Genomic DNA, 57,671 nt, shown 5'->3' on the forward strand with positions numbered 1-57,671 from the left:
AAACTAACGATTCTTGGGCCATTTTTAAAATTATGGGGGAATTTGTTAGTGGTTTTGAAAAAATGAGCAAAATTGGCCCTTGCGTTTCTATATTTGGGTCGGCAAGAACAAAACCAGATAATGAATATTATAAATTAGCTGAAAAAATAGCTAAAAAAATTGTTGAATCTGGTTATGGTGTTATTACTGGTGGTGGTCCAGGGATTATGGAAGCAGGTAACAAAGGTGCACACCTTGGTGGAGGAACATCTGTTGGATTAAATATAGAATTGCCATTTGAACAACATGACAACCCTTACATAGATTCTGATAAAAATTTAGATTTTGATTATTTCTTTGTTAGAAAAGTTATGTTTGTTAAATACTCTCAAGGGTTTGTGGTAATGCCTGGTGGTTTTGGAACACTTGATGAGTTGTTTGAAGCTATTACTTTAATTCAAACAAATAAAATTGAAAAATTTCCTATTATTTTAGTTGGAACTGATTTCTGGAAAGGTTTGTTTGAATGGGTAAAAACAACATTATTAAATGAATTTGGAAACATTAGTGAGAAAGATTTAGATTTAATTCATCTAGTAGACACGGAAGATGAAGTTATAAGTATACTAGATTCGTTTTATAAAGAATCAGATTTTAGTCCAAACTTTTAATATTTCAAATCCAGATTATAACATTCATCATCAAAATACTTTCTGCAATTAAATTTTGTTATATTACCAAACCAACTAATCCATAGTATTAACCTTAAAATGTTCAGTAAATAAATTGAGATTTCCGTCATTCATCTTTATTATATTAGGATTTATATGCCATATTATGTCTGGTCAAAACAGTATTGACCTTAGAGCTGTATTTAACATTGAAAATAAACAAATAGGTATATCTCAAACTATAGAATATAAAAACACTTCCAATGAAGTTCTTGAAACCATCTATTTAAACGATTGGAATAATAGTTATTCAACTAAAAAAACACCACTTGCCATTAGAATTGCTGATGAATATAAAAATGATTTTCATCTTGCAAAAAATGAAGAAAGAGGGTATTCTGTGATTACTTCAATAAAACAAGATCAAAAAGAATTAAGATACAGCCATTTGCTTGGCCAATTAGATGTTGTAAAAGTTGAATTAAAAAGACCTTTGGAACCTAATGAATCTTATAAAATAAATCTCTCCTATATTGTTCAAATACCAAGTGATAAGTTTACTAGTTATGGCATAACACCTTCAGGAGATATTAACCTAAGATACTGGTATATTACACCGGCTATTTATGATGGTGAATGGCAATATTATAGCAATAAAGATTTAGATGATTTATATATTCCAGAAGCTAATTTAAATTTAGAAATAGTATTTCCAAAAGTGTATACATTGACTTCAGAATTAGATATACTTAAAACTACCCAAAACAATGTAAATCAAATTGTTAAATTACAAGGGAATCACAGAGTTAATAATAAGCTTTTTTTAAGTAAAACATCAAATTTTAATACCATTGAAAGTGATAATTTTACTTTAATTTCTAATATTGAAGATCTAAATTTAACAGTTGTTGATAAAGTATTAATTTCAGAAAGAATCACAAAATTTATTTTAGAAAACCTAGGCGATTATCCACATAAAAAACTTCTTTTAACTAATATTGATTATAATAAAGATCCCATTCAGGGTTTAAATTTTTTACCAAAATTTATTCACCCTTATCCTGAAAATTTTCAATATGAATTAAAAATATTAAAAGTTGCGTTATATAATTATTTAGAAAACACCTTGCTTATTAACCCAAGAAAAGAGCAATGGCTATTAGATGGATTACAAATATATTTTTTAATGAAATATGTTGAGATGAACTATCCTGATATGAAATTTTTAGGTTCTCTGGCAAATGTTTGGGGCATTCGCTCATTTCATGCAGCAGATTTAAGTTTTAATGATAAGTACATACTAGCTTACATGCTCATGGCAAGATCTAATAGAGATCAACCTTTAACTATGGCTAAAGATTCTTTATTGAAATTTAATAAAAGTATTGCTAACAAATATAAAGCTGGTGTCGGTTTAAAATACTTAGATGATTTTATTAACTCTAATGTATTAGAAACTTCTATTAAATCGTTTTTATCAAACAATCAATTAAAACAAATTAAGGCTAAAAAATTTGAAAAATTTATAAAAGGCAATACAAAAAAAGACATTGACTGGTTTTTTAATGATTATTTAAATACTAGAAAAAAGATTGATTTTAAAATCAAGAAAGTATTAAAAACTCAAGATTCTATAACGCTTACAATAAAGAATAAAGGTGAATCTAACATGCCCATTTCCTTGTATTCGCTAAATAATGACACTATTGTTTCTAAAACCTGGATTGAAAATATTACGAAAAGTAAAACAATAACAATTCCTAGAAATGACACTAATAAACTAGTTCTAAACTATGAAAATATTATTCCTGAAACTAATTTAAGAGACAACTGGAAATCATTAAAAGGTTTCTTTTTTAACAATAAACCTTTACAATTTAGACTTTTTAAAGATTTTGAAGATCCTAATTATAATCAAGTGTTTATTATGCCAATTGTTGAATATAACAATATATATGATGGCTTAACCTTAGGAATTAAAGCCTATAATAAAACGGTTTTAAGAAAACATTTTAATTATAAATTTGAACCTAAATATTCTCTAAGGTCTCAATCTTTTACGGGCAGAGCTAACATTTATAACATACATGATTTTCAAAATAATAATTTATATACAATAAATTATGGTATCCGTGCGAACTATGATTCTTACGGTCCAGATTTATTTGTTAGACAAATAACCCCATACCTTTCATTTTTCTTTAGGCAGGATTCTGACTTTCGCTCAAATAAGAGAGAAGCCTTATATCTTAGATATTTGGATATAAATAGAGATAAAGACATCAATAATATATTAACGTCATCAGAACCTAATTACAGTATTTTTAATGTGCGTTATGTAGATTCTAATGATAATTTAATTAATTATAATAGTTGGTATGCTGATTTTCAAGCGGCCAGAACATTTTCAAAATTATCCTTTAACTATGAATATAGACGCCTATTTGAAAACAATAGACAATTAAATATTAGAATGTTTACTGGTTTATTTTTAAGCAATAGAAATGAGGTAGGATCTGATTACTTTAGCTTTGCACTAGATAGACCAACAGATTATTTATTTGATTATGCCTATTTAGGAAGATCTGAATCTACTGGTATTTTTAGTCAACAATACATTGACGCCGAAGGTGGATTTAAATCTAAGTTAGACACGCCTTTTGCTAATCAATTTATCTTGACTCTTAATACAAGTACTACACTCTGGAAATACGTTTTGGCGTATTCAGATATTGGAATAGTTAAAAATAAGTACGACAATGCTAAATTTGTTTATGACTCCGGTATTCGTGTTAATTTAGTCACCGATTATTTTGAGGTTTATTTTCCTGTATATTCTAACTTAGGATGGGAAATTGGTCAACCAAATTATGACCAAAGGATTCGCTTCAAATTCACAATCGATCCAAAATCTTTACTAGGTCTGTTTAGAAGACGATGGTACTAAAAATGTTAATTTTTTATTCTTTATTTAAAATAAAGTGTATTTTAATAGAATATTGCTAATAAAAAATATTTAAAAAATTATTTAATTGAGAATTCTTCAAGAATTCTTAAATATTATTATTGGAGAAACCGCAAAGTTTAACTAAATTTGCGCAAAAAGACAACGCTAAATTAATGCAACCAATTCCAGACCTAAAAAATAACATGTCATTTGAAGACTTTAAAACGGAAGTTTTAAAAGATTATAAATTAGCCGTCACAAGTCGTGAATGCAGTTTATTAGGACGACGAGAAGTTTTAACAGGAAAGGCAAAATTTGGAATTTTCGGTGATGGAAAAGAAGTGCCTCAACTAGCCATGGCGAAAGCCTTTTTAAAAGGTGATTTTAGATCTGGCTATTACCGTGATCAAACGTTTATGATGGCTCTTGGTGAATTAACTGTTGAACAATTTTTTGCTGGTTTATATGCTAATTCAGATTTAGCCTTAGAACCAATGTCTGCAGGACGCCAAATGGGAGGACACTTTACCACCCATAGTTTGGATGAAAATGGTCATTGGAAAGACTTAACAAAACAATACAATTCAAGTGCTGACATCTCTCCTACTGCTGGTCAAATGCCGCGCTTACTAGGATTAGCACAAGCTTCAAAAATATATAGAAATGTTGAAGGTATAAATGCTTCAAGATTTTCAATAAACGGTAATGAGGTCGCTTGGGGGACTATTGGAAATGCAAGTACGAGCGAAGGTTTATTTTTTGAAACTATAAATGCTGCAGGTGTTTTACAAGTGCCTATGGTAATAAGTGTTTGGGATGATGAATATGGTATTTCCGTTCATGCAAAGCATCAAACATCTAAAGAAAATATTTCTGAAATACTAAAAGGGTTTCAACGTAATAATGAAGAAAAAGGATATGAAATTCTTCGAGTTAAAGGATGGGACTATGCCAATCTTATTGAAACCTATCAAGAAGCTGCTACTATAGCCCGTGAAGAACATGTTCCGGTTCTTATTCATGTATTAGAGTTAACACAACCTCAAGGTCATTCAACTTCTGGTTCTCATGAACGTTATAAAGACAAAAATCGTTTAAATTGGGAAATGGAACACGACTGTAATCTTAAATTACGTTCGTGGATGATTGAAACCGGTATTTCCAATAATGAAGAGTTAACAAATATTGAGCGAACTATAAAACGGGAAGTTCGTGACGGTAAAAAAAGGGCCTGGGATAAATTTTTATCTCCAATTATAAAACAAAGACAAGAACTCTCTATAATATTATCTCGCTTTGCTGAAAAAAGTGCTAATTCTGAGTATATATCAAAGGCAAAGACAAACTTGTTGGCAATCGATGAACCTACAAGAAAGGATATATTATCTGCTGCTAGAAAAATTTTGCATCATAGCACCGCTAACACATCAAACGAAAAGCAAAATCTTGTTAATTGGATTAATAATTATTTTAAGGAAAACCAACCACTCTTTAGTTCCCATTTATATTCAGAATCTGACAAATCAGTTATAAAAATTAATGAAGTAAAACCTCATTATGATAGTGATTCTGCAGCTGTAGATGGTAGAATTATTATACGTGATAATTTTGATTATATATTTAAAAATTACCCCGAAGCACTCATTTTTGGAGAAGATACCGGTTTTATTGGTGATGTTAACCAAGGTTTAGAAGGTTTACAAGAGAAATATGGTGAATTAAGAGTTGCTGATACTGGCATAAGAGAAGCAACCATTGTAGGTCAAGGAATAGGTATGGCGATGAGAGGTTTAAGACCTATTGCCGAAATTCAATATTTAGACTACTTAATGTACGCTTTGCAAATAATAAGTGATGATTTAGCGACCTTACACTATAGAACCAAAGGCCGCCAAAAAGCACCTCTTATCATTAGAACACGTGGACACAGATTGGAAGGCATTTGGCATTCTGGCTCACAATTAGGTGGTGTTATAAATTTAGTAAGAGGAATTCATGTTTTAGTACCAAGAAACATGACGAAAGCGGCAGGGTTTTATAATACACTATTACAAGGTGATGAACCAGCTTTGATAGTAGAATGCCTAAATGGTTACAGACTTAAAGAAAAAATGCCTACTAATATTGGTGAGTTTAGAACACCTATTGGCGTTGTTGAAACAGTTAAAGAAGGGACTGATATCACGTTGGTTTCTTATGGCTCAACACTCCGTATAGTTGAACAAGCAGCGAAAGAACTACAATCAGTAGATATTGATGCGGAAATTATTGATATTCAATCTTTATTACCATTTGATGTTAATCATGATATTGTAAAAAGCCTTACTAAAACCAATCGTGTTATGGTAATAGATGAAGATGTTCCTGGTGGCGCTTCAGCTTATATTCTAAACGAAATTTTAAATACTCAAAATGGCTATCAATATTTAGATAGTCAGCCAAAAACATTAACAGCAAAAGCACATCGACCAGCCTATGGAACCGATGGTGATTATTTTTCAAAACCCTCTATTGAAGATATTTTTGAAGCTGTGTATGGTGTTATGTATGAATTGAATCCTATTGATTTTCCTAAATTGAGATAATACCATTGTGAAAGCAGTTTCAGTAGTAGAAATAAAAAAAGAATTAAATCACCTTTCTACTGAAGAGCTTATTCAATTATGCCTTCGTTTGTCAAAGTTCAAAAAGGAAAACAAAGAGCTACTTACCTATTTACTCTTTGAATCATATAATGAGACAGGTTATATTGGCAGTGTAAAAGAATATGTTGATGAGCAATTTGAACTAATTAATACCAATAGCTATTTTTATATAAAAAAAAGTGTTCGTAAAATTCTACGTAACATTAAAAAGTTTGCACGTTATTCACTAACGAAAGAAACCGAAGTTGAATTACTAATTTACTTCTGTCAAAAATTAAAAGATTTTAAACCTTCAATAAAACATAATGTAACGCTTACTAATATTTTTCAAAGACAAATATTACTTTGTAAAAAGATTGTTTCGACACTTCATGAAGATTTACAGTATGACTACACCTTACTGCTTAATGAATTAAATGATTAACAGAGATAAACCAGCGCATTAACTTTTCTTACTTATCAAACTTAATATGTAACTTTGCAATCTTAAGATAGGATAGGAATTAAGGAATGATAAACATTCATAAAAAGACATTACAAGATTTAGAATTTTCAAGTGTTTTACAACAAGTAAGTGAGTATTGTGTAACACCTCTTGGAAATGATAAAGCGCTTCAAATTGAACCTCTTAAAAATAAAGAAGAGCTTATTGCAGCACTTCAATTAACCAATGAATATCTGTCATCATTTGATAATAATAACAGAATACCTAACCATGGATTTGATGCTATAACTAAGGAACTCCAACTATTAAAAATCGGAAATACATTCTTAGAAGTTCATAGTTTAAAAAAATTGGTATCCATTTCTCTGACAAGCAATGAAATAGTCACATTTCTTAAAAAATTTGAAGAATATTATCCAAACTTAAATGATTTTGCTTCTCATATTGAAGTTACAAACGTTATTATTGAAAAAGTAGATGCCATTGTTGATAGATTTGGAGATATAAAAGACAGCGCTTCTGCCTTATTACTAGAATTAAGACAATCAATCAATAAAGTTAAAGGCAAAATCAATCAAAGCTTTGCCACAGCCCTTCACGCCTATCATCATCTTGAATATTTAGATGAGATTAGAGAATCGGTGGTTGATAACAAGCGTGTTCTTGCCGTAAAAGCCATGTACCGACGTAAAGTTAAAGGTGCTATCATGGGCGGAAGTAAAACGGGTAGTATCGTGTATATTGAGCCAGAAACTACCATGCAATTTACGAGAGAGCTTAATAATTTAGAATTTGAAGAAAAAGAAGAAATTATTCGAATTTTAAAAGCAGTCACTGACTTTATTCGACCCTTTACAAGTATACTATCTGATTATCAATCTTTTTTAATTGATTTAGATGTTATTGCAGCCAAAGCAAAATACGCAAAATCAATGAATGGCATTCTTCCTGAAATTTCAGAAGAAAGAAACATGTTGTTAAAAGAGGCCTATCATCCTCTATTATATTTGAATAATTTAAAAAACAAAAAAATAACTTTTCCTCAAACTATAGATTTTAGTCAGGAAAAACGCGTTATTGTCATTTCTGGGCCAAATGCTGGTGGAAAAAGTATCACACTAAAAACTATAGGTTTATTGCAGGTTATGATTCAAAGCGGATTTTTAATTCCGGTTCATGAACGCAGTAGAATATGCATTTTTGACAGAATATTAAGTGATATAGGGGATAACCAATCTATTGAAAATCATTTGAGCACCTACAGTTATAGGTTAAAACAAATGAATTACTTTTTAAAAAAATGTAATAAAAACACCTTGTTTTTAATTGATGAATTTGGAACGGGTAGTGATCCTGAACTTGGTGGTGCGTTGGCAGAAACGTTTTTAGAGGAATTTTATCATCGTGAGGCCTTTGGTATTATTACAACCCACTACTCCAATCTAAAGATATTAGCTAACGAATTGCCCTTTATGGTCAATGCCAATATGCTTTTTGATGAAAGAACGCTAGAACCTATATTCAAATTAGTAGTCGGTCAAGCTGGTAGCTCTTTTACGTTTGAAGTAGCTCAGAAAAACGGGATTCCTTACAGCTTAATAAATCGAGCTAAAAAGAAAATTGAACGAAGTAAAGTACGTTTTGATGCAACGATTGCCAAACTACAAAAAGAGCGCTCTAAACTTGAGAAAACAGGTGAATCATTACGGATTAATGAAAAGAAAAAAATTGAAGAAGCCGATAAGCTTGAAGAAATTAACGTCAAAATCCAAAAGAAGCTAGAAAGCTATCAAGAATTATACGATAGTAACCAACGACTCATTTATTTAGGTCAGAAAATCAATGATATCGCTGAAAAATACTTTGAAAACAAACAAAAACGAGACCTGATGGCTGAGTTCTTTAAAATTGTTCAAATAGAAAACTCTAAGCGAAAAAAAGTGTCTGAAAAACAGAAAAAAGTTACTAAAGCGAAAGAAGAAAAAGTTAAACAAGACGCTGAAAAAGTAGTGAACGTTATTAGGAAAAAGAAAAAAGAGGCTAAGAAAAAAACGATTGAAACCCCTAAATTAAAACCGGTTTTAAAAGTGGGAGATCGCGTTAGAATGGAAGATGGCCGTGCTGTTGGAAGTATTGATAAAATAGAAAAGAATAAAGCTACTGTAAACTATGGTATGTTTACAACAAATGTGAGTTTAGAACAGTTGGAATTGGTAGAAACCACAAAAAAATGAGACCCTTACCAAAAGATAAAGAATTAATATTATTTGATGGTGTGTGCAATCTGTGCAACAGTTCTGTGCAATATGTAATAAAACATGACAAAAAAAACATATTTATGTTTACTGCTTTACAAAGTAAGGTTGGTCAAAAACTTATAAAAACATATCATATTGATACTGCAAAAACCGATTCTATTTTTCTTTATGCTCCCGAAGTTGGAATTTCATCAAAATCAACGGCAGCCTTGAAAATAGCAAATCATTTAGGCTTCCCAAATCGATTATTGTGCGTATTTTTTATAATACCGCCTTTTATTAGGAATTGGGTTTATGACTATATTGCCAAAAACCGTTATAAATGGTATGGCAAAAAAGAATCATGTATGATACCAACACCTGAATTAAAAAGTAAGTTTTTAGAGTAATTATTCAGGTACTATACTACCCCATTCTGTCCAGGACCCATCATAAACAGAGATGTTTTTATAGCCACTTAATTCTGCCCCCAAAGCTAATACGCAAGCAGTAATTCCTGAACCACATGAGAAAATGATGGCTTCCTCTTTCTCTTTATTTGCTAAAGAATCAAATTTGGTTTCAATCAAATCTTTAGATAGTAATTGGTAGTCTTCTAATAAATCTTCAAAAGGTAAATTTAAAGAATTTGGTATGGTACCGCTTCTTAATCCTAATCTAGGTTCAGCCTCTAAGCTTTTAAATCGAGTTTCTGAACGTGCATCAATAATTGTATGAGATTTTGATAATGAAGCCTGTTTAACATCGTCAAAAAACTTCATGCATTCAGGATTATAATTTGCTTCAAAGTTACCGTTACTTAATTTTGATTCACGCTTTAGTTCTGTTTTATATCCAGAATTAATCCATTCTGGCAATCCACCATTCAAAACAGCAACATTGTTATGCCCCATAGCTTTAAACAGCCACCAGGCTCGGGGACTGGAGTAAATTCCTTTATCGTCATAAATAACAATAGCACTATCTGAATTAATACCTAAGTTTTGAGTTCCTAATGTAAACTGCTTTTCTGATGGAAAAGTAGTAGGAAATGGTGCTGACACATCACTAAAAGTTTCCTTTAAGTCAAAGAAAAGTGCTTTAGGAATTTGTAATTCAGATTTTGAACTATTATTGTCTCCTCCTACTTTTTTAATACTTGCATCTAAAACAATTAAATTTTCAGCGTTCAAATTTGAATGGAGCCATTCAACCGAAACTACAGGCTCTGAAATAACTATTTTCGACATATTTAGATGATTTATGAATCTAAATCAAACGTCTCTGTTGGATCCTTATCTCCATGATAATCCAGCATATTTTCTCCATCTGCGATAATAGAACATACCGTGGCATCACCTGTTACATTAACAACAGTTCTGAACATATCTAAAATTCTATCAACAGGAAAAATAATGGCTATCCACGCTGGGTTTAACCCGACTGAATCAAGAACTATTATTAGCATCACCAAACCAGCACTGGGAACAGCTGCAGACCCAATAGAAGCCAATGTCGTTGTAATAACAATGGTTATTTGCTGCCCGATGGTTAAATCTATCATATGCAATTGTGCTAAAAAGATCACAGCAACAGCTTGATATAAACTGGTCCCATCCATATTAACAGTAGCCCCAATTGGCAACACAAAACTGCTTACCTTTTTATCAACACCAAGATTTTGTTCTACACATTCCATAGTTACAGGTAATGTAGCGGCGCTACTTGAAGTAGAAAAAGCTAATGTTTGGGCTGGTCCCATCCCTTTAAAAAAGCCTGTATATGGTATCTTCTTTACAAATGTTTTTAAAATTGATGGATACACTATAAAAATCATTAACAAAAGGCCAATTAAAACGGTTAAAGAATACCAACTCAATCCTTTAAAAATTTCCACAACCTTACCAATATCATCACCTGCCATTTTACTTACTACACCAGCTAATAATGCAAAAACAAAAAATGGTGCTGCCTGCATTACCAAATCAACCATTTTTAAAAACACCTCATTAATTCCATCTACTAAATTTAAAACAGGTTGAGATTTTTTATTGGGTATAAATAACAAACAAACCCCAAAAAAGATGGCGAAAAAGATAACTTGTAACATTAAACCGTTATTAGATAATGAATAAAAAAAGTTATCTGGCACAATATCTACTAAAGGCTGTAAAGGTGTTGTTTCTTTTCTTTGAGTTGCTTTTTCTAACTTATCTGAAACCGATGCTTCCTTTAATTCTGCATTAGTTAATTTTGAAATTTCTTGTGCACGCTCAAAAAATATAGGGTCTTGTAAATAATTTATACCGTCTTTAATCTGATAACCTTGAGAATCTGCCCAAATCTCATAGCTTATTCTGTTATCAATTCTACTTTGCTCGTCTATTAATTTACCAGGTTTAATGACATTAACTAATATAAGTCCCAATGAAATAGACATAACAGTTGTGATGAGATAAATAAGAAGCGTTTTTCCTCCCATTCTTCCTAAACTGGCTGGATCTCCAATATTTGCAACACCACTAATAATAGAAAACAATACTAAGGGAACTGCAATTAACTTTAAAAGGTTAATAAAAATAGTTCCAAAAGGGTCTATCCAATTAATAGTAAAGGCGCTCCATCCTAAGGAACTTGACAATAAAGCCCAAATAATTCCAAGGACCATTCCTATTAGGATTTTCCAGTGTAATGCTAGTTTTTTCATATAGTTATTTCTAAATGTAAAGTTGACAACAATATAAGTATTTTAAATTTTTAATACACAAAATTTGGTAAATGGATTCCGCACTATAAAGTAATGACAAAAACATGGTACTTAGTTTAGCCCCGATTGTAGTACAATTACTCCGCTCAGGATAAACTACATCCTTTTTAATACTATAAACAAGAAATATTTAAAAAAGAATTATTTAACAAATTGACGCATCGTATCTCCACTTAATGACTTAGTCATAATAAAATATAGCTAAAAGCAGAAAACAACTTCTAACGATATATTTTATTTATTAAGTAAGAATCTGCTAAAACCAAAGCAGCCATAGCTTCTACAATAGGTACAGCGCGCGGCACCACGCATGGATCATGACGCCCTTTTCCTTGCATTTCAACGGTATTACCAGCTTTATCTATGGTTTCGTATTTCTGAATTAATGTTGCTACGGGTTTGAATGCAACATTAAAATAAATATCCATACCATTACTGATTCCGCCTTGAATACCTCCTGAGAAATTAGTTTTTGTGCTCCCATCATTATTAAACGAATCGTTATGATCACTACCGTACATGGTACTTCCATGAAATCCGCTACCATATTCAAAGCCTTTTACGGCATTAATAGAAAGCATGGCTTTACCCAGTTCGGCATGTAATTTATCGAATACGGGCTCACCTAAACCAACAGGAACATTTTTTATGACACAACTTACTATACCACCAACAGTATCGCCTTTACTACGCACGTCTTTTATATAAGCTTCCATATTTTTTGCCATCTCTTGGTCTGGACAGCGAACCATATTAGATTCTATTTTAGTAAGGTCTAATTCGGTATATGGTTTGTTAAGTTTCATGGTGCCAACACCAGAAACATAAGCTATAATTTCTACATCTTTAAGCATTTGTTTTGCTATAGCACCAGCCACAACGCGACAAGCGGTTTCTCGTGCCGAACTGCGTCCGCCACCACGATAGTCTCTTACTCCATATTTCTTATCATAGGTAAAGTCGGCATGACTAGGCCTGTAACTGTCTTTAATATGCGAGTAATCGTGTGACTTTTGATTGGTGTTTACAATAACAAATCCGATAGGAGTTCCTGTTGTGACCCCTTCAAAAATACCTGAATGAAATGTAACGGTATCTGGCTCTTTACGTTGTGTAACAATAGCTGATTGACCGGGTTTACGCCTATTAAGTTCGTTTTGTATAGCATCAATATCTAAGGCTATTCCAGACGGACAGCCATCTATTACGCCACCCAAAGCAGGTCCGTGCGATTCTCCGTAAGTAGTTAAATTAAAAAGTTTTCCGAAGGAATTTCCAGCCATAAATCAATATTTTACGCTAAAATAAATCTATTCTTAGAGATACAAAAATTGTTTTCTATTAAAAGAATTAAAATATCAAAGTTTATCTTATTAATTTAAAGAACAGTATACTGGCAAACCTTTTATAAACATACTAAATAATAATTTCTTTACTACCTTAGAAATGAAGTATTAAGATAATAAATTGAATAAATTATATTAAAAGACAATTATAAATTAATTTTTGGCGTTATTTTTGTCCAATCAAATAAGAATTTTAAAATGGGCTTTTTTCTTAAATTGCCCGTATATAAACTTTAAACAAAACTTATAACTTATGAAAAAATTATTTTTAATAGCCATAGCTTTTATTGGCTTTACTGCAGTATCAAATGCACAAAACATTTCAGAAAATGCCCTTGGTTTACGTTTAGGAGATAGTGACGGTATGGGAGCAGAAATTTCATATCAACGCGCTTTAACCGATAACAACCGTTTAGAATTTGACTTAGGCTGGAGAAATGGTAATGATTATAATGGTTTTAAACTTTCTGCTTTATACCAATGGGTTTTTCCTTTAGATGGAGATTTTAACTGGTATGTTGGTGCCGGTGGTGGTTTAGGCTCTTTTGATGGGAAAAATAATCTTGATGGTGTAAATGACACTTTTTTTTATGCTGCGGGCGATATAGGTATTGAATATAGTTTTGATATTCCTTTAATGCTTTCTTTAGATTTTAGACCAGAACTTGGTTTTGGAAATGATAATTTAAATAACGATGATTTAGATTTTGATATTGCGTTAAGTATTCGCTATCAGTTTTAATTAGATCATTTTGTAAATAAAAAAGCACCTTAAAGGTGCTTTTTTATTTTACTATTATGACCATTATAATATTATTATAATAAGTAAAATTATAATAATAGCTCCGGCTGATATATATAAGCCACCACCTCTAGCTTTAATTTCTTTTTTAATTTCTCGAAGTTCTTTTCGAAGTTCTTTTCGTTCAGAAGACTCTAAATCGGATTTATCCATGTCTTTAATTTCTTCTATACGATTCAACATCACTTGAATTTCAGCAGGTATTTCAGTTGGCACAGGAGTTATTGGTTTTGGCATTTTTTCGGATGCCATACTCGTCATAGGAACGATTGTTATTGCAATAGTAAGCAATATAGAAAGAACAAATTTTTTCATTTTTTAGTCTTTTTAATAGTTAATAACTCTCCAAGTTACAACTTAAAAAAGTTATTTTATAAAAAAAGATCATTTAAAACTTAAAATTCTGATTACACTAGAACACTTAGCACTTAGCTAAGGTGTCTTTATAAATAGCCTCATATTGCGGCACAATTTTATGAAGGTCAAATTTTAGAGCTTCTTTACGCGCATTTTTTTTAAAAGTCTCCAATCGGTTTTTATCACTTAAAATATAAAGTGCATTTTTAGTCATATCTTCTACATCGCCTACATTACTTAAAAATCCTGTCACGCCGTGAATGTTCACTTCAGGTATACCACCTGTGTTACTAGAAATAACAGCCACACTTGATGCCATAGCTTCTAATGCTGCCAACCCAAAGCTTTCTGTTTCTGAAGGCAATAAAAACAGGTCACTAAAACATAGTATCCTATCTATTTCATTGCTCTTTCCAAAGAAAATTACTTTATCTAAAATACCTAGTTTTTGACATTGTAATTCTATATGCTCTCTTTCTGGACCTTCACCAACCAGCATGAGCTTGGCTGGAATTTCTTTCTGGATATTATAAAAAATTGAAATAACATCCTTAACACGCTTTACCGGTCTAAGGTTGCTTATATGAGTAATGATACATTCATCATCTTTTGCCATCATGGCACGTTGACAATCCGTTAATGAGTTACTGTATTTGTCTAAATCAATAAAGTTTGGAACAACAGAAATATCATTCTTAATATTAAATAAGCGTAAGGTATCATCTTTCAAACTTTTTGAAACAGCTGTCACAGCATCAGATTTATTAATACTAAAGGCAACAGCAGGTTTATAAAAAGGATGACTCCCTACTAATGTAATGTCTGTTCCATGTAACGTGGTTACAATTGGAACATAAATACCTTCTTCCTGCAACATTTTTTTTGCCATATATGCCGCATATGCGTGCGGAATAGCATAATGAACATGCAAAATTTCAATTTTATGAAGTTTTACCATATCCACTAATTTACTAGACAATGCCAACTCATAGGGCTGATAATGAAATAAAGGATATTCTGGTACCGTTACTTCATGATAATGAACATTATTACTCAATAATTCTAACCTTACGGGTTGATTATAAGTAATAAAATGAATTTCATGACCACGTTTAGAAAGTTCTAAACCTAGTTCTGTAGCAACCACACCACTACCTCCAAATGTTGGATAACAAACTATTCCTATTCGCATAATATTTTTTTAATATAAATTGACTCAAAACATTTAAAGTTAAAGTCTTAATCTTTATTCTTCAATCGCTTCATAAATTAAGCGTTGAATTTCCGTTCTTATATTTTCTCTTAACAATAAATTTTTCCCTGCATGAGGATATGTTCTATTGGCTAAAAATACATATACAATGTCTTCTTCTGGATCTGCCCATGCATAGGTTCCGGTAAATCCAGAGTGACCAAAACTAGTCATAGATACACATCCACAGGTTGGACCGCTTTCTTCTAATTGAGGTTTATCAAAACCAATTCCCCTTCTATTATCGTTACTACAATAATAACAGGTATTAAATTTGTCTATTGTTTCAGGTTTAAAATACCGTTTTCCACCATAAAATCCTTTTTGCAAAAACACCTGCATAATTTTAGCTATATCATTGGCATTACTAAATATACCTGCATGACCACCTACGCCATTTTGCATAGCAGCACCCATATCATGAACATAACCATGTATTTTTTGATTTCTATAATAATCGTCTATTTCAGTGGGCACAATATCTTTATTACTCATTTTATGATATGGATTATACATAGTCATATTAGCACCCAATGATTCATAAAAATGCTCTTGAACTAGCTCATCTAATGGTTTGTCATAATGGCTTTCAATAAATTTCTTTAATATATAATAGGGTAAATCACTATATCTATATCTCAAACTACTTAACAAATCAGTTTCTTTTATAATGTTATTTATACTATCTTGATAATCAGACCTTAAAAATAAATTATTAGCAACTTGAATATTAAAATTTTTACTAAATACATTTCTATAATATTTTTCACTTGGCTCTTTAGTAACAGAATCTAACGTTGATGCATAAAACGGCATCCAAGGTTTTAACCGGGCATAATGAGACAGCATTTGCTTAATCGTAATATCTTCCTTGTTTGAATCTTTATATTCCGGCAATAATTCGGATAACTTACTGTCAAGGTTTACGATTCCATTCTCTTCTAGTTCCATTAATAAGGGCAGCGTACCTATAATTTTTGTTAATGATGCCACATCATAAATATCATTAGAAATCACATGTTCCTTTCCTTCATAAGTATGCTTTCCATAATTTTTATTGAAAATAACTTTACCCTTTCTAGCGATTAACAATTGAATACCTGGTGTCATTTTATGGTCTACTGCATACTGTGCTAAAGAGTCCACTTTTTCTAATTTTATGGAACTCATTCCTACACGCTCAGGAATGGTATAACTTAAACGTTTAATATCATTAATTTGAATGCCAGCTCCTTGTTTAAAAAATTCACCTGTTGATACTGGTAATTTTCCCTTTGAAGGAATAGATCCGAAAATGAGTTGAGCAGATTTTTGCTGAGCAACCTCACTATTCTGATAGCTAACAATGATGCCTTCTATATTCTCAATACTTTTAAAATCTGAAAGTACATAAGGCTTTACAAATACATCTAGAATTAGGGTATGCGTTCTTGCAATTTCATACAACCAAACCAATTCTTGATCGGTAAATTCAAAACTCGCCCATGGATTATCATTTGAACGATGCAAGCCAACAATAACGGTATTATATGACTTTAATTGAATAAGTAATTCATCTAACTTATCTGATTTAATCTCGTGAATTTTTCCATATTTTTTTAATTCCTCAAGAAAATATGCTCCACTGTCATCGCCCATTTTTACATAAGCGATACTTTTGGTTTCTAATCTTCGTAAAGGCAATAAATCTGACTTATTTTTTACGATAGTTATTGCATTTTCAATGAGTTCTTCATATAAAACCTTATCTTTTATTCGGTTTAAATCATTAACGATGTTATCAACTTTAATCGGTTTATAAAGGTTTAATCCTACTTTAAATTTAGCCTTTAAAATTTTCTTTACAGAGTGTTCTAAACGTTCTTCCGTGATTTTACCTTCGTAATAAGCATCCGTAATCTTAGTTATTCCCATTGATGGATCTTCAGACATTAGCAACATATCGTTTCCTGCCAAAAAAGCTGCTAAATCAATCTGTCCAGATTCATCAAAATCTGCTGCACCTTTCATAGTGAGTGCATCAGAAATTATCAGTCCATTAAAGCCTAAAGAATCCTTTAAAATATCTGTAATAATATGTTTGGACAACGAGGAAGGATAATCGCTCCTAGTTTCCATACTTGGAACATTTAAATGAGCCACCATAACGCTTGAAAGGCCCTCTTTAATTAGCTTTTTGTAAGGATACATTTCAACTGAATCAATACGCTTTTCACCAAAATCAATGGTTGGCAATGTTTTATGAGAATCGGTTTCTGTATCTCCATGCCCTGGAAAATGCTTTGCGTTAGCCAAAATACCAGCACTTTGCATTCCTTTCATAAAAGCAAAAGCCTTTTCAGTTACGTTGTCTCTATCTTCACCAAAAGACCTATTTCCTATAATCGGATTTTTAGGGTTTGTATTGATGTCAACCACAGGCGCGAAATTTAAATGTACCCCCAAACGCTTACAATGTTCTCCAATTTGTCTACCTGTTTGTTCAATAAGCGTATTATCTTGAATAGCACCAAGTGTCATATTCCAAGGAAATACAAAGGTTTCATCTAAACGCATACTTAAACCCCACTCTGCATCCATACTTACAAGCAGTGGAATTCTAGACATACCCTGCAATTCATTATCCAATTTTGCCTGACTGACAGGATCGCCTTTAGAATAAATAATACCGCCAATGTGATGGTTTTTAATGAGCTCTATAATCTCTTGCTTTGTAGTCTCATCCTGGTTAGAAAATACCTGAACCGTATATAATTGTCCTACTTTTTCTCTCAGCGAAAGTGTATTATAAATACTATCTACCCATCGCTCCTGAACGAAGCTATTAGAACTTAATAAGGGATCATTTAAATTTTGACTAAAAACAAATTGAACTACAAAAAAAACTAAAATAGCAGATTTAAAACAGCGCATAAAAACAGATTAACTATAAATTTTGGATTAAAAATAATTAACACAAAAAACTATGCCAAATTACTATTTTTAGCAAGAAGAATAAAAACTTTAAGATAGATTTATAAGAAGTTTGTAAACAATTAATTAATCCATAGTAAAATTAAAACCAGCAGTAATAATACTAGCTGTTAGGCCTGTATTTCGTTTGTAATTATAATACTTTAAATCGATACTTTTTAAGCCTAATTTCCAAATGTGCCATTTAGCAAAAATATCGGCATACCCAAAGCCAAAACCGTACTGATTCGCATTAAACTTAGGCAAATCGTAATCTGACGTATAAAAATCGCTTGTTGATAGGTTTTGCTCGTATGGAGAAAAATAATCTGCAGCATAACCTTTGCCCATGGCCCGAAACCAATTTTCATTCCTTTTAATTTCAAAAAAATGGAATGTTCTTTATGATTTAAAACGATGTTGTGATACCCGACTTTTGAAACAGATTTTTTAATTGCCTCGTCACTAGGCATCACCTTCATACTACCATCAAATTTCCAAATACGATCCATAGAAGCATAACTAATATCAAAAGCTCCTTCCCTTAGATTTGATATTTTGATAGCTCTTTCTATTAAATTAAAAAATTCGACATCTACTATCACAGGTTTAATGCCTGCGTTTATATTGATTAATGAGGTTTGAGATGCTGAATCCCAAGAGGATATTAGTTTTTCAATTCTTAAAATTTCATTTTCAGCAATATCAATATAGCCATCTGACTCCTGTTGATTATCTGATACGACAGAAACATCAAATCGACTTCCCATTAATTTTAATGTTTTTTTTGTAAACCTGTTGTGAAAATGTAATGGTGCTTAAAAAAAACAATATTACTATGAAACTATTTTTTAAAGTGCCCGTTCGAGTGACTTTAATTTTTCGAAGTATGCTTTTGGAGATATTTTCTCATAACCCATTTTTCCTAAAACGGTTCCTTTTTTATCCAAAACAACAACAAAGGGAAAGAAGCCCTCTTTGTTGTAAGCCTCTGCCAGTTTAGCATTTTCTGCTGTTTGTTCTTCTGATAATTTATTAGCCTTTTTTCTTGGAAAATCGGCCTTAAGCATTATAAAATGCTCTTTATACAAGCTTTTAAATTCTGCTGTGCTCCAAATTTCTTTATCAAGCTTTATACAAGGTGCGCACCAATCTGAACCTTGAAACACTAAAACAATATTATGATTACTATTTGCTGCTACCTCTTTCGCTTTTGCGAAATTAGTTTGCCATTCTTGTGAAAACGCATGACATGACATTAAAAAAGCTAAGACTAAAACGAATTTAATTTTCATATTCTAAAAATTGATCATATTAAAACAAACTAACGTACTCCTAAGAAAACTATTGTGTTTTAAAGTATAAGCTTAAGGTTATTTTAAGAATCGATTATGCCAGCTTTCACTTGCGGGTACTTCCCAATTTTCTTTAAATTCAGCAATATTATTTACCAAATTATTAAAAACAATGGTGTGTTTTGAAACGGCTTTTTCTTTAGCCATCTTTCTAAAATCTGTAAGCGTTTTATAAGCTACAAATTCTCCTTGTTTATAAGACACATTCATTTTATCTAATAAATCAACATTAAAATCTTTTTCTAACTGTTGAATAAAATGAACAGAGGCGTCAATAGAACAGCCTGAAGCATGATTAATGTTTTGATTTAAACCAATCACTATAAAACGCTTATATTTAATAGTGTATCCAGACTCTAAGTCACTTCCATGAACGGTCCAGTTTTCTATAAATTCGTCTAACCTCGATTGAATTTCTTTAATCTCTTCATCTGAAAAAGAACGGTTTGCTTGGTAAACCCAAACTCTAGATTCTTCTGGTAATGTATTAAAATCTACTAGCATATTTTTTTTTATAAATCTTGAGCATTAGCAATAAGTTCTGCAATATCCATTACTTTAACATCGCCTTCTTTTTCTTTGGCTTTAATGCCATCAGTCATCATGGTATTACAAAACGGACAACCGGCAGCTATTATTTCTGGTTTTATATCTAAAGCTTGTTCTGTGCGCTCTATATTCACTTCTTTATCACCTTTTTCGGCATCTTTAAACATTTGTGCCCCTCCTGCCCCACAGCACAAACCGTCTTTTTTGCAGTTCTTCATTTCAATAAGTTCTGCTTCTAACTTACTAATTAATTCCCTTGGCGCTTCATATACATTATTGGCTCTACCAAGATAACACGGGTCATGAAAGGTGATTCGCTTCCCTTTAAACTGTCCGCCTTCAATAGTTAAACGACCATCGTCTAACAAACTTTTTAAAAATTGCGTATGGTGCAATACCTCATAATTTCCGCCAAGTCCTGGATATTCGTTTTTTATGGTATTGAAGCAATGCGGACAAGCAGTGACTATTTTCTTTATCTCATACGCATTCATTACTTCTATATTGGTAACGGCTTGCATTTGAAATAAAAACTCATTTCCTGCACGCTTAGCTGGATCGCCAGTACAACTTTCTTCAGTTCCTAATACAGCAAATTCTACCTGAGCCTTATTTAAAAGTTTTACAAATGCTTTTGTTATTTTTTTTGCTCTGTCATCAAAACTACCGGCACATCCAACCCAAAACAAAACTTCTGGTTGTTTACCTTGAGCCATAAAATCGGCCATTGTTGGTACATTAAGTAATTCGCTCATATTTAAACAGTTGTTTTTGCGTTAGGGATTGAGGTATTTGTTGGAGCTCTTTTTTTTTCGAAAAAAGCGACTGCCGAAAGCCCGACCCTTGTGGTAACGCCATTACTAATTTATTCGTTCTTCCAGTTTAATCTGTCCATTTGATTATATGGCCATGGAGCACCATTATTTTCAATATTGGTCATCATATTATTGAGTTCAACTGGTGCTGCAGATTGCTCCATTACTAAATATCGACGCATATCGAGTATTATGGAGAGCGGACTAATGCTTACTGGGCAAGCCTCGACACAGGCATTACAGGAGGTACATGCCCAAAGTTCTTCTCTCGTAATATAATTATCTAGCAGTTGTTTTCCATCGTCTTTAAATTCACCTTTATTCGCGTCTATATTTTTGCCAACTTCTTCTAACCTATCTCTGGTATCCATCATGATCTTGCGAGGCGATAGTTTTTTACCTGTTATATTTGCCGGACACTCGCTAGTACAACGACCGCACTCAGTGCATGTATACGCATTTAGTAATTGTACCCAATTTAAATCTTGCACATCACTTGCACCAAATTTCGCGGGTACTTCTGCATTATCCGCTGGAGTAGCAAATGGATCTACATTTGGATCCATCATCAATTTTACCTCTTTTGTAACAGCTTCTAAATTATTGATTTGCCCTTTGGGTTTTAAACTTCCATAAAATGTATTAGGGAACGCTAATAAAATATGTAAATGCTTGGAAAAGTAGAGATAGTTTAAGAAAATTAAAATACCTGTTATGTGCAACCACCAGGCTGTTCTTTCAACGCTATGCAACATGCTTGCTGAAAAATTACTAAACCATGGTGCAATAAATTGACTGATTACATTACCGGAATTCATGGATTGAAACGTAACATCGGTCGCATTCATAATTATAAACAAAGACATCAGTACAACTTCAAAATACAAGATATAATTAGCATCATTTTTTGGCCAGCTAGTCATTTCGCTATTCCAAAACCGCTTTATCTTCAATATATTTCTGCGTGTCCAGAATAAAATAACAGACACCAAAACTAAAACCGCAAGCACTTCAAAAGCGCCAATTAAAAATCCATAAAGCGATTCTGGTAAAACGTTTAAACCTATTCTGTGTGTTCCAAAAAGACCATCTAAAATAATTTCGAGAACTTCTATATTAATAATTATAAAACCAATATAAACAACAACATGTAAAATTCCCGCTATTGGGCGACGCACCATTTTACTTTGCCCTAAGGCGATCATCGCCATGTTTTTCCAACGTTGTGATTTGTTATCACTAACATCGATATCGTGACCTAACTTGATGTTACGAATTAGTTTTTTTACATTTTTCGAAAAATAACCAATACCAAGACCAAGTACAATAGCAAAAAGAATGTTTGGTAAATAATTCATTGCAAATACATTAGATTTTTATTCCTCTTCGTAAGGAATTTCTTTTTTTGATAAAATTCTAAAGTAACGTTTTGGATGTAATTTAATATCCCTCAAAAGTTCTTCCATCTCTTTAGTAGCGCCTTCAAGGTTTTTATACAAATCTTCGTCTTTAAGTAATTTTCCCATAGAACCTTCGCCGTTTTTTATGCTTGTAAGAAGTGAATTTACGTTTGTGATGGTTTCGTTTAAAGTCTTCACTGTATTACCTAAATTCGCTTCGTTTAATACTTTAGTAATTTGCACTAACTCGTTACTAGTCGTTTTAAAATTTTCGAGAATAATACCAATATTTTTATCGTTTTCTAAAATCACACCATTAATAGAATACGATAAATTTTTATATGATTTTAATGTTGCGTTTAGTTCTGCAATAGTTTGTTTTAAACCTTCTTCAGACTCATCTATAACCATTTTATTAATATTACCTAAAAGCGTATCGGTAGTTTTTAAGGTTGAATCTAAATTATCACTTAAGCCAGTAAAATTCTTAGATAAACTTCTAATAAGTCCGGTTTCTACTTCAGATTTTAAAACATCTCCCGACTTAGCCATTTCGCCATCGTTACTCATAATAATAGCGATGGCATTACCACCCATTAAACCTGTTTCGTAAAGTCGAATCGTACTATTTTTTGAAAATTTTAATTTTTCACTTACCGAAAATGCAACTCTTGTTTTTCCAGTATCATAATTATAAATAATATCTTGAACCTTTCCAACAGTGTTACCTTTTATGGTAACAATAGAAGATTTACTTAAGGCATTATAATTAAACTCGGTATAGTATACATTATCCGATTCTAATAGATTTTTACCCTTCAAATAATTATATCCAAAAATAAAAAGGATGATTCCTAAAAGGACCAGAATAGCAGTTTTAACTTCTTTTGATATTTTCAAAGTAATTTTTTTAGATAAACAAATTTAAAATAAATTTAAAAAGAATAAACTTAATTAGCAGTTGTTTTTAATGCTTCTGCTAGCGGAATTCGTTTCCCGTCTTTAAACGCGACAATAAAACTAGAGGCATATCCTTTAGATTGAGCAGTTTTCTCAAACTCCTGAATTTTATTATAGTTAGAAGATTCGCCGTAATAATACTTATAAAGATTATTATCGTATTCGAATGAAATATCGTCGAGTTGCTTGAAATTATAAGGTTTTGTATCTATTTTACTAGAGCCAGCCGCGATCTGAACTTTAAACACAATATTATTATTAAATTTTAACGGTGTTGTTTTATTACCGGAATCATTTCCATCTGTTGCTACATTATCTTCAAAATTTGATTCTCCTACATTAGCTTCAACACTTTCCTTATATTTTATTACCGCTTCGGATATAGCAGAAGATATTTCTTTCTGTCCTTTTTTTGAGTTTAAATATCGCCCTTCATCTCGAAATGACAAAAACCCAGCTTCAACTAAAACACTTGGCATCACTGTTTGATGTAATACAATAAAACCAGCTTGTTTAACACCTCTGTTTTTTCTATTCAAACTATACGTGAATTTGTCTTGTATTAATTTAGCAAGTTGAATACTTTGGTCCAAATATTCTTCTTGAGCTAATGTTAGACTTATAACCGATTCTGGAGAATTGGGATCAAAACCTTCATAATTGCTTTTATAATCATTCTCGAGAAAAATCACCGAATTTTCCTTTTTAGCAACTTCAAAATTAGTTTTATTTCTATGGGTTCCCAAGACAAAAGTTTCTGTTCCATGAGCAGCAGAATTATGACCGTTACAATGCACAGATACAAACAAATCTGCATTGGCCTTGTTAGCAATTTGTCCTCGTACAAATAAATCGACAAACACATCTTTATCGCGCGTATAAAGCACCTTTATATTCGGAATTTTTTCAAGTTGCCTTCCTACTTCTAAAACTATATTTAATGCAATTTCCTTTTCTTTAAAACCATTCCATAAATTACCGGGATCATGACCTCCATGACCTGCATCAAGCACAACCACGAATGTATGTTTCGATTGATTACCTATTGGAACAAAAGATGAAACTGTTAAAACAAGTATAAATAATAAGAAAAAGAATGCTTTATGCGTTTTCATATGAGTTTTAATAACTTACAGATTAGGCTCATTTTATTTGAAATTTTATCTAATAAAGAAATAATCACAAAAAAAATATATGTAATTTTGACTTTTCAAAAACCGAGCCATACTTTTACAAAAATACACTTAAAAGCATTGCATACAAACAACTTTAAACTACTTTTAGCGTTAAGTTTTACAGTGTTTATAAACATGTTGAGCTTTAGTCAAGATATACCCAATAAAGGAACTCCTATAAAACCTACTGTTAATGATAGCTTGATTCTTAACAAAACTGATTTACCAAAACCTATTGTTTCTGAAAAAGTTCAAGATACTATTGTACAAGACACCTTAAAAAAGAAAGATCTCTTAGAACACATAGTTGATTATACTGCAATTGATTACACCTCTTTTGATCAAAATAAACAGAAATTATATCTATTCAATCAAGCCGAAATAAACTACGGCGATATGAATATTAAAGCTGGTAACATCATTATAGATTATAGTAAAAATGAGGTTTATGCGAAAGGAATTTTAGATTCTACTGGAGTTTATTCGCAAGCTCCTATTTTTACTCAAGGAAGCAATATTGTAGAACCTGACTCTATTTTATTTAATACAAAAACTCAAAAAGCACTTATATATAACTCAAAAACAGAACAATCAGGTGGAACCGTAATAGCTCAAATCACCAAAAAAGAAAATGATTCTGTTTATTTTATTCATAGAGGGAAATATACGACTGCAAAAGATCTTGATGATCCTGAATATTATATTTTATTAAGAAAAGCTAAAGTGGTTCCTGGAAAAAAAATAGTTACTGGTTTAGCCAATTTATTTTTTTATGATGTACCTACCCCATTAGGATTACCATTTGGTTTCTTTCCACAGTCTGAAAAACAAACCTCTGGAATTTTATTTCCAACCTTTGGAGAACAGAATCAACGTGGTTATTTTTTACAAAATGGCGGCTATTATTTTGCTATTAATGATTATGTAGACTTATCTGTTTTAGGAGATTATTATACCAATGGAAGTTATGGCTTTCGTTTAGAAAGCACATATGCCTTACGTTATCAATTTAGAGGAAATTTTGGGTTTCGTTATGAAAACTTAATAAATAGTGAACGTGGTTTTCCCGATTATTCAAAGTCTACTATTTATAATTTACGCTGGTCTCATAGTAAAGACGGGAAATCGAGTCCAAATTCAAGGTTTTCAGCATCTGTAAACCTCGGAAGTAGTAACTATTATAGAACATCATTAAACCAGGTTAACACAGGTAGCTTTTTAAACAATACGTTGTCATCATCCGTTTCTTATTCAAAAACGTTTCAAGGAGAACCACAAGTAAATTTTAGTCTTACTGCAACACATTCTCAAAACACAAATACCGAACAGATTAATATGACCTTACCAACATTTCAAGGTAGTGTTGGTCGAATTTTTCCATTTGCCCCAGAAACAGGTTCAAAAAAAGGAATCATACAAAACATAAATCTTCAATATAACTTGAGAGCTGAAAACAGAATTCAAACAACAGATTCTCTGTTCTTTAAAAAAGAAATGTTTCAAGATGCTAAAGCAGGATTTCAACACTCTATCCCGTTAAGCACCAATTTTAAAGTGTTTAAATATTTTAGTTTAAGTGCAAGCACTAGCTACAATGAGGTGTGGACTTTTAAAACTATTAATAAATTCTATGATACAACAGAGAAAACAACCGTATCCGAGACCATTAATGGTTTTGACTCCTTTAGGACTTATAATTTTAGCACAAGTTTAGGAACCACTGTTTATGGAATGTTTGATTTCAAAAAAGAAGGCAAAGATCCTAAAATTCAAGCTATCAGACATGTCATGAGACCTGCTATAAGTTATAATATTAACCCTTCTTTTGATAAATATTATGATACGTATGAAGTAGTTAGCGCTGATGGACAAACTACAAGTGACGTTGAATATACGCGTTTTGAGCAAGGTATTTTTGGAACTCCTAATAAAAACTTTTCAAGTTCTATGGGGATGTCTTTATCAAATAACTTTGAAGCCAAAGTAAAAGATAAAGATAGTACAGCTACAGAAGCTAAAAAGATTACATTATTAAATAATTTAAACTTTTCAACATCATATAACTTCGCTGGTGATTCTTTACAATGGAGTCCTGTTAGAATGACAGGTGGCACGCAACTTTTCAAAAATAAAATGAGTATAAATTTTGGCGCTACCTTAGACCCTTACGCATTGGATAACAATAACAACAAGATTGACAAGTTTAATATTGACAACGGCGGTAGCCTATTTAGACTTACAACGGCTAATTTAACTGCTAGTTATTCTTTTTCTAGTAAAAAAGGAGATAAAAACAATAACAAAAATGAATCTGGAATTCAGGAAAACCTTAACAGTGGAGGGCGTGATGATGATTTGTTCGGAGTTTCTGAAGATTATACAAGTCAACGTTTTGATGAAGACAAAAGTGATGAAGAAGATATTACTAGCGAATTCTATAATTTTAAAATACCTTGGAGTTTACGTGTGGCCTACGCAGTAAACTACAGCAATTCTAGACGGCAAAATGAAATATCGTCACATTCTTTAATGTTTTCCGGTGACATTGAACTTTCGCCTAAATGGTCTGTTGGAGCATCTTCAGGGTACGATTTAAAGAATCAAGGTTTCACCTATACGCAATTGCGTTTTGAACGTGATTTATTAAGCTGGAGAATGAATTTTAGTTGGGTTCCTTTTAGTTCAAGAGCTTCATGGTATTTCTTTGTAGGTATTAAATCAAGCATCTTAAAAGATCTTAAATATGACAAACGTAATCAACCAGATATTCAACTTTAAAGTTGTTTGTATATAAAAAATTAAAATTATGAAAAAAATTATAATTACACCAAATGCACCTGCTCCTATTGGCCCATATAATCAAGCTGTTTTAAAAGGAGACACACTTTATACATCTGGTCAAATTGCTATAAACCCAGAAACTGGCGAATTAGTTATAGAAAGTATTGAACAGGAAACACAACAAGTTATGAGAAATATAAAAGCGGTTTTAAAGGCTGCTGATATGACCTTTGAAAATGTTGTTAAATCCTCAATTTTCATTACAGATATGAATGACTTTGTAAAAATAAATGAGGTGTACGGCAGGTATTTTAATGAAGAAAATGCACCTGCAAGAGAAACGGTACAGGTAGCAAAACTTCCAAAAAATGTTAATGTTGAAATTAGTATGATCGCTATTAAATAATTAAATCTCTTTATTCTCTTCTTTAGGAGCGTATTTAATTAATAGTTCTTTAAGTTTTTTAGATTCAATTGGTTTGGCTAAAAAATCATCAATACCGGCTTCTTTGGCATTTTTAATATCCTCATCAAAAGCACTTGCAGATACCGCAATTATTGGAATTTTATTCTGCAAATAGTTTTCACTTGACTTTATCAATTTAGTTGCTTCATAGCCATCCATTTCTGGCATAAAAATATCCATAAAAATCATATCAAAATCAAGAATTTTGAATAGTTTCACCGCGTCAGAACCGTTTTTAACAAACGTACAATCTGCTCCTTGCTCTTCTAAAAGAAACTTAATGACTTTTTGATTCATTTTATTATCCTCAGCTACAAGAACCTTGAATTTATAGTCAAATTGATTTAATAAAACTGGACTTGGCTCTAATTTTTCTTTTTCTAAGTTTAGCGTCTTTTTAAGTTGAATAGTGAAATAAAATATGGTACCTTCATTTTCTTTACTCTCCAGCTTCAGTTCTCCTCCCATCATATTAATTAGCTGGCATGAAGCTGTTAGTCCTAATCCAGTTCCCCCATAATAATCTAAAATAGACAATTGATTTTTTTCCGAATCATTTAATATCCGTTTTGCTTTCTCCGGAGGAATTCCAATACCCGTATCTTTTACATAAAAAGTAACTATTTGATAATCGTCAGGTCCAACTGTTTGATCAATTATGAGTGATACTTTCCCCGAATTAGTGAATTTTATGGCATTACTCAATAAATTAGTTAAGATCTGCTTGATACGCTTTAAATCTCCCAGCAATAAAAACTTCTGATTTTCATCTGATAACAACTTAAACTCAAACTCTAAACTATTATCCCAGGCTTCGTATTCAAATACCTTTACAAGTTTTGATAAATCTGAACGTAAATCAATAGCTGTTAATTCTAATTCAACCTTTCCTCCACCAACTTTTGAATTATCAAGAATCATACTTACCAATTGCAAAACATGTTCTGAAGAATATTCTGCAATTTCAAGCTGTATCTGCTGTTCAGTAGTTAAATCACTTTTCTTTAGCATATTTATCATTCCCAAAACAGAGTTTAGAGGCGTACGAATTTCATAACTCATATTAGCTAAAAACACAGATTTATATTCGCAAGTCTTAATAGATTCCTCTAAATCTGACTCTAACTTTCTTATTTTTGATTTAAGCAATTCAAAAGACTTATCTAAATCTTTTACATCTTGAATATTTGTAATTAAAGGTTCATCATTTACCTCATCAAAGCTATTTATTTTTAAATTTAGCTTTTTAAAATCTTTAGTGATTCTATAGGCTAATAAATAAACCAGCCCAATCATCATCATAGCTATTAAAATGAATAATATCAGTCCATTATCATAAAGTGATTTTTTTTTGTTTTGAGATAATTGTTTTAATCTATTCGATAATGACGTAAATTTCTCATTTAAATCAATCAATTTATTATCTATGTAATTAGAAGACAAAGAGGTTTTTAACCTGCTTTGTTGTATTAAATCTATATCAGAAATTAAAGTATTTAATTCACTATCAAAATCAAAAGAATTCTTTTTTAATTCAATATTTAAATCATTTAGTTCGTCTTTACTACTGTCAAAATTTGAATTATCACTTTCTGCATTATTTTTTATAAAAGAATGCTGTATTTCTTGAAGATTACCAGCTACCAAAAGTAAATTACTAAATTTCTCCTGCGCTTGATAAAACAAAATAAAAAGCACGATAACTATCGTTATAAAAGTAAAAAAAATCAATGTTATCCTTACTTTAAAGGATCGCATTGATTGGAATAGAACCGTCATTCTTTTATTGCTTTTATACAAACTTATTTATATTTGATGTAATACCCAAAAGTAATACTACTATTCGGTTTTACAATAGTATTATTAATCATTAATAGCTTCATTCTAAAGGCGATAAAAAAAATCAATGTAAACGTATCCTATTTTTTTTAAATTTCTTAAAAATTACATTCTAAAAATAATACATTTGAATATCCATAAATTTAGATAAAAATGCGTATCGAATATGATTTAAAGTTAGGGTTCAAAGACGTTATGATACGTCCAAAACGTTCAACGTTAAAGAGCAGAGCTCAGGTTAATTTAGATAGAGACTTTAAGTTTTTACATAGTCCCATTACATGGCAAGGTATTCCCATTATGGCTGCTAACATGGATACGGTTGGCACTTTCGAAATGGCAAAAGCCCTAGCAAGTAAAAAGTTGTTTACAGCTATACATAAACATTATTCAATCGATGAATGGAATGTGTTTTGTTCTAATCTTTCTGAAGGGTTAGAAAATTATATAGCTATAAGTAGCGGAACCGGAAATAAAGATTCTAAAAAGTTAGCTTCTATTTTTAATTTTAATCCTCAACTCAAATTTATTTGTATTGATGTGGCTAATGGATATTCTGAACATTTTGCTGATTTTGTAAAACAAACAAGAGTAGACTATCCTGATAAAGTAATTATAGCTGGAAATGTTGTAACAGGTGAAATGGTTGAAGAACTATTGTTATCTGGAGCCGATATTGTTAAAGTGGGTATTGGTCCGGGTTCTGTTTGTACCACCAGAGTAAAAACAGGTGTTGGATATCCGCAATTATCAGCAATTATTGAATGTGCCGATGCAGCCCACGGATTAGGCGGACAAATTATTAGTGATGGTGGCTGTACAACACCAGGAGATATTGCGAAAGCGTTTGGAGCTGGTGCCGATTTTGTAATGCTTGGCGGTATGCTTGCCGGCCATGATGAAAGCGGTGGTGAAATAATAGAACGCAATGGAAAACCCTACAGAAAATTCTATGGAATGAGTTCCTCAACTGCTATGGATAAACATGTTGGTGGTGTTGCCGACTACAGAGCAAGTGAAGGTAAAACCGTTGAAGTTCCTTACAAAGGGAAGGTTAAAAACACATTACAAGATATATTAGGAGGTTTACGAAGTACTTGCACATATGTTGGGGCGCAACGTCTAAAAGAACTTACCAAACGTACCACATTTATAAGAGTAGCAGAACAAGAAAACAGGGTGTATAAAGAATAGTTTTTTTGTATTTTTTCTTTTAGCAAAAAAAGCATTGTACAAATCAATTGACACCTTTTACTTTCATTTTTAAGGCATAAACAGACTTTCTGGCTGTAATAAATAGTGTAGTTCTCTTTTTGCCTCCAAAACAAACATTTGACGGTTTTTCTGGAACTTCAATATTTTTTAGGAGTTCACCTTCAGGGTTATAAACCCATATTTTACCCGATGTAAGATAGATATTCCCTTTATTGTCAATCGTCATTCCATCACTTCCATGAGGTGCAAAAAAGGTTTTATCAGTTAAGCTACCATCCTTTTGAATCGTGTATTTCCATATTTTGCCGTCACCAATATCTGCCACATAAAGAATCTTTCCATCTGGAGTTCCTATAATTCCATTAGGTTTTACAAAATCAGAAATTACGCGTGTAATAGTTCCTTCCGGACTTAGATAATAAACACCGGGAACATCTTGAACTTGTTCGTGGTCGTCACGCCACCAAGACCTGTGGTAATAAGGATCTGTAAAATAAATACCCTCGTTTGGAGAAATCCATAAATCGTTGGGCGCATTTAGATGCTTTCCGTTATAATTTTCAAAAAAAACATGTAGATTTTTATTCTCATCAAAATATACCAATTGGTTCTTTTCATCAGCACAGGCCACAAGTTGCTCTTTATGATTAAAATATATACCGTTTGATCTTCTTGTACCTTCTAAATAGAGTGAAATACCTTTCTTTTCATCCCAAACATAAATCTTATCATTCGGCTGATCAGTAAAATAAACACGACCATCTTTAGCCACAGCTGGTCCTTCGGTAAAAATAAATCCGCTAGCCACATTTTCAACCTGAGCATTCTTTTTGATTAATACTGAATGTTGAGCTTTTACATAAAAGAGTAATGCTGTTGAAAAAAATAGAATTATAGAAAGTCTTCGGCGCTTCATAAAGTTCTTAATTTGACGTTATATAACGAAATTAAAAATTATGTTTCATTAAACTTGTCTGTTTTGTCCATTTTAAGGCGTTCAAAAGTTTTTTAATAACTACCTATGGATTCGATTACTAACTTTTGATTATTTCGTTGTCAAATATGCGATTACAACAGTTTAAAATTAAATTTTTAATGATTATATAAAACTTAAATGGTATATTAAAAATTAATCTATTACTGCCTAGTAATTTGTAAATTAGGCTTATAAATATGTTAATAAAAGACGCTATATTTTAAATAAGCTTATAAGGTTTCATTTAAAAAACATTTAAATTGCGTCTTTCGAAAAACCAACTTTAAAATGGCTTTAAAAATTGTAATTTCTCATAAAACACTTTATAAATACGACCGTTCTGTGTCGCTCTCACCGCATATATTTAGGCTGAGACCAGCACCACATAGCAGAACACCTATTGAAGCCTATTCGCTCAAAATTAAACCCGAAAATAATTTTTTTAACTGGCAGCAAGATCCGTTTGGAAATTACTTAGCACGAGTAGTGTTTCCTGAAAAAACAAAGGAATTATCTATAGAAGTTGAAATTATTGCCGATTTAAAAACCATTAATCCGTTTGATTTTTTTGTTGAAGATTACGCTGAAGAATTTCCGTTTAAATACAATGAAACCGTAAAAAAAGAACTCCTTCCCTATCTTGAAATTACCGATAAAGGGAAACTTTTAGATGATTTTATTAAAACCATTGATTATACGCCAAGAAAAACAATTTACTTCTTAATCGATATCAACAGAAAAATATACGAATATCTTAATTATAATATTCGTATGGATCCGGGAGTGCAAACTTGTGAAGAAACCTTAAGTCAAAAAAACGGATCTTGTAGAGATTATGCTTGGTTGTTTGTTCAAGTACTGAGACATTTAGGTTTTGGAGCGCGCTTCGTTTCTGGTTATTTAGTGCAATTAAAATCTGATGAAAAATCACTGGATGGCCCTTCCGGACCCGAGGAAGACTTCACGGATTTACACGCTTGGGCCGAAGTTTATATTCCCGGAGCAGGTTGGATTGGTTTTGATGCAACCTCTGGATTGTTAGCCGGTGAAGGTCATATTCCATTGGCTTGTACGCCTTCATTTGAAAGTGCTGCGCCCGTTTCTGGTGCTACCGATGTTTGTGAAACAGAATTCTTTTTTGAAAATTCTGTAAAACGGATATTTGAATCTCCAAGGGTAACGAAACCATATACCGAAGAGCAATGGAAAGCCATCCATAAACTCGGTTATAAAGTTGAAAAACAATTAGAAAAAGGCGATGTGCGCCTTACCATGGGTGGCGAACCCACCTTTGTGTCGATTGACGATATGGAGTCTCCGCAGTGGAATACCGATGCCGATGGTCCACATAAAAGAGAATTAGCAAAAAACCTAACCACCAAATTATATGATAAATTTGGTAAAGGTGCTTTTTTACATCAAGCGCAAGGGAAATGGTATCCTGGAGAACCGCTTCCGCGCTGGCAAATTGAAATTTGTTGGAGAAAAGACGGTAAGCTTATCTGGCATAACAAAAAACTGTTGTCGTTGTTTTCAGATAATCCTATTGTCCCAGAAAATGCGGATAAACTATTTTTAGAAACGCTAACTAAATATTTAGCGATTTCAGATAAACATATCATTCCTTCATTCGAAGATTCATTTTATTTCTTTTGGCAAGAAGGAAAATTACCTATAGATATCGATCCCACAAAAGAGGACGGAAATTTACTGGTAAAAAACAAATTGAAAGAGATTTTAAATGAAGGCACCTCTAAACCCGTAGGTTACATTTTACCATTAAATAATACGAGTGGCAAATGGTACACAAGCGAATGGTCCTTTAGACGAAATCATCTATTTTTAATTCCGGGGAACTCGCCTATTGGTTTGCGATTGCCTTTAGATTCACTGATGAGAAATCCTGAGCAAGGTGAATTTCCTAAATACGAACCAGATAATTTTTCAAAAAAGAAATCACTTCCTAGCTATAAGAATATTGTTTCTAAAAGACATAAAGAGGTTGAATCTAATGGCATCGGAGAACATCTTAACAATTATTTTATAAGAACAGGACTTTGTGCAGAAATTAGAGAAGGTAAACTGTACTTATTCTTGCCACCTCTGGATTCTATTGAAATATTTTTAGATTTACTAGCCTCTATTGAAGCCACTGCTAAAGAACTCAATATTCCAGTAACTTTAGAAGGTTATGATGCACCTAGAGATAGCCGATTGGAATCTTTAAAAATCACGCCAGATCCTGGCGTTATCGAAGTGAATGTGCACCCTGCAAAAAACTGGGAAGAGCTTGTACATAATACGTTCACGCTTTATGAGGAAGCAAAAAAATCACGTTTAGGTACCGAAAAATTCATGCTTGACGGCAAGCATACAGGAACTGGTGGCGGTAATCATGTGACTTTAGGTGGCGTTTCTCCTGCCGACAGTCCACTATTGCGTAAACCGAGTTTGTTACGCAGTTTATTAACGTTTTGGCAACATCATCCCGGACTTTCATATTTATTTTCTGGAGCATTTGTCGGTGCTACAAGTCAAGCACCAAGAATTGATGAAGCGCGTATGGAAAACCTTTACGAACTCGAGATTGCTTTCAACCAAATACCAAAAGATGGCGAAGTACCATTTTGGTTAACAGATAGGTTATTTAGACATTTATTAACCGATTTAACAGGAAACACGCACCGTGCAGAATTCTGTATCGATAAATTATACTCACCAGATTCATCCTCAGGGCGATTAGGTATCCTAGAATTGCGCGCATTTGATATGCCTCCTCATCCGCAAATGAGTCTCATGCAAAATCTATTAGTAAGAACTTTAGTGGCTTGGTTTTGGAAAAAACCATACGAACATAATTTAGTACGTTGGGGAACAGAATTGCATGATAAGTTTTTAATTGAACACTTCGTAAGAGAAGATATTAAAGATATTGTGTTGCAATTAAATAAAGCCGGTTACAATTTTAAAGAAGATTGGTTTAATCCGTTTTTTGAATTTAGATTCCCGCTTCATGGTATGGTAGAAATAAACAATATTCATCTAGAATTGCGTGCTGGCATTGAGCCTTGGAATGTTTTAGGAGAAGAAATGACTGGTGGAGGAACAGCACGATATGTCGATTCATCGGTAGAACGTGTCCAGGTTAAAGTGTCTAATTTTAATAGTGATAGATATGTTTTAACTTGTAACGGTTTAAAAGTTAATCTTAACAAAACACCAGTTAAAGAAGAATTCGTGGCAGGTATTCGATATAAAGCATGGAATCCATATTCGGCCTTGCATCCAACAATTGAAGTCGATACGCCCCTAGTTTTTGACATTGTTGATACCTGGAACAGACGTTCTATTGGTGGCTGTACTTATTTTGTGGCTCATCCTGGTGGCAGAAGTTATGAAACATATCCTGTGAATAGTTACGAAGCGGAATCAAGACGCATTAATCGCTTTTGGGAATTTGGACATTCGCAAGGTGAGGTAGAAACGGTCGAAGAGATTAATCAAGATACAAACAGATCGAATAAAAACGTCACAGAAAAGGACGCTTCAAAAAAATTCAGATATAAAGAATTACCTGTGAATTTTGAGTTTCCAAACACGCTTGATTTAAGAAAAAAATAAGTAAGGTTCGTATATGACAACCCATTCAAATATATTATTCCAAAATTATTTTTCAGATTTCAAAAATTATGATGAAGTCCTGAAATCTAACATGTCTATTAATCCAAATTGGGAAACATTACTTAACAATCTTACCGAAATGGGCCATGACACATTAATCTCAAAGCAAAGAGAGATTGATTGGCTTATGGACGAAAATGGCGTCACCTATAACGTTTATAATGATCCTAAAGGTCTTAATCGCCCATGGAATTTAAATATTGTCCCTTTTATTATTCATCAAAAAGAATGGGAAACCGTTGAAAAAGGTATCAAGCAACGTGCTGAAATTCTAAACTTAGTTTTAAAAGATATTTACGGCAAAAGAGAACTTATTAAAAAAGGTATTATTCCGCAGGAAGTCATCTTTGCGCATCGTGGATTTTTAAGACAATGTGATCAAATCCAATATAAAACCACGAAAAACTTATTAATATATTCTGCAGATTTAGCACGTGGACCCGATGGCCGCATGTGGGTTGTAAACGACCGTACTCAAGCGCCTTCTGGTATGGGATATGCGTTAGAAAACCGCTATTCGATTAGTAAAGTATTTCCGGGTATTTTCAAAGATATTAACGTAAAACAGCCGTCCAGTTTTTTTTATGATTTTAACCAAATGCTTGTTGAGTCAGCACCACAAAACAAGGAAAATCCTAACATTGTAATACTAACTCCCGGGCCACATAATGAAACGTATTTTGAGCATTCGTATATGTCTTCTTTTTTAGGGTATCCTCTAGTGACAGGAAATGATTTAGTAGTGCGTAGTGGTAAGGTTTGGATGAAATCGTTAAAAGAACTCAAACAAGTTGATGTTATTTTAAGACGTGTGGACGATGTTTTTATGGATCCCTTAGAGCTACGAGAAGATTCTTATTTAGGTGTGGCTGGATTGCTGGATGTAATCAGGAGGCAAAATGTTTGTATTGTTAACCCCATAGGAAGTGGTATTTTAGAAAATTCGGGATTAATTCCGTTTATGAATAATATCTCCAAATACTTCTTAAATGAAGATTTAATTTTACCACAAATAGCCTCTTGGTGGTGCGGACAAAAAAAAGAACGAAATTATGTACTACAAAACCTGTCTAATTTAGTGGTAAAACGGATAGACAGATCGAACAGAGAAAGCATCTTTTTCTGTGAATTTTTAGATAGTAAGGCTTTAGAGTCTTTGAAAAGCGAAATAATTTCAAGTCCGTACGGATTTGTAGCTCAAGAAAAAATATCATTCTCAACAGCACCCGATTTTGTAAACGGTAACCTAGAACCCAGAAAAGTCATGTGCCGTACATTTGCAATTGCCGAAAATGATAGCTATAGCATTATGCCTGGTGGTTTAGTTAGAGTTGCTGCAGAGAGAGAAAATTTATTTGTATCGAATCAACGTGGCGGTGTAAGTAAAGATTTTTGGGTTTCAACTGATGAGAAACAAACCAATATGCAAAACTATGCCTGGGATAATTCGTTTAAAATACGCATTGCAGATATTAATGATTTACCAAGTAATACCGCACAAAATTTATTTTGGTCTGGTCGTTATTTAGGAAGAGCGCTTGTCACTGCTAGGTTTTTAAGAACCGTGCTTAACCGAATGGGAAGCGAGCAATATAATGAGGATACCTCAAGTTCAGAAAGTTTGAAATTTTTATGTCAGTCGCTTACGCATATTACCTATACCTTTCCCGGGTTTGTGGGAAAAGGAAGTGACGCCCTTTTAAAAAATCCTTTAGAAGAAATTTTGCCCCTCATGTTTGACCAAAACAGAATGGGTAGTTTTGCACAAACCATGGCAAGTTTTAATAATTCTTACTACTCATTACGAAACTTGTGGTCTAAAGATATGTGGCGAGTATTTGATGGTATTCAAAAATTATGGTTAAAATTTGAAGATGACGATAATTACTGCATTTCGGCACTCACAAAATTACTTGATAGAATTATCACCAGACTCATAGCGTTTATGAGTTTAATTGAAGAAAGCATTTTAGTTCAGCAAGGATTATTGCTTTATTTTATTGGTTTGCAAACAGAGCAAGCTGTTATGAATGTATCTAAATGCAGATCGCTACTCGTTTTCAATCATCACGAGCAATTGCAGTATGATATTTTAGAATCATTACTAACAAGCCATGAAAGTTTAAATATTTACAGATATAGTTATCGTTCGTATTTAAGTGTTGAAAATGTGATTCAACTCATATTATTACACAGTGATTATCCAAAATCATTAACCTACCAACTAAGAAGAATTCAAAAGGATGTTGACAGTTTGCCACATTCGAAATCAAGTGACAGTATATCTCAGTGTCAAAAATTGATTTCAGAAGCCAATAAAAAAATACAAGATTTAGATATTCAAAACCTCTTAGAATTAAATCAAGATAAGAGTTTAAGACAAAATCTTGATGACAGTCTTTCAGAATTAAGTGATTTGCTTCATGATATGTCGTTATCGATTTCAGATACTTATTTTAACCATTCGCATCAACAAACCCAGTTAGTTAATCAAAATTTTCCTTTATAATGGTTTTTAAAGTTTCTCATACAACCTCTTATAAATATGATAGCGGTGTAACCTTTTGTCATAATATAGCCACTTTAAAACCTAAAACTATCATTGGTCAAACCCTTTTAGATTATAGCTTAGATATTAGCCCTATTCCAACTGAAATTTCAGAAAAAATTGATTTTTTTGGGAATGTAGTAACGCGTTTTTCTGTGCAGCAGTTTCATAAAGAACTTAAGGTTACCGCCACTAGTAAGGTTTTAAGAGATTTCACATTACAGCCAAATATCTATCAATCTATTGAAGGACAAAAAATCACTTTAGAGCAAGCACTTTTAGAATTAAATAGCATAGAACCTGATATTTTAGAAGTATCACAATTTATATTAGAATCTATCCTGATTGCTAAAATCACACAAGAGATAAAGGCTTATGCAAGCGTGTCGTTTAAACCAGATCGTCCCATTTTTGAAGCAGCTTATGAATTAATGCAACGTATTTATACGGATTTTGAATTCGATCCAGAATTTACAAACGTGGCTACCCCTATTCATGTTGTGATGAAGGAGAAAAAAGGGGTTTGTCAAGACTTTGCTCAAATCGCCATTGCTTGTTTACGTTCGGTTGGGCTGCCTGGCAGATATATAAGTGGGTATATTGAAACCTTGCCTCCTCCAGGAAAAGAAAAATTGGTTGGTGCCGATGCCTCTCATGCTTGGTTTTCTTTGTATATCCCAAAATTTGGTTGGGTAGATTTTGACCCTACCAACAACCAATTACCAAAAGACCAGCATATTACGGTGTCTTGGGGTAGAGATTATTATGATGTCCCACCACTAAAAGGTGTAATTTATAGTACGGGTAAAAATAAAATGAAAGTTTCTGTTGATATCAGGCCATCGGTTTAATTTTTGCTAATTAAAGGAAATTTAACACTTATACCTGTCTGAAAATCGGGTGCATTATTAACAAGAAAATCTTCCTTAAAATAGAGCGTTATATTGTATTTTGGTTGTCCGTAAGTATATAAAAAAGTCCAAGATGAAAGTGCTTTGTACAAGGTTTCTAAACCGTGTTGCCAGCCACCATTAATTTCAGCCCATTTTCCAATTAATCTGTAATAGTCAGCTTCTTTCTGTTTATTAAATCTCGATTGTATTTGATAATAAACTCCAAAAGAACTATAATTATTTTTTTTTGTGAATTTTGTAAATTCCAGTTCACTATCAATACCCGCTATATAAGGGTTGTTTCCCAAATCAATAACCTCATCGAAATTGATTATGTTTTTTCTTAATATACTACTTCCAATACCTATATGAAACTCATTATTATTTTTAAAAACAATTTTTTTTATTCCGTTAATTGAAACGCCCAAATCCGCTGATTGGTTGAACTTTGATGTATTTATTCCGAGGTGAGTTCCTAGATTAAAGTATATTTTTTTTTGATTTATAAATGTTGAGTAATAAAAGTAGTTAAATTCAAAACCACTAATGATAAAATCATTTTGATGAAGTTCTAGGACTTTTCCATATCTGTCAGCATATTTAAAATTAACCTGATTTAAACCATAATAGCGTCTTCCATAAGGGTCTTCACCTCCAACTATATTTGAGTGAGTCCATTCAATAGATTCATCACTTGTAAATAATGAAAAAGGGTATTTGCCTTTAGTAATAAAATGAGAACGTAAGGAAACCTCTATTTCATTTTGATTATTGATAGGAATACTTAGATTAAATCTAAATTCCTTAATCACTGCATCTATAATAATATTCATATAATCTGCAGGTGTTGCTTCTTGATCTATGAAATTAAAATTTCTATAATACCAAATAAGCTGGCTTTGTTCTTTTTGAACAACAGGATCTTTTGGGATATAGCCTTCAACAAATGGATGAAATGTATTACCGCTCGCATAATTAAAGCTAAACATAGAATTATAATAAGGTAATATTTTAAAATTTGAATTTATTCTTGAAGTAAATATACCGAAATGATGTAAGGCTAAGACACTTGGCTTGTCCATACCATTTTTAAAAAATATACTATCTCGTTGCTGTGCAAAAGCGGCAAAGCTGAAAAAAAAGATAATTATAAAAATGGCTTTTTTAAACATAAATTAAAAAGATATAATATATATCATTATAAAAATGATTAGAGATTATGTTTAAATGTATAAGATTTAATTCAAAGCATATATAAACTATTTCAAATTATTATAGTTAAACAAAAATCTTCAAAAAAAGTCCCTTATTTAAGAAATAAATGTAACTAATTTTTTTTTTGACCAATAGAACCTGTTTCTCTCGGTATTAATTGATACACAAAATCTGGTTTTAAACCTGATTCTTTTCTATGGGAAACATATAAAATAGCGGTCTTGGTTTCTTTAGCAATTTTATTGATAAGTTCAGCAAATATTTTGGCATCGGTATCGTCTAAACCATTAGTAGGTTCGTCTAAAATAAGTAAAGGCGGATGTTTTATCATAGCTCTGGCTATCAAAACCAAGGTTTGATGACCTGTTGTTAAGGATAAAAAGCTTTTTTTTCGAATATTAAACATACCCAAAACATCCAACCATTGATGTACAATTTTAATTTGCTGATTAGTTGGTGATTTATAAAGACCTATGGTATCAAAAAAACCCGAAGCAATCATGTTCCCAATAGCATCTAAACGTTTAAAACCTCTTAACATATCTGATGAGAAATAACCTATCTTCCTTTTGATGTCCCAAACGCTCTCACCACTCCCCTTTTTAACTCCAAATAGGGTTATATCTTGTCCGTAGGCTTTCGGATTATCACCCGTAATAAGTGATAAAATGGTACTTTTTCCAGAACCATTTGGCCCCATTAACTGCCAGAATTCACCCGAATTAATTTCCCAACAAATATCATTAATAATTGGTCTTTCATAATAAGCAACCGAAACACGATTAAATTTAACCAAAGGATTCATTTCTGAAGTTATTGGATTGTCAGACTGGGGTAAATCGTTTACAAAACTGACATTCTCATTAGTTATTGGTTTTTTAAAAAATACAAGAGTATCATTCTTTAATTGATAAACATCATCTATAAAACTTAGAATATCGTCTATTCGAGTCGTAATTTGAACAATAGTTATATGCTTACTTAATTCTGATAAGATTTGCAGAATGTGTTCCTGTGAAATCATATCTAGATTACCAAAAACATTGTCAATAATAATATAGTCAGGGTTGTTTGAAATAATATGGTGTAATAAAGCTTTTTTTCGTTCGCCGTCGGATGAATTTTGTAAACTGTTTTTTGTTTCAGTTATTACATCAAAACGTCCGTGACGTCGTTCCTCATCTATAAACTTATTTAAAGTAACTTCTGAAAAAACAGCACCATTTAAATCTAAAAACGCACTATTGAAATCACCATATATAATCCGTTCTATTAATTCAACTTTATTGTCCTTATTGGAAATATATATGGCAAAATGATGATTCAAATGCTTAGTTTTTAAAAATGAAATTGTACATAAAAATAAAAAACCTTTATACGATATAAATGTATAAAGGTTTTTTAGTATTTATTTAAAAGAATGGTAGTCTTTTAGGCTTTTTTAGTATGAAAAGACACCAAACCTTCAATAGGTCGGCGCTCAAAATTACCAACCTTAAATCCCATTTCTTCTGCTACCTCGGTAATCTCTTTTTGAGAAAAATAAGCAATAGATCCAGCAAAATGTACAGGAACTGTTTTTAATTCTTCTTTATATTGCATAATCATATTAGTTGCAAATAATCGAATACCTTTTTTTATAAGTTCGATGGTATAAGGAGAATCTTTATGCAAAAACATAAATTCTGCAAAGTTTGCCAAATATGCATTAGGGTTTGGTTGCTTGTAAATATTGTATTTTATATAGTCGGGCTCCATATTAAATTTGCTTCCGAAGGCAACTCTAACATTTTCTGGCATGTGATTAAAGTAAAAATCTCTAATCAATTGACGACCATAGTAATTCCCAGAGGCATCATCCATAATAGAATAGCCTAAAGATATAACACGCTGATGTAGTTTTTCTCCATCAAAATAGCTACAGTTAGAACCTGTACCTAAAATACAAACAACCGCAGCTTCTTTCTCATGATTAATTGTTGAATACACAGCGGCCATAGTATCTTCATTAACTTCAACATGAGCATTTAGAAATATATCGTCAAGAACTTCTTTTAGCATAAGTTTTGGTTTTTCTGTACCGCAACCTGCACCATAAAAATAAACATGTGTTACCACATTTCTACTTTTTTTTAAATCTTCGTTTTTTAAAATTATTTTTCTGAGTTTCTTCTCAGACAAAATGGCTGGATTAAGCCCTTTAGTACGAATTTTTTCTGAAAGTTTATTTCCATTACTGTCTACGGCTATCCAATCAGATTTTGTAGAGCCACTATCAACTATTAAGATCATAAGCTATAAGCTAAAAAAACCACAGAATTATTCTAAAAATATAATTCTGTGGTTTAAAATTAATATTATAATGTACCGATATGAGTTGCTAAATCAACTAATTTAGTTGAGTAACCAAACTCATTATCATACCAAGAAACTAATTTAAAGAAATTATCGTTTAAAGCAATACTAGCTTCTGAATCAAAAACACTTGTTAAAGGTTCTGAAACAAAATCCTGAGAAACAACTGCTTCATCAGTATATCCTAAAACTCCTTTTAATTCATTTTCAGAAGCTTTCTTTAAAGCTGCTTTCACTTCAGCCCAAGAAGCAGATTTTTCTGTTCTTACAGTTAAATCTACAACAGACACATCTGGAGTTGGAACTCTAAAAGCCATACCAGTTAATTTTCCATTTAATTCTGGAATTACTTTTCCAACTGCTTTCGCAGCACCTGTTGAAGAAGGTATGATATTAGCTAAAGCACTTCTACCACCTCTCCAGTCTTTTTTAGATGGACCATCAACAGTTAATTGAGTCGCAGTTGTAGCGTGTACGGTTGTCATTAACCCTTCAACAATTCCAAAGTTATCGTTAATAACTTTAGCTAAAGGCGCTAAACAGTTTGTTGTACAAGATGCATTAGAAACAATTGTATGACTTGCATTAATTTCTTTATGATTTACACCCATTACAAACATAGGAGCATCTGCGGATGGTGCAGATATAGCAACTTTTTTAGCACCGGCTGTAATATGCTTTTGAGCACCTTCTAATGATGTGAAGATACCTGTACAATCTAAAACAACTTCAGCACCAACAGCATCCCATTTTAAATCTTCCGGGTTACGTTCTGCCGTAATTCTAATTTCTTTTCCGTTAACTACTAAGTTTCCATTTTTTACTTCAACGGTTCCATTAAATCTTCCGTGAACCGAATCAAATTTTAATAAATAAGCCAAATGTTCTACATCTAACAAATCATTAATTCCTACTATTTCAACATTTGGTCTTTCAGAGGCTACTCTAAAGGCAATTCTACCAATTCTACCAAATCCGTTAATACCTAATTTTAATTTTGACATTTTATTTATATTAAGATGTTAAGTTATGTGGCCATTATCTCAGACACACGCAATAATTCCAAATTTATTTTTGATTTACCTTTTATAGCTCTTTTTAATGGTGTTAATACCATTTCATTATTTATAAAACCAACCATATAATTAGTTTTCCCAGCCATTAATGATTCAACAGCTTTTACTCCCATTCTACTGGCTAGCACGCGATCAAAACACGACGGTGCTCCACCACGCTGCATATGACCCAAAACCGATACTCTCACATCATAATTGTCCAAATGCTCATCTACATAGTCCTTCAATTCAAAGACACTTTTACCAATTTTATCTCCTTCGGCGACAATTACAATACTTGATGATTTTCCGGATTCTCGACTTTTTCTTAAAGAATCAACTAATCTATCTAATCCTAAATCTTCTTCCGGTATTAATATTTCCTCAGCTCCAGCTCCTACACCAACATTAAGAGCAATATGACCCGCATCTCGCCCCATAACTTCAATAAAAAACAATCTATTATGCGAACTTGCTGTATCTCTAATTTTATCAATAGCTTCAACGACTGTATTTAAAGCAGTATCGAAGCCCAAGGTAGATGATGTTCCAAAAATATCATTATCAATAGTTCCGGGTATTCCAATTACAGGGAAGTCAAATTCTTGATTAAATATCATTCCACCTGTGAATGTACCATCACCACCAATCAGCACAAGAGCATCAATATTAGCCTTTTTTACTTGTTCATAAGCTTGTTTTCTACCTTCTACGGTTCTAAATTCCTTAGATCTGGCTGATTTTAAAATAGTTCCGCCTCTGTTAACAATATCTTTAACACTTCTGGCTGACATTTCTTCAAAATCACCATCCATCAAACCTTCATACCCTCGGTAAACCCCAACACATTCAATCTTGTGATAAGCACATGTTCTAACGACAGACCTAATTGCAGCATTCATACCTGGAGCATCTCCTCCAGAAGTTAAAACACCTATTTTCTTTATTGTTTTTGACATTTAAAATTTAATTATTAAGTAAAATTACTAAACAAAAATTAGATTATTAAGTGCATTCTAGTTTTTTTACACAACTATCAAAACTACAACGTTTTAGTTAATAAAAAAGAAGTTTTTTTGTTGAATTATCATTTAAGATAGGCTAAAATTATTAATTCCCTTTTTTTGGAGAGTTTTTGAAGCTAACGAAATCTGGCGTTGAACTATCTAATTCATCTTCTGATTTTTCTTCTGTCTTTTTTGCTTCTTTTTTTGAATTCACAAAAAGTTTTTGAATTAATTCTTTGAATGTATCAAAATCAACATTATAAGAAATTCCTGCTCCTTGTGTATAACCAATGTCTTCTCCAAAATTTCTAATACTATTTTCTCTATTAAAAACTTTGGCTCTTAAGGTTCCTTCTTCGTTTAACAAAAATTCAATTTGAACATCACCAGCGATTACTGTTTGTGTTTCACCCCCAATGGGAACTCCTACTTTTCCATTTATAAGAACACGGTCACTAATTTGAGTTTGTAATGTAAGGTCAAACCGATCATCAGTTTTGTAATCTGGCCTGTTCTCACCTACTTCATAATTGACACCTACGTTAAATTTACTATCGTCACTTGTAAAAATACTATTTACAATTCCATTAAGTCGTTCGGCAATAGTACCAGAAAAATTAAGTTCACTTAAACCCCTTGAAAAAGCACCGGTTGACAGTAAATATAATGCTTGATTTTGCCTATCATCAGTAGATTCCAATCTATATTGTAACTCAGATTTAACAGTTGAGTTTACATTTGGAAATTCAAATTCAAAAGTAGGCTGTGGTTGCTCTAATTCTCCTGTAAGGTTAATATTTAATTCTACAGGAATACTTCTATTTATTGGATTATCCAGTAATGGTGAAGGATTCGCTTGTGTTTTATAAATGGCTAACATATTTATACGTGCTTTTAAAGGATCGCCGTCCCATGCCAATGTTCCACCAGGTTGTACAAGAAATTTCTTAGATATGACGCCCCCATAAGCAAAATTATAAACCCCTTCAAATACTGAAAAATCTCCATATATATTAAACTTACCATTGGTATTTATCTCAACCAGCATACCACCACGTCCTCTACCTTTAAGCCCATGACCCGTGTCTTTATTTATTATAATTTCAATCTCTGCATCTTCGGTAATGTCCAAATCAAAAGCAAGTTCTAAACCTCTAATTTCTTGAAATTTAAAGTCAACACCATTTTGTCTTGCTCGCTTTTCTTCAGGACTTAAAAAATGAATGTATGAATTATCACCAAAAGACTCAGTATCACTTAATGGTATTTTAAATACGGTTCCTGATTTTGTTTCACCAATAACACTAATTACAAGCTGATTTGCGGGACCTTTTATTGATGCTCTTCCGCCAACAAAACCGGTGCCAAAATAAAGTGCGTCTTCACTTTCAGTAGTGTTTAAGACGAGCATGCGTTGTGTAATTAAATCAAAGTCAAGACTCCAATCTGACAAGTTTACATGGCTTAAGGCGCCACTTAATTGCCCTTTAGAATTAAATTTAGTATCTGTTAGTTGTAATTTATTAAAAATAAAGCTCTGCTCTTTTAGGGCTATGTTAGTATTATCTGCAATATCATAATCTACATTGAGATAGGGAATTGTAAATCCCGCATTATTGGCTGTTAATTCTCCATTTATTCGGGGCTTCTTTAAATTCCCTACAACATTTGTTTTGCCAGATACCGTTCCTCTGATATTGCTTAAGACATCTTGTAATAAGGGGTTTAAAGGTTGTAAATTGAATGAATCAAAAGTAAGATCAACATCTATGTTTGATTGACTGTTAGACACACTTATATTACCAATAGCACTAAATGATTTCGAAATATCATTTTTAATGGTAACATCAACTAAATAGTTTGTTAAATTTTCGTTACCTTCAATATTAGCATTAAATGAACCAAATGAAAAATCATTTACTTTAAAATCATCAATAGTAACGGTTGTATTTGGTAAATAACTTCCGTTTTTTTGAAGAATATCTAACTTACCATTAACATTACCGGCTAAGGTTAAACTATCAATATCTGGTGTGATTTTATCTAAATCAACATCTTTAAAATCCAGATGAATATCCTTTTGAGTGGAATCTTTTAAAAAGCCAGAAAGCCTTATCTCTTCATTTTTATGATTAATTCTAAATTTATCAATATCAAAAGAAGTTAAATCTTTACTAAAAGAAATTTTATTAAAATTATCTTTTTGCTCATTAATAAACCATATGTTATCTTTTATGGTAACATCAGACTTTTTAAAACCAATAACCGATTTATTTTCCTCATTAATTGTATGGTAGAAACTTAAGTTAAAAATATCTTTATTTTTTTTACCGCCATTAAATTCTGAACGCATAAACAAGGTGTCATTTAGCGTCACATTAATAAGGTTAAATTTTGATACATCATAGTATTTGGTTTTAATACTATCAATCTCAATATAGGTATTAAACAGTGGATTATCATTATCAACTTGTAACTCAAGCCTATTTGCAAAATAATCTTGATATTTTATTTCTGGAGATTTGAAGGTGAGTTTAAATCCTTTCTCATTACTTCTTACCTGACCCCTTATAAACGTATTCTTCCCTAGTTCAATTTCAGGATAAAAGACCTCTATTATTTTATTATATATTTTAAAATTGAAGTTGATTGATTGATTTTCCTTCACGTCATATGGAATGTAATTCGTATAAATACTTCCTACAGAATTTTCAAATAATTTAGAAATATCCTTAAAAACAAATTCACCACTTAATGTGCCTTCAATAATATCTGGAGAATTAATTTCAATGAATCTTGTTTTTTCTTCAAATCGTGAAGAGACAGCAAACTCATTAAAGTAGTAGGTATCGATTTGATTTTTATAGGAGGTATTTCTGAATACGACTTGACCATAAGCATCATCAAAGTTACTAGCATTCATATTCATTCTAACCTGACTCTTAAAAATTGAAGTACTATCTTTCTTTACAAAGTTTAAAGCTCTAAGGTTTGCATAATACACATTGGCTTCAAAATCATATTTTTTGATGTTTTCAGAAAAATCTACGAGACCGCTAAAATTAAAATTCAGATTATTATCATTAACTATAAGGTTGCCATCAAAAATTTTGTTTTTGATGTTACCAGCAACCTTAATATTCTGATAATTATAATTATTGTATTCGAGTTCGAAGACGTCACCTTGAACCTGTGTATTTACGGTTTCTGCAACAAACCCATTTCCATCTACATCAACGTTTAATGATACCTCGCCAAAATTTGAATCTTCAATAAACGTTCCTAAATCAAAATCTTTAAAAATAATGTTCCCTTTATAAGACGCATTATCAATATTATTAACTCTAGTCATCTTTAAATCAGAATCAACAAAACCTAATTCTGTTTCTATGTTTACATTCGCTAAAATGCTTGATGTTGTTACTTCAGATTGACCTACTAAGGTAAATTTTCCTAATCTATCAAACGATGATGGTATGGATGCCCCTAAAACATTAGGTAGTAATGCTTTTAAATCTTTATAGGTTGATGTTAAATTGCTGAATTTAGCCAGCATATAAAAATTATTTTCTTGCTTGTTTAATAAATTTTTAAAATTAAAATCTCCGATAATTCGAGATTTTGTACTGGTGTTTAAATATAAATTATCGGCATGTAAATCATTAAGTGTCCCTGATAATTCTACATTAAACCTGGCATATTGATTTTCTCCAAATTCATTGTAAAACGTATTTAACTCATTAAGCAGAATGTTGGATTCTGTAAACTTTGCGGTAAGTTGAACTTTATCCTCAAAAAATTTCAAATCCTCTCTATCATAAGAAAACTTTAAATCACCTTTTAAAATCGAGTTTGTTGTTTTAATTTCAAGATTGGCAAAAGTCATATCCTCGGGAGTATAATTGAAATCTGTCATCATATTTTTTAAAACAACCCCTCTACTATCCCTAAGGGCAAGCGTATTTATTCTAGCACTAACATCACTGCCGTTAATTAAAAAGTTGGTAGCATTAATGTTCAAATCTTCAAAATGAAGCACCTTTTCATGTTCCTTATTTTCGTCTGATAATTTAAAAATCCCATTATAAATAGAAACATCACTTGATGACATGAGAAAACCACTTTTTTCTTTTCTAGGATTATCATCTTCAAACCTAGCAACAAAAATATCTAGATTGGTATCACTAGCGCCACTATATCGTTTAATATTAAATAATAATCCGTAAATATCTATATTGCCAAATACCAATTTTCCATTAATAACATTTCTGAAATTAAGAATGGACGTATTCAATTCTGTAATACTAATTAATGTGTCTTGTTTATAATCTTCAACATAAATGTTTTTAAGTTCAACATCACCATTAAATTGCAAACCTACTTTATCAATATTAATATTAGTTCCAAAATCATCATTAAGCCAATTAGTAAGATAATTACCAATTCTTGTTTGAACAGCAGGAATAGATAAAACCAACACCAAAATGATGAACAACAATAGCAAGATACCAGCTATTTTGGATAATATTTTTAGAAACTTTTTGATACTTGTTAAAGTTATGATTTTATTGAGAATGAATTACATTTGCATATACGAACAATTGAAAGTCACAGATTTCTAATTGTTTTCAAAATTAACAATTATTGTGCCTAATTCTTATTAATGACCAAACAAAATATTTATATACTTGGAATCGAATCTTCATGTGATGATACAGCTGCTTCTGTGATATATAATGGAAAGATTTTAAGTAATGTTGTAGCCAACCAAAAAATCCATGAAGAGTTTGGTGGCGTTGTGCCAGAATTGGCCTCTAGAGCCCATCAACAAAATATTGTTCCTGTGGTAACACAAGCAATTGCAAAGGCAAAAATTAACAAAGAGCAGCTGAATGCCGTCGCCTTTACGAGGGGACCGGGTTTAATGGGATCACTTTTAGTGGGAACCTCATTTGCAAAATCTTTGGCATTTGGGTTGAATATACCATTAATTGATGTGAATCACATGCAGGCACATATCTTAGCTCATTTTATAGATGAAGAAGGATTTAATAAACCTCCCTTTCCTTTTTTAGCAATGACCATTTCTGGAGGACATACTCAAATAGTAAAAGTAAATCACTATTTTGATATGCAAGTTATAGGGGAAACTATTGATGATGCTGTAGGAGAAGCTTTTGATAAAAGTGGAAAAATACTTGGCTTAGGTTATCCTGCAGGTCCTGAAATTGATAAGCTTGCTAAATTTGGAAATCCTAAAGCCTTTAAGTTTACAAAACCTAAAGTTGATGGTTTAAATTTTAGCTTTTCAGGACTTAAAACAGCTATTTTATATTTTATTCAAAAGGAAACAAAAGTAAATCCCAACTTTATTGCTGAAAATTTAAATGATATTTGTGCCTCTATCCAATTTACAATTATTGGTATTTTAATTGATAAATTAAAACTGGCTTCAAAAACTACTGGCATTAAACATATTGCTATTGGTGGCGGAGTTTCTGCTAATTCCGGGATAAGGCAGGCCTTAAAAGATGGTGAGCAAAAATTTGGATGGACCACTTATGTGCCGAAATTTGAATTCACTACCGATAACGCTGCTATGATTGCTATTGTAGGGTATTTAAAATATTTAGAAGATGATTTTTCAGAACAAAATATAACGGCTTCGGCTAGGCTAAAGATTTAAATTAATGCAACTTTTCTACAATCCAGACATTACAGAACAGACCAAACAATTTTCTTTTGATAAAGAAGAAAGCAAGCATATTTTAAAAGTGTTGCGTAAAACAACTGGAGACCATTTATATATTACGAACGGCAAGGGTTGGTTGTTTACTGCTGAAATTGCCATTGCTGATATGAAAAATTGTTTGGTTACTATCACTAACAAAGAATTAAAACAGAAACAACAATATAGCCTTCATTTGGCAGTAGCACCAACTAAAATGAATGATCGCTATGAATGGTTTCTTGAAAAAGCTACTGAAATAGGGATAGACAGTATAACACCTCTTATATGCGAACAGAGCGAACGTAAAGTGATAAAAACAGATCGGTTTGAGAAAATCATTCAGTCTGCCATGAAGCAATCCCTTAACTGCTATCTTCCTAAACTAAACCATGCCATTTCCTTTAAGGAATATATAAATCAAACTTTTAAAGGGAAACTATTTATAGCACATTGTGAAGAAACTGATAAAAAATCTTTAAAACAAGAATTAAGACCTAAACAAGAGGTTACCATTTTAATTGGTCCTGAAGGCGATTTTAGTGTTAAAGAAATTGAAATGGCTATATTGCAGGGTTTTATTCCAGTAACTTTGGGGGAAACCAGATTAAGAACTGAAACTGCAGCTATAATAGCTTGCCATAGTGTCGCTTTTATTAATCAAGAATAGCAATAAATGAAACTATTTTATTCCGTTTTATTCCTAACCCTATATTCTTTAACGTTGCATGCTCAAGGCATCGCTTTGCTTAAATATAAAGGTGGTGGTGACTGGTATGCCAATCCTACTTCTTTACCCAATTTAATTACTTTTTGTAATAATAATATTAACACAAAAATTAGTCAAAAACCAGAAACAGTTGACGCAGGTAGTACTGATATTTTCCAGTATCCATTTATACATATGACTGGTCATGGCAATGTGTTTTTTAATCAATACGAAGCCGAAAATCTTAGAAATTATTTAATCTCGGGAGGTTTTTTACATATTGATGATAATTATGGCATGGAACCCTATTTAACTAAAGAATTAAATAAGGTATTTCCTGAACAGGATTTAGTTGAACTTCCAGCAAGCCATCCCATTTTTAATTGTTTTTATAAATTTCCTAACGGCCTACCCAAAATCCATGAACATAATGGAAAGCGGCCACAGGCCTTTGGAATTTTTTATGAAGACAGACTCGTTCTATTATTTACTTTTGAAAGTGATTTGGGAGATGGCTGGGAAGACGAATTGGTACATAATGATCCTTTTGAAGTAAGAGAAAAAGCTTTAAAAATGGGCGCCAATATTGTTAAATATGCTTTTGAAAATTAATAATATTAATCTTATATAATTGCAACTCAATCATTACAGCACAAAGTTTACAAAACGCATCTTTCCAATTACATTAGTGTCTGAAAATGTGACTAATGCCCCTAATATTGGAAGTTTATTTAGAATCGCTGATGCGTTTGGAATTGAAAAGTTAATACTTTGTGGTGATAATATTGCTCTAGGTAGAAAAACTGCCAAAACCTCAAGAGCAACCGAAAAAGTAGTTCATTATGAAATTCAAGAGTCTGCCACTGAAATTGTAAAATCATTAAAAAATAAAGGATACCAAATTATTTCATTAGAAATAACTGCTAATAGTAAATCTGTTCATAACTTTAAATTTTTAAAAAATCAACCAATAGCACTTGTTATTGGAGATGAAAATTTTGGTATTTCAGAAAGCATTTTAAATAGTTCTGATCAAATTGTTCATATTGATATGTATGGCCAAAACAGCAGTATGAATGTGGTTCAAGCTACTAATATTATTTTATACGAAATCACTAAGCAAATTTTGTAATGCATTTTCATATATTTACTAAATGAATTCAAAAACTATAGCAAGTGGTATTTTAAGAGCTATTGGCATCGTCTTCGGAATAGCCTTATTCTTTTATTTTTTATATAAAATACAATCTGTTTTAGTCTATATTTCAATAGCTGTGGTTATTTCTCTAATAGGCAGACCTATTGTACTTTTTTTACAAAATCGATTAAAATTCAGAAATACTATTGCGGTTATTTTTACCATGCTGCTTTTAATTGGGGTTTTTATTGGTTTAGTACTGTTGTTTATTCCATTAATAGTAGAACAAGGGCATAACCTTTCATTATTAGATATTAATAAATTACAAACTAATATTGAAACATTATATCAGCAGATTATCTCCTATTTTAAAATAAGAAATGTCAATATTCAAGAATCATTTGAAAATTATGATTTACTTTCAAAAATAGATTATTCAATTATTCCAAATTTTTTAAATTCTGTTATCAGTAGTCTGGGAAGTTTTAGTATTGGCCTTTTTTCAGTGCTGTTTATTTCGTTTTTCTTTTTAAAAGACAGTCAATTATTTGAAAATGGTGTCTTAATATTTATACCTGAATCAAAAGAATCTTCGTTAACAAATTCTTTCCATAAAATTAAAGATTTACTCTCCAGATATTTTGTTGGACTTATATTTCAAATTCTAATTTTGTTCACAATTTATACAGTAGGTTTACTTATTGTTGGTGTTGAAAATGCGGTAGTCATTGCCTTCTTATGTGCATTACTTAATCTCATCCCTTATGTTGGCCCAATGGTTGGAGGATTCTTAATGCTAACTTTAACGATGACCAGTGCGCTGGGAAATGAAATTAGTAATATTATTTTTTCGAAAATTATTTGGGTTTTAGCCGTTTTTATATTTGGACAACTTGTAGATAATTTTTTTAGTCAGCCTTTTATTTTTTCCAAAAGCGTCAAATCACACCCTTTAGAAATATTTTTGATCATTTTAATTGCCGGCTTACTGTTTGGTATTGTTGGACTCATTGTTGCGGTTCCTGCCTATACTGCTATTAAAGTAATTTTAAAAGAGTTTTTATCTGAAAACCAAATTGTCAAAAAACTAACCAAAGATTTATAATTATTGTTTGAATAAAGCTATTTTAAATACTGAAATACAGAGTTTTATAAATAATAATTTAGACTCAAACATTACTTCAATTTTATTAAAAGGAACTTCTTTCTCATATTTAGATATTAAAGAGATTATTGAGCAAATTGAGGCTAAAAAAAAATGTAAAAACAAATTAGCCACTTGGTTTCAAACTAAAAATATCTACTATCCAAATAAGTTAAACATTGAACAAACCTCATCTGAAGTTACAGCTCAATATAAGTCAAAATTAATTAAAGGAAATTCTTTAATAGATATTACTGGTGGTTTTGGTGTTGATTGCTTATATTTTTCAAAACATTTTAAAAAAATAGTGTATTGTGAGTTAGACAAACATTTATCTGATATTGTCAAGCATAACTACTCTCAATTAGGCATCTTTAATATTGACACTCAAAATATTGATGGTATTCAATTCTTAAAAGAAAACAATAAACCGGTTGATTGGATTTATGCAGACCCGTCAAGACGACATGACAGTAAAGGAAAAGTTTTTTTTTTAAATGATTGCTTGCCTAACATTCCTTCGCAATTAGACACCATTTTCAATTACACAAAGAATGTGATGATTAAAACATCACCTCTCCTTGATTTAACCATAGGAATTAATGAATTAAACTATGTAAAATCAATTCACATTGTCGCCATAAACAATGAAGTAAAGGAAATATTGTGGGTTCTGGAAAAGGATTTTTTGGATGAGATCTCTGTAAAAACAGTAAATATTTTTAAAGAAGAAGTCATTGCTTTTGATTTTTTACTGAATGACGAAAAAAAATACAGCTCAGAGTTTTCACTGCCTCTCACCTATTTATATGAGCCCAACGCGGCTATTTTAAAGGCGGGTGCATTTAATACAATTACCCAGCAATTTGAAGTTTTTAAACTTCATAAAAACTCGCATCTATATACTAGCCAAAAACTGATTGATTTTTCGGGAAGACGATTTAAAATAGAAGACGTCTTACCTTATAATATAAAAGGCTTAAAAAAAGTAGGCTTAAAAAAAGCCAATATTACTACAAGAAATTTTCCTGAAAGTGTTCAACAACTTAGAAAAAAATTGAATATCAAAGATGGTGGTGAAAAGTACTTGTTTTTTACTACAGATAAAGATGACAGCCGTATTGTTATTATCACCTCAAAAGTGTTATAAAAGCAAAGAGGACAAATAACAATATCCTTCCAAAATTGTTACCTGTCCTTTAATAATTGCTATTAACATTAAGTTGCACAAAATTAACTTAATAGTATAAGAAAAAACATGACAAATGTTATCTTTTAAATATTTTATTCGTGCAAAACCAGAAAAGGAATATCGGTATGATAACTAATTTCCTTTATGGTTGGATGGAATAGTATACGCTGAAAATAATTCAAATTTTTTGCAACCATCGTAATTAAATTAACATTTCTTTTCTCCACAAAGGACTGTATAGCAGATTCTAAACTATTATTTATTAAGTGATGAAATTTAAAATTATTATTGGCAAAATAGTCTTCTAAGTATCCTTTATTTATTTGTTGATCTAAATTTAAGGTGCCCCCCTTTTTATTAATATGTAAAATATTTATAGAGGCTTGGTATTGATCTAAAATATCTAATATAGGCTGTAATAATTCAATGGAATAAAAAGATGAAAAATCAGTAGGAAATGCAATTTCTTTTGGCTTAACATATTTAGCATTTTCAGGAACTACCAAAGTTGAACAATGAACCCGTGTCAGGACATCGCCCGTATTACTTCCAACAATAAGTTTTTTTAAACCTGAAGCCCCCTTAGTTCCCATAACAATAATATCTATTTTCTTTTCAGATACATGTTTTCTAATGGAATCTATAAAATAATTATAATCAGTCAGTGTAAAAAACTTATGCTTCTCATTATTTGAAATACTATTTATGCGGTTTATAGCCTCTTTTAATTTGGCATTTGCAGGTTTTATAAAAGCTTCCTCGATTACTTCCTGAGTAGGCATGTATGTTGTTTCTGCAACAACAAGGGTGTTTATAGTATTAACATGTAATAAATAGAAATTACAACATGAATTTTCGAAAAATTTTATGGCATACTCAACGGCGTTCCATGAGTTTTTTGAGAAATCAGTAGGTATTAAAATGTTTTTCATTGACTTGACCCTAATCAAAAACAAAAATATGTTTAGACAGCATCACAAAAAATGATATAAATCATATTAATGTACTTTAAAACAAAACTTAATTTATTTGTTGAAGTTTTTCGATGTCTAAAATCTTAATATTTCTAGCCTCAATTTCTATAAGACCATCCTTCTTAAAACTAGACAGGGTTCTAATCAAAGTCTCTGTTGCAATGCCTGCAACACTTGCTAAGTCATTTCGGGAAATTCTAATTGCTTCCCCCGATTTATTATTTAATTTTTCGGCAAATTTTAATATGGTAGAGGCTGTTTTTTTATTGACGGAACTATAAGCCATGTCAATTAATTGATCTCTTGCTCCAGATAAATTATCTGTTAACAACTGGATTAGTTCAAGCGTTATTTTATGATTATTATCTAATACATCTTTAAGTTCTTGTTTTGAAACACCCACTAACTCAGTATCCTTTATTGCAGTAGCTGACTCTTGATAAGGAATATTTTGAGTAAATGACGTATATCCAAAAAGCTCATCTTCTTGATATAAGTTAGTAGTAAGTTCCTTACCGTCATTATCAAACTTAAAGTTTTTCACCACACCTTTTCTTATAAGGTAGATGTAATTAGAGTTGTTCCCTTCTTCATAAATAATATCTCCTTTTGAATACAAAAATACTTTACCATTATCATCAAAAAAATTTTTTAAATCATTGAGTGTTTTCATTTCGTCATTGAAAACATTTTCTTCTTGAAACACCCCGTTATTCTCCCTTTCTTCATTAAGAATCGCCGCTTTTGCAATTCTACTTTCAATAGCGCTTATTAATTCCTCTTCATTAAATGGTTTTGTAATATAATCATCTGCACCAAGATTCATACCTTTTCTAATATCCTGACGCTCTGTTTTAGCCGATAAGAATATAAATGGTATATACTTAGTAATATCATTTTTTGACAAACTTTCCAAAACACCATAACCATCAAGTTCAGGCATCATAATATCGCATACAATAATACTTGGTAAATACTTTTTAGCAACCTCAACTCCTGCCTTTCCATTTGAGGCCGTTTCAACTTTATAACCTGATAACTCTAAAAGCTCTGCAGTATTCTCTCTTAAAACTATATCGTCTTCTATTAGTAATATTTTTTTCATTTTATAGCTTTGTTTGGAATGGTAACATTAAACTTAGTACCCACATTTTCTTGGCTTACAAATTTAATTTTACCTCCTAAATTTTCTAAATGTGTTTTTACAATATTTAATCCAATGCCTGTTCCTTGCGTAAGTAAGGCATTTTCAGCTCTAAAATAGCGATTAAAAATGTTTTTTTGATCTTTTTCAGGAATCCCTATGCCTTCATCTCTAATTATAAAGGTAGTATTCTCATAATCTTGAATCACATCAATGTCTATTGAAGTATTTTCTGGTGAATATTTTAAAGCATTATGCACTAAATTAGATAGCGTCAATTCTACAATTTTTTCATCTTGAAACAAGTACATGTCATCTATATTGTCGGGATAATTAATTCTTTGACCTTCTTTTAGTAACAAATTACAATTATAAACCACTTCATTAATTACCTTACTCAATTTAAAATCCTTATAATTATATTTAATTTTACCTGTTTCAAGTTTATCAATTGATAAAAAGTCATTCAAAATATTATTCAGGTAATGCACTCTATCTGTAATGGTTTTTATGTGTTTATCTCTGTTTTCCTGTTGTTCAGTTAATTTGTATTTTCCAAGTAGCATGGTTGATGTTAAGATGCCACTTAAAGGGGTTTTAAACTCATGAGACACTAATGATAAGAATTTCGTTTTTAACTCATTAAGTTCAATTTCTTTTTTTAATGCTATTTTAGTTTTTAATTCTGCTTCAATTCGCCTTTTATTTTCAGCTTCAAGTCTTGTATTAACAGCTTTTAATTCATCAACTGCATTAATAAGTTCGCGAGTTCTTCTTAAAACCTTTTCTTCTAATTGCAAGTTTAAATCTAATATTTGTTGTTCCTGCTTTTTTCTTATAGAAACATCTATAACCAAGGCCATCACATAAGTTTTGTCATTAAATTTAAAAGGATTTAGCCCTATTTCTAACGGGAAAACACTCATATCTTTTCGCAACCCATTGAGGTCACGTCCA

43 protein-coding genes (2 of these 43 cut by a window edge) are annotated in these 57,671 nt (G+C 31.6%); 19 read left to right on the forward strand and 24 right to left on the reverse strand.

Annotated features, from left to right (window positions below; all coding sequences use genetic code 11):
- The 6 genes from AC15TD_RS00455 to AC15TD_RS00480 all read left to right on the forward strand — a co-directional run.
- A protein-coding gene (locus AC15TD_RS00455) for an LOG family protein (RefSeq protein WP_484450180.1) crosses the window boundary here: on the forward strand, positions 1-650 show its 3' portion. The gene continues 40 nt to the left of window position 1, outside the view; the window shows 650 of its 690 coding nt (coding positions 41-690); its start codon lies beyond the left edge, outside the window; the stop codon is at positions 648-650.
- A 166-nt stretch (positions 651-816) separates the two neighbouring features.
- A complete protein-coding gene (locus tag AC15TD_RS00460) occupies positions 817-3,597 on the forward strand; it encodes a gluzincin family metallopeptidase (protein WP_484450181.1) in 2,781 nt (926 codons plus the stop codon).
- Between the two features lie 173 nt (positions 3,598-3,770).
- Complete coding sequence (locus AC15TD_RS00465; protein WP_484450223.1) at positions 3,771-6,182, forward strand: alpha-ketoacid dehydrogenase subunit alpha/beta; 2,412 nt, start codon at positions 3,771-3,773, stop codon at positions 6,180-6,182.
- 7 nt (positions 6,183-6,189) lie between these two features.
- On the forward strand, positions 6,190-6,666 hold the full coding sequence (locus tag AC15TD_RS00470) for a hypothetical protein (protein ID WP_484450182.1): 477 nt from the start codon (positions 6,190-6,192) through the stop codon (positions 6,664-6,666).
- 86 nt (positions 6,667-6,752) lie between these two features.
- Positions 6,753-8,921 carry an endonuclease MutS2 gene (locus tag AC15TD_RS00475; protein ID WP_484450183.1) on the forward strand — a complete coding sequence of 723 codons (2,169 nt, stop codon included), beginning with the start codon at positions 6,753-6,755 and terminating at the stop codon, positions 8,919-8,921.
- The gene (locus AC15TD_RS00480) at positions 8,918-9,334 is read left to right on the forward strand and encodes a thiol-disulfide oxidoreductase DCC family protein (protein WP_484450184.1); all 417 of its coding nucleotides are present in this window, start codon (positions 8,918-8,920) and stop codon (positions 9,332-9,334) included. Before AC15TD_RS00475 ends, AC15TD_RS00480 begins: the two co-directional genes overlap by 4 nt.
- Here the strand turns inward: AC15TD_RS00480 and AC15TD_RS00485 are convergent, their stop codons facing one another.
- The 3 genes from AC15TD_RS00485 to aroC all read right to left on the reverse strand — a co-directional run bounded on the left by AC15TD_RS00485 (position 9,335) and on the right by aroC (position 12,974).
- Positions 9,335-10,174 (reverse strand): sulfurtransferase, encoded by an 840-nt coding sequence (locus AC15TD_RS00485; RefSeq protein ID WP_484450185.1) that lies wholly within the window; start codon positions 10,172-10,174, stop codon positions 9,335-9,337.
- 11 nt (positions 10,175-10,185) lie between these two features.
- Positions 10,186-11,631, reverse strand: coding sequence for a dicarboxylate/amino acid:cation symporter (locus AC15TD_RS00490; RefSeq protein ID WP_484450186.1), 1,446 nt, complete (start codon positions 11,629-11,631; stop codon positions 10,186-10,188).
- 281 nt (positions 11,632-11,912) lie between these two features.
- On the reverse strand, positions 11,913-12,974 hold the full coding sequence (gene aroC / locus AC15TD_RS00495) for a chorismate synthase (protein WP_484450187.1): 1,062 nt from the start codon (positions 12,972-12,974) through the stop codon (positions 11,913-11,915).
- Positions 12,975-13,290: 316 nt separating this feature from the next.
- On the opposite strand from aroC, the gene AC15TD_RS00500 reads away from it, so the two are divergent.
- The gene (locus tag AC15TD_RS00500; RefSeq protein WP_484450188.1) at positions 13,291-13,779 is read left to right on the forward strand and encodes a hypothetical protein; all 489 of its coding nucleotides are present in this window, start codon (positions 13,291-13,293) and stop codon (positions 13,777-13,779) included.
- Between the two features lie 63 nt (positions 13,780-13,842).
- Here AC15TD_RS00500 and AC15TD_RS00505 read toward each other — a convergent pair whose 3' ends face one another.
- The 10 genes from AC15TD_RS00505 to AC15TD_RS00550 form a co-directional block, all read right to left on the reverse strand.
- Entirely contained in the window at positions 13,843-14,130 is a 288-nt protein-coding gene (locus AC15TD_RS00505) for a hypothetical protein (RefSeq protein ID WP_484450189.1), read from the reverse strand.
- Positions 14,131-14,260: 130 nt separating this feature from the next.
- Positions 14,261-15,388: an N-acetyl-alpha-D-glucosaminyl L-malate synthase BshA gene (gene bshA, locus AC15TD_RS00510; protein WP_484450190.1), complete on the reverse strand. Its 1,128-nt coding sequence runs from the start codon at positions 15,386-15,388 to the stop codon at positions 14,261-14,263.
- Between the two features lie 54 nt (positions 15,389-15,442).
- The gene (locus AC15TD_RS00515) at positions 15,443-18,361 is read right to left on the reverse strand and encodes a serine hydrolase domain-containing protein (protein ID WP_484450191.1); all 2,919 of its coding nucleotides are present in this window, start codon (positions 18,359-18,361) and stop codon (positions 15,443-15,445) included.
- 224 nt (positions 18,362-18,585) lie between these two features.
- On the reverse strand, positions 18,586-19,170 hold the full coding sequence (locus AC15TD_RS00520) for an FAD:protein FMN transferase (RefSeq protein ID WP_484450192.1): 585 nt from the start codon (positions 19,168-19,170) through the stop codon (positions 18,586-18,588).
- Positions 19,171-19,251: 81 nt separating this feature from the next.
- A complete protein-coding gene (locus tag AC15TD_RS00525) occupies positions 19,252-19,695 on the reverse strand; it encodes a thioredoxin family protein (protein WP_484450193.1) in 444 nt (147 codons plus the stop codon).
- 78 nt (positions 19,696-19,773) lie between these two features.
- Entirely contained in the window at positions 19,774-20,259 is a 486-nt protein-coding gene (locus AC15TD_RS00530; RefSeq protein WP_484450194.1) for an ABC transporter ATPase, read from the reverse strand.
- A gap of 8 nt (positions 20,260-20,267) precedes the next feature.
- Positions 20,268-21,059 carry a (Fe-S)-binding protein gene (locus AC15TD_RS00535; protein ID WP_484450195.1) on the reverse strand — a complete coding sequence of 264 codons (792 nt, stop codon included), beginning with the start codon at positions 21,057-21,059 and terminating at the stop codon, positions 20,268-20,270.
- Positions 21,060-21,169: 110 nt separating this feature from the next.
- A complete protein-coding gene (locus AC15TD_RS00540; RefSeq protein ID WP_484450196.1) occupies positions 21,170-22,477 on the reverse strand; it encodes a 4Fe-4S dicluster domain-containing protein in 1,308 nt (435 codons plus the stop codon).
- An 18-nt stretch (positions 22,478-22,495) separates the two neighbouring features.
- Positions 22,496-23,419: an MlaD family protein gene (locus AC15TD_RS00545; RefSeq protein ID WP_484450197.1), complete on the reverse strand. Its 924-nt coding sequence runs from the start codon at positions 23,417-23,419 to the stop codon at positions 22,496-22,498.
- A 50-nt stretch (positions 23,420-23,469) separates the two neighbouring features.
- Positions 23,470-24,594 (reverse strand): N-acetylmuramoyl-L-alanine amidase family protein, encoded by a 1,125-nt coding sequence (locus AC15TD_RS00550; protein WP_484450198.1) that lies wholly within the window; start codon positions 24,592-24,594, stop codon positions 23,470-23,472.
- Between the two features lie 87 nt (positions 24,595-24,681).
- Between AC15TD_RS00550 and AC15TD_RS00555 the strand changes: the two genes are divergently transcribed.
- A complete protein-coding gene (locus AC15TD_RS00555; RefSeq protein WP_484450199.1) occupies positions 24,682-27,432 on the forward strand; it encodes a putative LPS assembly protein LptD in 2,751 nt (916 codons plus the stop codon).
- Positions 27,433-27,460: 28 nt separating this feature from the next.
- Positions 27,461-27,841, forward strand: coding sequence for a RidA family protein (locus tag AC15TD_RS00560; RefSeq protein ID WP_484450200.1), 381 nt, complete (start codon positions 27,461-27,463; stop codon positions 27,839-27,841).
- Here AC15TD_RS00560 and AC15TD_RS00565 read toward each other — a convergent pair whose 3' ends face one another.
- Positions 27,842-29,599 (reverse strand): response regulator, encoded by a 1,758-nt coding sequence (locus AC15TD_RS00565; RefSeq protein ID WP_484450201.1) that lies wholly within the window; start codon positions 29,597-29,599, stop codon positions 27,842-27,844.
- 294 nt (positions 29,600-29,893) lie between these two features.
- Here AC15TD_RS00565 and AC15TD_RS00570 point away from each other — a divergent pair, with 294 nt between their 5' ends.
- Positions 29,894-30,934, forward strand: coding sequence for a GMP reductase (locus AC15TD_RS00570; protein WP_484450202.1), 1,041 nt, complete (start codon positions 29,894-29,896; stop codon positions 30,932-30,934).
- Positions 30,935-30,977: 43 nt separating this feature from the next.
- On the opposite strand, the gene AC15TD_RS00575 is transcribed toward AC15TD_RS00570, so the two are convergent.
- Positions 30,978-31,871: an SMP-30/gluconolactonase/LRE family protein gene (locus AC15TD_RS00575; RefSeq protein WP_484450203.1), complete on the reverse strand. Its 894-nt coding sequence runs from the start codon at positions 31,869-31,871 to the stop codon at positions 30,978-30,980.
- 348 nt (positions 31,872-32,219) lie between these two features.
- Between AC15TD_RS00575 and AC15TD_RS00580 the strand changes: the two genes are divergently transcribed.
- Genes AC15TD_RS00580 through AC15TD_RS00590 form a run of 3 tightly spaced genes read left to right on the forward strand, consistent with a single transcriptional unit; the run spans position 32,220 to position 39,011 of the window.
- Entirely contained in the window at positions 32,220-35,552 is a 3,333-nt protein-coding gene (locus tag AC15TD_RS00580) for a transglutaminase family protein (RefSeq protein ID WP_484450204.1), read from the forward strand.
- A gap of 13 nt (positions 35,553-35,565) precedes the next feature.
- Positions 35,566-38,121, forward strand: a complete 2,556-nt coding sequence (locus AC15TD_RS00585; protein ID WP_484450205.1) for a circularly permuted type 2 ATP-grasp protein — start codon at positions 35,566-35,568, stop codon at positions 38,119-38,121.
- Positions 38,121-39,011, forward strand: a complete 891-nt coding sequence (locus AC15TD_RS00590; RefSeq protein WP_484450206.1) for a transglutaminase family protein — start codon at positions 38,121-38,123, stop codon at positions 39,009-39,011. Before AC15TD_RS00585 ends, AC15TD_RS00590 begins: the two co-directional genes overlap by 1 nt.
- Here AC15TD_RS00590 and AC15TD_RS00595 read toward each other — a convergent pair.
- From AC15TD_RS00595 to AC15TD_RS00620, 6 genes are all read right to left on the reverse strand, one after another.
- Positions 39,008-40,225: a hypothetical protein gene (locus AC15TD_RS00595; protein ID WP_484450207.1), complete on the reverse strand. Its 1,218-nt coding sequence runs from the start codon at positions 40,223-40,225 to the stop codon at positions 39,008-39,010. The genes AC15TD_RS00590 and AC15TD_RS00595 overlap by 4 nt on opposite strands.
- A 155-nt stretch (positions 40,226-40,380) precedes the next feature.
- Entirely contained in the window at positions 40,381-41,595 is a 1,215-nt protein-coding gene (locus tag AC15TD_RS00600) for an ATP-binding cassette domain-containing protein (RefSeq protein ID WP_484450208.1), read from the reverse strand.
- Positions 41,596-41,699: 104 nt separating this feature from the next.
- Positions 41,700-42,560, reverse strand: coding sequence for an N-acetylglucosamine kinase (locus AC15TD_RS00605; protein WP_484450209.1), 861 nt, complete (start codon positions 42,558-42,560; stop codon positions 41,700-41,702).
- Between the two features lie 65 nt (positions 42,561-42,625).
- Positions 42,626-43,627, reverse strand: coding sequence for a type I glyceraldehyde-3-phosphate dehydrogenase (gap, locus tag AC15TD_RS00610; protein ID WP_484450210.1), 1,002 nt, complete (start codon positions 43,625-43,627; stop codon positions 42,626-42,628).
- A gap of 23 nt (positions 43,628-43,650) precedes the next feature.
- Positions 43,651-44,637 (reverse strand): 6-phosphofructokinase, encoded by a 987-nt coding sequence (gene pfkA / locus AC15TD_RS00615; protein ID WP_484450211.1) that lies wholly within the window; start codon positions 44,635-44,637, stop codon positions 43,651-43,653.
- Positions 44,638-44,788: 151 nt separating this feature from the next.
- Positions 44,789-49,189, reverse strand: coding sequence for a translocation/assembly module TamB domain-containing protein (locus tag AC15TD_RS00620; RefSeq protein WP_484450212.1), 4,401 nt, complete (start codon positions 49,187-49,189; stop codon positions 44,789-44,791).
- Positions 49,190-49,348: 159 nt separating this feature from the next.
- Between AC15TD_RS00620 and tsaD the strand changes: the two genes are divergently transcribed.
- Genes tsaD through AC15TD_RS00650 form a run of 6 tightly spaced genes read left to right on the forward strand, consistent with a single transcriptional unit; the run spans position 49,349 to position 54,554 of the window.
- Complete coding sequence (gene tsaD, locus AC15TD_RS00625; RefSeq protein WP_484450213.1) at positions 49,349-50,371, forward strand: tRNA (adenosine(37)-N6)-threonylcarbamoyltransferase complex transferase subunit TsaD; 1,023 nt, start codon at positions 49,349-49,351, stop codon at positions 50,369-50,371.
- A 4-nt stretch (positions 50,372-50,375) separates the two neighbouring features.
- On the forward strand, positions 50,376-51,083 hold the full coding sequence (locus tag AC15TD_RS00630) for a 16S rRNA (uracil(1498)-N(3))-methyltransferase (protein ID WP_331629022.1): 708 nt from the start codon (positions 50,376-50,378) through the stop codon (positions 51,081-51,083).
- 6 nt (positions 51,084-51,089) lie between these two features.
- The gene (locus tag AC15TD_RS00635) at positions 51,090-51,734 is read left to right on the forward strand and encodes a DUF4159 domain-containing protein (RefSeq protein ID WP_484450214.1); all 645 of its coding nucleotides are present in this window, start codon (positions 51,090-51,092) and stop codon (positions 51,732-51,734) included.
- Between the two features lie 19 nt (positions 51,735-51,753).
- Positions 51,754-52,254, forward strand: a complete 501-nt coding sequence (locus AC15TD_RS00640) for a TrmH family RNA methyltransferase (RefSeq protein ID WP_484450215.1) — start codon at positions 51,754-51,756, stop codon at positions 52,252-52,254.
- Positions 52,255-52,276: 22 nt separating this feature from the next.
- A complete protein-coding gene (locus AC15TD_RS00645) occupies positions 52,277-53,365 on the forward strand; it encodes an AI-2E family transporter (protein ID WP_331629028.1) in 1,089 nt (362 codons plus the stop codon).
- Between the two features lie 7 nt (positions 53,366-53,372).
- Complete coding sequence (locus tag AC15TD_RS00650) at positions 53,373-54,554, forward strand: THUMP-like domain-containing protein (protein ID WP_484450216.1); 1,182 nt, start codon at positions 53,373-53,375, stop codon at positions 54,552-54,554.
- Positions 54,555-54,688: 134 nt separating this feature from the next.
- Here AC15TD_RS00650 and AC15TD_RS00655 read toward each other — a convergent pair whose 3' ends face one another.
- The 3 genes from AC15TD_RS00655 to AC15TD_RS00665 all read right to left on the reverse strand — a co-directional run.
- On the reverse strand, positions 54,689-55,528 hold the full coding sequence (locus AC15TD_RS00655; RefSeq protein ID WP_331629032.1) for a universal stress protein: 840 nt from the start codon (positions 55,526-55,528) through the stop codon (positions 54,689-54,691).
- A gap of 88 nt (positions 55,529-55,616) precedes the next feature.
- Positions 55,617-56,675 carry a response regulator gene (locus tag AC15TD_RS00660; protein ID WP_331629034.1) on the reverse strand — a complete coding sequence of 353 codons (1,059 nt, stop codon included), beginning with the start codon at positions 56,673-56,675 and terminating at the stop codon, positions 55,617-55,619.
- Positions 56,672-57,671, reverse strand: the 3' portion of a protein-coding gene (locus tag AC15TD_RS00665; protein WP_331629036.1) for a PAS domain-containing sensor histidine kinase. 245 nt of this gene lie beyond the right edge of the window; 1,000 of the gene's 1,245 nt are visible here — the last part of the coding sequence; the start codon falls outside the window, past its right edge; the stop codon is at positions 56,672-56,674. Before AC15TD_RS00665 ends, AC15TD_RS00660 begins: the two co-directional genes overlap by 4 nt.

This window comes from Yeosuana sp. (assembly GCF_057126245.1).

Bases quoted from the DNA above. Each gene is read 5' to 3' on its own strand.
- AC15TD_RS00635 (WP_484450214.1), top strand. From the start codon at position 51,090: ATGAAACTATTTTATTCCGTTTTATTCCTAACCCTATATTCTTTAACG.
- AC15TD_RS00585 (WP_484450205.1), top strand. From the start codon at position 35,566: ATGACAACCCATTCAAATATATTATTCCAAAATTATTTTTCAGATTTC.
- AC15TD_RS00465 (WP_484450223.1), top strand. From the start codon at position 3,771: ATGCAACCAATTCCAGACCTAAAAAATAACATGTCATTTGAAGACTTT.
- AC15TD_RS00475 (WP_484450183.1), top strand. From the start codon at position 6,753: ATGATAAACATTCATAAAAAGACATTACAAGATTTAGAATTTTCAAGT.
- AC15TD_RS00520 (WP_484450192.1), bottom strand. From the start codon at position 19,170: ATGGGAAGTCGATTTGATGTTTCTGTCGTATCAGATAATCAACAGGAG.
- AC15TD_RS00590 (WP_484450206.1), top strand. From the start codon at position 38,121: ATGGTTTTTAAAGTTTCTCATACAACCTCTTATAAATATGATAGCGGT.
- aroC (WP_484450187.1), bottom strand. From the start codon at position 12,974: ATGGCTGGAAATTCCTTCGGAAAACTTTTTAATTTAACTACTTACGGA.
- AC15TD_RS00460 (WP_484450181.1), top strand. From the start codon at position 817: ATGTCTGGTCAAAACAGTATTGACCTTAGAGCTGTATTTAACATTGAA.
- gap (WP_484450210.1), bottom strand. From the start codon at position 43,627: ATGTCAAAATTAAAATTAGGTATTAACGGATTTGGTAGAATTGGTAGA.
- AC15TD_RS00575 (WP_484450203.1), bottom strand. From the start codon at position 31,871: ATGAAGCGCCGAAGACTTTCTATAATTCTATTTTTTTCAACAGCATTA.
- AC15TD_RS00485 (WP_484450185.1), bottom strand. From the start codon at position 10,174: ATGTCGAAAATAGTTATTTCAGAGCCTGTAGTTTCGGTTGAATGGCTC.
- AC15TD_RS00480 (WP_484450184.1), top strand. From the start codon at position 8,918: ATGAGACCCTTACCAAAAGATAAAGAATTAATATTATTTGATGGTGTG.
- AC15TD_RS00560 (WP_484450200.1), top strand. From the start codon at position 27,461: ATGAAAAAAATTATAATTACACCAAATGCACCTGCTCCTATTGGCCCA.
- AC15TD_RS00525 (WP_484450193.1), bottom strand. From the start codon at position 19,695: ATGAAAATTAAATTCGTTTTAGTCTTAGCTTTTTTAATGTCATGTCAT.
- AC15TD_RS00595 (WP_484450207.1), bottom strand. From the start codon at position 40,225: ATGTTTAAAAAAGCCATTTTTATAATTATCTTTTTTTTCAGCTTTGCC.
- AC15TD_RS00605 (WP_484450209.1), bottom strand. From the start codon at position 42,560: ATGATCTTAATAGTTGATAGTGGCTCTACAAAATCTGATTGGATAGCC.
- AC15TD_RS00550 (WP_484450198.1), bottom strand. From the start codon at position 24,594: ATGAAAACGCATAAAGCATTCTTTTTCTTATTATTTATACTTGTTTTA.
- AC15TD_RS00515 (WP_484450191.1), bottom strand. From the start codon at position 18,361: ATGCGCTGTTTTAAATCTGCTATTTTAGTTTTTTTTGTAGTTCAATTT.
- AC15TD_RS00660 (WP_331629034.1), bottom strand. From the start codon at position 56,675: ATGAAAAAAATATTACTAATAGAAGACGATATAGTTTTAAGAGAGAAT.
- AC15TD_RS00530 (WP_484450194.1), bottom strand. From the start codon at position 20,259: ATGCTAGTAGATTTTAATACATTACCAGAAGAATCTAGAGTTTGGGTT.
- AC15TD_RS00645 (WP_331629028.1), top strand. From the start codon at position 52,277: ATGAATTCAAAAACTATAGCAAGTGGTATTTTAAGAGCTATTGGCATC.
- AC15TD_RS00490 (WP_484450186.1), bottom strand. From the start codon at position 11,631: ATGAAAAAACTAGCATTACACTGGAAAATCCTAATAGGAATGGTCCTT.
- pfkA (WP_484450211.1), bottom strand. From the start codon at position 44,637: ATGTCAAAAACAATAAAGAAAATAGGTGTTTTAACTTCTGGAGGAGAT.
- tsaD (WP_484450213.1), top strand. From the start codon at position 49,349: ATGACCAAACAAAATATTTATATACTTGGAATCGAATCTTCATGTGAT.
- AC15TD_RS00570 (WP_484450202.1), top strand. From the start codon at position 29,894: ATGCGTATCGAATATGATTTAAAGTTAGGGTTCAAAGACGTTATGATA.
- bshA (WP_484450190.1), bottom strand. From the start codon at position 15,388: ATGCGAATAGGAATAGTTTGTTATCCAACATTTGGAGGTAGTGGTGTG.
- AC15TD_RS00580 (WP_484450204.1), top strand. From the start codon at position 32,220: ATGGCTTTAAAAATTGTAATTTCTCATAAAACACTTTATAAATACGAC.
- AC15TD_RS00535 (WP_484450195.1), bottom strand. From the start codon at position 21,059: ATGAGCGAATTACTTAATGTACCAACAATGGCCGATTTTATGGCTCAA.
- AC15TD_RS00630 (WP_331629022.1), top strand. From the start codon at position 50,376: ATGCAACTTTTCTACAATCCAGACATTACAGAACAGACCAAACAATTT.
- AC15TD_RS00655 (WP_331629032.1), bottom strand. From the start codon at position 55,528: ATGAAAAACATTTTAATACCTACTGATTTCTCAAAAAACTCATGGAAC.
- AC15TD_RS00540 (WP_484450196.1), bottom strand. From the start codon at position 22,477: ATGAATTATTTACCAAACATTCTTTTTGCTATTGTACTTGGTCTTGGT.
- AC15TD_RS00500 (WP_484450188.1), top strand. From the start codon at position 13,291: ATGAAAAAATTATTTTTAATAGCCATAGCTTTTATTGGCTTTACTGCA.